Genomic DNA, 56675 nt, shown 5'->3' with positions numbered 1-56675 from the left:
CCGGTGGGCGCGTAGGCGTCCTGGCCTCCGTAGCCGTCCTGGGCCGCGTAGGCGTCCTGGCCGCCCTGGGCCGGGTGGCCGGAGTAGTCGCCGTATCCGTCGTAGCCGCCGTACTGCGGCTGCGGCTGGGGGTCCTGGTGCTGTCCCCGGTCCCGGGCGGCGGGGGCCGGGTCGCCGTAGATCCCGTAGCGGCCGGTGTCGTCGGGCAGGGGCTCCGGTTCGTAGACGGCGGCCGGCCGGGGCGCGGGCTCCTGCGGGGCCGGGGCCTCCGGCGCGTACTCCATCTCCAGGTCGGACACCTGGAGCGTGGGCTCGCGGTCGGCCGCGCCGCGCCGGCGTCGGCTCTCCCCGGGGCTGCCCCCTATGGCCCAGCCGGTCGAGAAGCCCCTGCGGAAGGAGAGCGTCACATAGGTCTGGCCGACCGCGAAGGCGATGGCACCCAGGGCGATGACGAAGACGGACGGCATCAGCACACCGACGACGACCCCGGCGAAGCCGGTGAAGGCGAGCAGTCGCCAGCGCAGCCGTGCCTTGTACTGGAGCAGCACCTCGCCGAGCAGCCACAGCGCGACGATGCCGAACGCGATGTAGAGGACCGTCCAGCCCATGCCCGCCCCCTTCCACGGCCACCGCCCCGGGGTGGTGGCGGGTACGGCCGGTCACAACTGCTTGTGCAGTCCGAGATTCTCGTAGATTTCGAGCGTCGCCGTCGAGTTGTTCAGCGTGATGAAGTGCAGCCCGGGGACACCCTCGGAAAGCAGTCTCGCGCAGAACCGCGTCGCGAAGTCGATGCCAATGGAGCGTACAGCGGCGGGGTCGTCCTTGGCGGCGAGGATGCGGTCTTTCAGCTCGTCGGGCAGGGACGCGTTGCTGAGCTGGGGGAACCGCTCCAACTGGCGGACGCTCGTCACCGGCATCACCTCGGGGATGATCGGCGTCTCGCCACCCGCGGCGACCACTCGGTCACGCATCCGGAGGTAGTTCTCCGGATCGAAGAACATCTGCGTGATCGCGTAGTCGGCACCGGCACGGCACTTGTCCACGAAATGCCGGACGTCGCTGTCCCAGTCGGGCGAGCGCGGGTGCCGTTCGGGGAACGCCGCGACACCGACGCAGAAATCGCCGGACTCCTTGATCAGCCGCACCAGATCGGCCGCGTACCGCACGCCCTGGGGGTGTTCCACCCAGGGGCCCATGGGGTCGCCCGGCGGGTCGCCGCGCACCGCGAGGATGTTCCGGATCCCGGCGTCGGCGTACTGTCCGATCATGTTGCGCAGCTCGGCGACGGAGTGGTTGACCGCCGTGAGGTGGGCGACCGGGGTGAGCGTGGACTCGGCGGCGATGTCCTGGGTGGCCTTCACCGTCCCGGACCGGGTGGAGCCGCCGGCGCCGTACGTCACGGAGACGAAGTTCGGACGCACCGCCTCGACCCGGCGGAGCGCGTTCCACAGATTGCGCTCGCCCTTCTCGGTCCTGGGGGCCCAGAACTCGAACGAGTACAAGGTCGTGCCGGTCGCGAGCATCTCGCGCACGGTGGGCGCGCGATCTGTCCTGGTGGAGGGGGTGCCAAGGGCCATACGGGCAGGTTAACCAGGCCCGGCCCGGCACCCAACCGAACTAGGGTGATTTGGCTTGAATGCCCGGTTCTTTGTCCACGCCTCGGACACTTCCGTCCCGGAACGGCTCCGCGGCCTCTCCGGTCACTCCCCCGTCACGCCTCGGCGCGCTCCCGGACCCGGCGTGCCAGCTCGGCCGCCGCGGCCCCGGGGTCGGCGGCCTCCGTAACGGCGCGGACGACGACGATCCGGCGCGCCCCGGCGTCCAGCACCTCGTCGAGGTTGCCCGCGTCGATGCCGCCGATGGCGAACCAGGGGCGGGCCGGGGCGAGCGAGGCGGCGTAGCGGACGAGGCCGAGCCCGGGGGCGGTGCGGCCGGGCTTGGTCGGGGTGGGCCAGCAGGGGCCCGTGCAGAAGTAGTCCACGCCGGGCTGGGCGAGGGCGGCGTCGACCTCCGCCTCGGCGTGCGTGGAGCGGCCGACCAGGACGTCGGGGCCGAGGATCGCGCGGGCGGCCGGGACCGGCAGGTCGCCCTGGCCCAGGTGCAGCACGTCGGAGCCGATGGCGTGGGCGACGTCGGCCCGGTCGTTGACCGCGAGGAGCGCACCGTGGCGCTCGCAGGCGTCGGCGAAGACCTGGAGGTGCTCCAGCTCCTCGGCGGCCTCCATGCCCTTGTCGCGGAGCTGGACGATGTCCACCCCGTTGGCGAGGACCGCGTCGAGGAAGGCGGGCAGGTCGCCCTGGCGGCGGCGGGCGTCCGTGCACAGATAGAGCCGGGCGTCGGACAGCTGCGCGCGAGGCGTGGACATGGTGCGGTTCCCCCCGGGGACGGTGACGGTTGTGGTGCGGGCGCGGCACCGCGCCGGGGCGCGGACCGCTCGGCGCGGTGCCGCGCCCCGGCGCGGCCGGAGCGTCTCCCGCGGACCGGCCGGGGTCACGGCCCCGGTCCGGCCGGCGGGTCGGGATCAGACGGCGAGCGCCTGGGCGCGGCGCTTCACCTCCGTGCCGCGGTTCTCACTCAGCGCCTGGGCGGGCGTGCCCGGCAGGCTCGGGTCGGGGGTGAAGAGCCATTCCAGCATCTCCTCGTCGGAGAAGCCGTCGTCCCTCAGGAGCGTCAGGGTCCCCGAAAGGCCCTTGACCACCCGGTCGCCGTCGATGAAGGCGGCGGGCACCTGGAGGGCCCGGTTCTCACCGCGGCGTACGGCGATGAGCTGGCCCTCCTTGACCAGCTGCCGTACACGCGTCACCTCGACATCGATCATTTCGGCGATGTCGGGGAGGTGGAGCCAGGCGGGGACGAGAGCATCGATCTTTGCGTCAATCTCGGTCACGGGGACAAGCGTGCCATCCCGGACCGACAGTCGGTAGCCGGGCGGCCCGTCCATGGGGCCGGTGCGGTGGTCAGCGGATGGCCGACTTCAGCGGTACGGAGGGGTCCGCGACCCGGTCCGGGTCCAGTTCCGCGCCCGATTCGAGGAGCCGGCGCCCCTGGGCGAGATCGCGCGGACGGCCGACCGCCAGTACGGCGACGAGCGCGCCGGAGCGCAGCCAGCACACCGACCACGCCGGGTCTTCCGGGTCGCCCCGCCGCACCACCGCGTCCGCCCCCGCGTGGTGCCCGGCGTACTGGACGAAGCGGCCGAACTGCTCGGACCAGAAGTAGGGCACGGGGTCGTAGACCGGCGCGTCGCCGCCGGCCTCCGGGTCCGCGGTGACGGCGGCGGCCACGGTCCTGGGGCCCTGGAGGGCGTTGTCCCAGTGGTGGACGAGCAGCCGTTCCCCGTACCGGGCGGACGGGAAGGAGGCGCAGTCACCGACCGCGTAGACGTCCGGGAGCGAGGTGCGCAGCGAGGCGTCGGCGGTGACCGATCCGTCCGGGCCGAGCGCGATCCCGGACCCGGCGAGCCACCGGGTCGCGGGCCGGGCGCCGATGCCGACGACGACGGCGTCCGCGGGCAGGGTGCGGCCGTCGGCCAGCTCCACCCGGCCGGGCTCGACGGCGGCGACCCGGGCGCCGGTGAGGAGGACGGCGCCGCTCTCCTCGTACCAGCGGGCCATCGGGGCGGTGATGTCGGCAGGCAGCGCCCCGGCCAGCGGGTGGGCGGCAGCCTCGACGACGGTGACCTCGCAGCCGGCCGCGCGGGCGGCGGTGGCGAACTCGGCGCCGATCCAGCCCGCGCCGACGACCACGACCCGGTGCCGCTCCGCCAGGACCGGGCGCAGCCGCGCGGCGTCGTCCAGGGTGCGCAGCAGATGGACCCCGGGCACGCCTTCGGCGCCGGGGAGGGCCAGGGGTTCGGCGCCGGTGGCGAGGACCAGGACGTCGTAGGGGACGGGACCCTGCGGGGTGTCCAGTTCGCGGTCGTCCGGGCGCAGGCCGGTCACGTCGAGGCCGAGCCGCAGGGTGACGTCCAGGGCCTCGAAGTCGATGTCGAAGGCGGAGCTCTCCGCCGTGCCGAGGAGGACGGCCTTCGACAGCGGCGGACGGTCGTAGGGCTGATGGGGTTCGGCGCCGATCAGCGTGACGGGGCCGGTGAAGCCCTGTTCGCGCAGGGCGACCGCGGTCTGCACCCCCGCCATGCCCGCTCCGGCGATCACGACGCGGCGCCCGTTCCGCGGCGCCCTCTGCTGCTGTCCGGTCTGCTCGTCCACCCGCCCACTCTAAACACCTGACGATGCGTCAGTAAGCGGGTTCCCCGATCGGCGCTGCCGGGGCGGGGTTTAGGGTGGCCGTGCAACGCACTCGCGGGAGCCCGGACGCACCGGGCTGAGAGGGAGGCTGGACGGCCTCCGACCGTACGAACCTGATCCGGGTCATGCCGGCGAAGGGAGGGGCTGGACGCCCATGTCCATCCACCGAGGAGAAGGCTCCGACGTCCTCGTGATCGGCGGGGGAATCATCGGACTGGTGACGGCCTGGCGGGCCGCGCGGCGCGGTCTGTCCGTCGTGGTCGCCGATCCGGACCCCGGCGGCGGGGCCGCCCGGGTCGCGGCCGGGATGCTGGCCGCCGTCACCGAACTCCACTACGGCGAGGAGACGCTCCTCGGCCTCAACCTGGCCTCGGCGGCGCGCTATCCGGCGTTCACCGCCGAACTGGAGGAGGCGAGCGGCCAGGAGATCGGCTTCCGCGCCTGCGGCACGCTGGCCGTCGCGCTGGACGCCGACGACCGCGCCCACCTTCGCGAACTGCACGCCCTGCAGCGGCGGTGCGGGCTGGAGTCGGAATGGCTCTCCGGACGCGAGTGCCGCCGCCTGGAGCCGATGCTCGCGCCGGGGGTGCGCGGCGGGCTGCGGGTCGACGGCGACCACCAGGTCGATCCGCGCCGGCTGGCCGCCGCCCTGCTGACCGCCTGCGGGCGGGCCGGGGTCGTCCTGGTCCGCGCCGCGGCCGAACGCCTCGCGGTGAGCGGCGACCGGGCCACCGGGGCCGTCCTGGCCGACGGCACCCGGCTCGCCGCCGACCAGGTCGTGCTGGCGGCCGGCAGCCTGAGCGGCCGGCTCGCGGGCGTGCCCGAGCACGTCCTGCCGCCGGTCCGCCCGGTGAAGGGGCAGGTGCTGCGGCTGAGGGTGCCGCCCGCGTACGCCCCCTTCCTGTCGCGCACCGTGCGCGCCGTCGTCCGGGGCAGCCACGTCTACCTCGTCCCGCGCGAGAACGGCGAACTGGTCGTCGGCGCCACCAGCGAGGAGATGGGCTGGGACACCACGGTCACGGCCGGCGGGGTGTACGAACTGCTGCGGGACGCGCACGAACTGGTCCCCGGCCTCACCGAGCTGCCGCTCACCGAGACCCTGGCCGGGCTGCGCCCCGGCTCCCCCGACAACGCCCCGCTGCTCGGCCGCACCGCGCTGCCCGGACTGCACCTCGCCACCGGCCACCACCGCAACGGGGTGCTCCTGACCCCCGTCACCGGGGACGCGATGGCCGCGCTGCTGGCCGACGGCGAACTGCCCGAGGCGGCCCGCCCCTTCTCCCCCGGCCGGTTCGCGCCCGCCGCCGCCCCCGTACGTCAGGAGCAGCCCGCATGACCGAGTCCCCCGCCCCCTCCGTGCACGTCACCGTGAACGGCGAGCGCGTCGCCGTCGCGCCCGGCACCACCCTGGACGCCCTCGTCGCCACGCTCACCGAGGCGCGCGCGGGCATCGCCGCCGCGCTCAACGAGACGGTCGTGCCGCGCGGCGCGTGGGCCTCGGCCGCGCTCCGCGACGGCGACCGGGTCGAGGTGCTGACCGCCGTCCAGGGAGGCTGACCGTGACCGACGACCTCTTCACCCTGGGCGGTACGGCCTTCGGCTCCCGGCTGATCATGGGCACGGGCGGGGCGCCCAGTCTGGACGTGCTGGAGCGCTCCCTGGCCGCCTCCGGCACCGAGCTGACCACCGTCGCCATGCGCCGCGTCGATCCCACCGTGCGCGGCTCGGTCCTGTCCGTGCTGGAGAAGCTGTCCGTGCGGGTGCTGCCGAACACGGCCGGCTGCTTCACGGCGGGCGAGGCGGTGCTGACCGCCCGGCTGGCCCGGGAGGCGCTGGGCACCGACTGGGTCAAACTGGAGGTGGTGGCCGACGAGCGCACCCTGCTGCCCGAGCCGATCGAGCTGCTGGACGCGGCGGAGACGCTGGTCGACGACGGCTTCACCGTCCTGCCGTACACCAACGACGATCCGGTGCTGGCCCGGCGGCTGGAGGAGGTGGGCTGCGCGGCGGTCATGCCGCTCGGCTCCCCCATCGGCTCCGGGCTCGGCATCCGCAATCCGCACAACTTCCGGCTGATCGTCGAGCAGGCCCGGGTCCCGGTGATCCTGGACGCCGGGGCGGGCACCGCCTCGGACGCGGCGCTCGCCATGGAGCTGGGGTGCTCGGCGGTCATGCTGGCCTCGGCGGTGACCCGGGCCCAGGAGCCCGAACTGATGGCCGCCGCGATGCGCCACGCCGTGGAGGGCGGGCGGCTCGCGTACCGGGCGGGCCGGATCCCCCGCCGGCATTTCGCCGAGGCGTCCTCGCCTGCCGAGGGGCGCGCGGTGCTGGACCCGGAGCGCCCGGCATTCTGACGGGCCCCCGCGCGGGTGAACCGCACCCCCGGGAGCCCGAGACCGCCCCGCGCGGGTGGACCGGACCCCCGGGACCGATCCCCGCACGGGCGCCCGCGCGGGCCGGTCACATCTCCCTGTCACGGCTCGGCTGCAGTACGGCCCCGGCTTCGCCCCGGCCCGTCGGCGGTGTCCGTGGCGGCTCGTAGACTCGACCGCGTGGACACGACCCTTCAGGACCCGCTCGTCGGGCAGCTGCTCGACGGCCGCTACCGCGTCGATGCGCGCATCGCCGTGGGCGGCATGGCCACGGTCTACCGGGCGATGGACACCCGGCTCGACCGGGTGCTCGCCCTCAAGGTGATGCACCCGGCGCTCGCGACCGACGCCACGTTCGTCGAGCGCTTCATCCGCGAGGCCAAGTCGGTGGCGCACCTCGCGCACCCCAATGTGGTCGCGGTCTTCGACCAGGGCGCCCAGGGGCAGTACGTGTACCTGGCGATGGAGTACGTCGCGGGGTGCACGCTGCGCGACGTGCTGCGCGAGCGTGGGGCGCTGCGGCCGCGCGCCGCCCTGGACATCCTGGACCCGGTGCTCGCCGCGCTGGGCGCCGCGCACCGGGCGGGTTTCGTCCACCGCGACATGAAGCCGGAGAACGTGCTGATCGGCGACGACGGCCGGGTGAAGGTCGCCGACTTCGGCCTGGTCCGCGCGGTCGGTTCGGTCACCAACACCACCGGGACGATCCTGGGCACCGTCTCCTACCTCGCCCCCGAGCAGATCGAGCACGGCACGGCCGACACCCGCGCCGATGTGTACGCCTCGGGCGTGGTGCTGTACGAGATGCTGACGGGCGCCAAGCCGCACACCGGGGAGACCCCCGCCCAGGTCATCTACCAGCACCTCAACGAGGACGTCCCGCCCCCGTCGGCCGCGGTGCCGGGTCTGGCCCCGGCGCTGGACGCGCTGGTGGCGAGCGCCACCGCGCGCGATCCGGAGGTCCGCCCGTTCGACGCGGTGGCGCTGCTCGCCGAGTCCCGGCGGGCGCGGGCCCAGCTCACCGACGCCGAGCTGGACGCGGTGCCGCCGCAGGCCACCGACGGGGCCCCGGACGAGGCCGACGACCGCACGAGCGTGATCCCGCGCGTCCTTCCGGTGGGCCAGGGCACCGCTCACCACACCAGCCGGCTGGAGGCACCGCCCCCGCCGCCGCAGCCGCCGACCGGGCGCCCCGGCGGGCCCGGCCGGTCCCGCGCCCCCCGGCGCGGACTTCTCACCGCGCTCCTGGCCGTGCTGCTGGTCCTGGGGATCGGCGGCGGCGTCTGGTACATCAACTCCGGACAGTTCACCCGGGTTCCCGCGCTGCTGGGCCAGACCCAGAAGGCGGCCGAGGGCCGCCTCTCGGACGCCGGGCTCGACGTCAAGGAGGTCCGGCGGGCCTACAGCGACACGGTCGACCGGGGCGCGGTGATCAGCAGCGATCCCAAGCCGGGCGGCAAGATCCGACGCAACGGCTCGGTGACGCTGGTCGTCTCGCGGGGCCCCGAGATCGTCACGGTCCCGGACGTCACGGGCGTAAAGCTGGCCGAGGCCCGGCGGCAACTGGAGAAGCGGGGGCTGGTCCCCGGGATGGTCACCGAGGAGTTCAGCGAGGACGCCGCGGCCGGCGAGGTGCTGCGCACCGACCCGGCGGGGGGCGCCGAGCGCCACCCCGACTCCGCGATCGCCCTCGTGGTCTCCAAGGGCAGCCCCGTCGACGTCCCCGACGTCACGGGCGAGGACGTCGAGGACGCCCGCGCGGAGCTGGAGGACGCCGGTCTCACGGTCGAGGTGGCATCCGAGCGGGTCAGCTCCCCGCAGGACGCGGGCACGGTCGCCCGCCAGTCGCCCGGCGAGGGCGCCCAGGCCGCCGAGGGCGACACCGTCACCCTCACCGTCTCCAAGGGCCCCCGCATGATCGACGTACCGGACGTCACCGGCAAGAAGATCGACGAGGCCCGGAGCCTGCTGGAGGACGCGGGCTTCGAGGTCAAGGTCGACCGCCCGTTCCTCTCCTTCAGCGACACCATCGCAAGCCAGTCCGTCGACGGGGGCGACCGTGCCCCCGAGGGCAGCACCATCACCATCAAGACCAAGGGGCTGTAGATCCGTATGCGCAATCCCGTCGGCGGCCACGTCCCGGTGGCCGGCGGCCTCGCCAGGACCGGTCTGCCCTACGCCCGGGAGATGGGCGCGGAGGCCGTCCAGGTGTTCGTCGCCAATCCCCGGGGCTGGGCGACCCCGGCGGGCACCCCGGCCCAGGACGAGCGGTTCCGCGCGGAGTGCGCCGAGGCCGGGATGCCGGCGTACGTGCACGCCCCCTACCTGATCAACTTCGGCTCGCACACCCCGGAGACGGTGGAGCGGTCCGTGGAGTCGCTGCGCCACTCGCTGCGCCGGGCGCGCGCGATCGGCGCGCTGGGCGTCGTGGTGCACACCGGCTCGGCGACCAACGGCCGTCCCCGCGAGGAGGCGCTGGCCCAGGTGCGCACGCATATGCGCCCGCTGCTGGACGAGCTGACCCACGACGACGACCCGTTCCTGCTGCTGGAGTCCACGGCCGGCCAGGGCTTCTCGCTCTGCTCGCGGACCTGGGACTTCGGGCCGTACTTCGAGGCGCTGGACTCCCACCCCAGGCTGGGCGTCTGCCTGGACACCTGCCACATCTTCGCGGCCGGCCACGATCTGTCCGGCCCCGGCGGCATGAAGGAGACGCTGGACCTGCTGGTGGAGACGGTCGGCGCGGGGCGGCTGAAACTGATCCACGCCAATGACTCCAAGGACGTGGCCGGCGCCCACAAGGACCGCCACGAGAACATCGGCGCGGGCCGGATCGGCGAGGAGCCCTTCCGCGAGCTGTTCTCCCACCCGGCCACGGAGAACGTGCCGCTGATCATCGAGACCCCGGGCGGCAAGGAGGGGCACGCGGCGGACGTGGCCCGCCTCAAGGACCTGCGCGCACGGGCCTGACCGGCTGCCGTCAGAGCTCGGGGCCGTCTCCCGGCTCCTCCTGGTAGGAGTAGCGCTGTTCCTTCCAGGGGTCACCGATGTTGTGGTAGCCGCGCTCCTCCCAGAAGCCGCGGCGGTCGGCGGTCATGTACTCGATGCCGCGCACCCACTTCGGGCCCTTCCAGGCGTACAGGTGCGGGACGACCAGCCGGAGCGGGAAGCCGTGCTCGGCGGTGAGCAGTTCGCCGCCCTTGTGGGTGGCGAACAGGGTCCGCTCCGCGGTGAAGTCGTCGAGCCTGAGGTTGGAGCTGAAGCCGTATTCGGCCCAGACCATCACATGGGTGACCTGCGGCGCCGGCGGTGCGAGCGTCAGGATCTCGCGGGCGAGGACCCCGCCCCATTCGGCGCCGATCATGCTGAACTTGGTCACGCAGTGCAGATCCGCGACCACCGAGGAGAACGGCAGGGCCGAGAACTCCTCGTGGTTCCAGCAGTGCTTCTCGCCGTCGGCGGTGGCTCCGAAGACCCGGAACTCCCAGCGGTCCGGCTTGAACTTGGGCACCGGTCCGTAGTGGGTCACCGGCCAGCCGCGCTGCAATCGCTGGCCCGGCGGAAGCTCGGACGGCTCTGATGCGCGGTGTTCCCGGCTTTCCGGCTGACCCATGACTCCATGGTGACAGACAGGCGGGTGTGGTCATGACCAGGGCAGAGGCGATTCGGGACAACTCGCAGTAAGCGTGAACTTACTGGACGCCCTTCTGACGCGGTGCGAGGATGCGCCCACTTGCCCCGTACACCGTGTGGAAGGAGCCGCTGCGATGCAGGGCGACCCCGAGGTCCTTGAGTTCCTGAACGAACAGCTGACCGCCGAGCTGACGGCCATCAACCAGTACTTCCTGCACGCGAAGATGCAGGAGAACTTCGGCTGGACCAAGCTCGCGAAGTACACGCGCTCGGAGTCCTTCGACGAGATGAAGCACGCGGAGATCCTGACCGACCGCATCCTCTTCCTCGACGGCCTGCCGAACTACCAGCGGCTCTTCCACGTCCGGGTCGGCCAGACGGTCACCGAGATGTTCCAGGCGGACCGCCAGGTGGAGGTGGAGGCGATCGACCGCCTCAAGCGCGGGATCGAGCTGATGCGCGGCAAGGGCGACATCACCTCGGCCAACATCTTCGAGTCGATCCTGGCCGACGAGGAGCACCACATCGACTATCTCGACACCCAGCTGGAGCTGATCGAGAAGCTCGGCGAGCCGCTGTACATCGCGCAGCTGATCGAGCACCCGGACAGCTGATGACGCGGGCCGCGACGGCTCAGGCGGCGTCGGGGAGCCGTGTGAGGGAGGGCGTGGGCACGGGGGCCGCCGACGGCACGGACTCCGCGCCGCCCGGGGCCCGCCTGCCGTCCAGGAGCTCGCGGCGCGGGCAGCCGCCCCGGCCGAGCATGGCCTGGATGGTGCGGACGCAGCTGCCGCAGTCGGTGCCGGCCTTGCAGGCGGAGGCTATCTGGCGCGGCGTGCTGGCGCCGGCGTCCGCATGCTCCTTGACCTGCTGCTCCGTCACGCCGAAGCACGAGCAGACGTACACGCGGTTCACCTCCCGGCGGGACGGATCGTAACGGCCACCCCGATCTCGGTGAGGCTAACCTAACCTTACCCGGCGACGGGGAGCCGTAAAAGCCCCGGAATGCCCGGTGGGGCACGGATCACATCGATCCGTGCCCCACCGTCGTTCGCGCGCCGCGCTCGGTGACCGGCTACTGGTCCCGGTACATCTCGGCGACGAGGAAGGCCAGGTCCAGCGACTGGCTGCGGTTGAGCCGGGGGTCGCAAGCCGTCTCGTAGCGCTGGTGGAGGTCGTCCACGAAGATCTCGTGGCCGCCGCCGACGCACTCGGTGACGTCGTCGCCGGTCAGCTCGACGTGGATGCCGCCGGGGTGCGTGCCGAGGGCCTTGTGGACCTCGAAGAAGCCCTTGACCTCGTCCAGGACGTCGTCGAAGCGGCGCGTCTTGTGGCCGGAGGCGGCCTCGAAGGTGTTGCCGTGCATCGGGTCGGTCACCCAGGCGACGGTGGCGCCGGAGGCGGTGACCTTCTCGACCAGCTCGGGCAGCTTGTCGCGGACCTTGTCGGCGCCCATGCGGACGACGAAGGTCAGCCGGCCGGGCTCGCGGTCGGGGTCGAGCCGCTCGATGTAGCCGAGGGCCTCCTCGACGGTGCTCGTCGGACCGAGCTTGATGCCGATCGGGTTGCTGATCCGCGCGGCGAACTCGATGTGCGCCCCGTCCATCTGGCGGGTGCGCTCACCGATCCACACCATGTGGGCCGAGGTGTCGTAGAGCCGGCCGGTGCGCGAGTCGGTGCGGGTCAGCGACGACTCGTAGTCGAGGAGCAGCGCCTCGTGCGAGGCGTAGAACTCGACGGCCTTGAACTCCGCCGGGTCGGTGCCGCACGCCTTCATGAAGTTCAGCGCGTTGTCGATCTCGCGGGCCAGGGCCTCGTAGCGCTGGCCGGACGGGGACGACCGCACGAAGTCCTGGTTCCAGGCGTGCACCTGGCGCAGGTCGGCGTACCCGCCGGTGGTGAAGGCGCGGACCAGGTTCAGCGTGGAGGCGGAGGCGTGGTACATCCGCTTCAGGCGCTCCGGGTCCGGGACCCGGGCCTCCTCGGTGAAGGCGAAGCCGTTGACGGAGTCGCCGCGGTAGGTCGGCAGGGTCACGCCGTCGCGGGTCTCGGTGGGCTTGGAGCGCGGCTTGGAGTACTGGCCGGCGATGCGTCCCACCTTGACGACGGGCACGGCGGCCGCGTACGTCAGCACGGCGCTCATCTGGAGCAGCGTCTTCAGCTTGGCCTTGATGTGGTCGGCGGACACGGCGTCGAAGGCCTCGGCGCAGTCGCCGCCCTGCAACAGGAACGCCTCGCCCTTGGCGACGGCTCCCATACGGGCACGCAGCTGGTCGCACTCGCCCGCGAAGACGAGCGGCGGATACGACGCGAGCTCCGCGAGTACATCGCGCAGAGCCTCGGCATCGGGGTACTCGGGCTGCTGCGCCGCGGGAAGGTCTCGCCAGGTGTTGCCACCGGCGACGGAGGTATTGGCGTTCACGGTCACGGCTCCCACATTACGGGGTCGCGTCCAATGTTTTTCCGGATGCTCAACGACTGAGACGGACACCCGGACCGGCCGGTGACGGGGGGCACCACCGGCCCTGCTAGCCTCACACCTTTCAGAATTGAACAAGTGGACCACAGGGGCGGGGCTTTGAAGCGCAATCACCGCAGAGACCTCAAAAAGAGACGCCTGCTGTACGGGGCGGGGGCCGCGATCGTCGCGACGGCGACCATCGGCACCCTCGCCATGGCTTCGCAGGACTCCACGGACCCGGACGGCAGGGCCGTACCGGCGAGCGCCGCGCTGCAGAAGCAGTTCGCGGACGCGGCGTCCGAGTTCGACGTGCCGCAGAGCGTGCTCATGGCCGTCTCGTACCGGCAGACGCGCTGGGAGAGCCACGACGGCGAGCCGAGCACCAGCGGCGCCTACAACGTCATGGGGCTGACCAGTGTGTCGCCCGGTGACGTGGAGCAGCCGGACGACAAGGAACGTCTGGCCCACATGAACCTGAGCGGCCGGCCGGAGATCGAGAAGACCTTCGACCCGGCGAAGGTGCTGCGCACGCTGCCGAAGAAGACGGTCGACACCTCCGACCCCCGGCTGCACACGCTGGACGAGGCCGCCGACCTGATCGACACGGACACGGAGTCCGTGCGCACCGACTCCGAGGACAGCATCCGCGCGGGCGCGGCGCTCCTCGCCGCGTACCAGCGCGACGCGAAGGGCTCCCTGTCGGACGACCCGTCCCAGTGGTACCCGGCGGTCGCGCGGTTCAGCCAGTCGCCGGACAAGAAGGGCGCCGACCTCTTCGCGAAGCGCGTCTTCGAGTCGATCCGCACCGGTGAGAGCGCGCTCACCCAGGACGGCCAGCAGGTCTCGCTCCCGGCGGACCCCTCCGTCCAGCCGGTCAAGCCGGCGAACGTGCCGCTGGCCGCGAGCTTCGCGAGCACCGCCGCGACGCCCACGCCGGAGTGCCCGGCCGGTCTGAACTGCGACTTCGTGCCGGCCAAGTCGTCGAGCACCGGCAAGCGCGGATACACCCCGGCCGTGCGCCCCGCCCAGGGCGTCGACATCCGGCAGATCGTGATCCACGACACCGAGGGCGACTACGCGGGCTCGCTGTCCACGCTCACCAATCCGGAGACCGCCGCGAGCGCGCACTACCTGGTGCGCGCCTCGGACGGCCTGGTCACGCAGATGGTCCAGAACAAGGACCTGGCGTGGCACGCGGGCAACTGGACCCTGAACATGCACTCCATCGGCGTGGAGCACGAGGGCTACGCCATCAAGGAGGGCAGCTGGTACAGCGAGTCGCAGTACGAGTCGACCGCGGCCCTGGTGAAGTTCCTGGCGCAGAAGTACGGCATCCCGCTGGACCGTGAGCACATCATCGGCCACGACGAGGTGCCCGTTCAGCTGGACCGGAACATCTCGGGCACGCACTGGGACCCGGGTCCGTTCTGGGACTGGAACCACTTCATGTCCCTGATGGGCGCCCCGACCGGCGCGGAGGGCGCCGGCGGCCCCGTCAAGGCGGGTCAGGTGGTCCGGGTGGTGCCGCCGTTCACCACGGCCAACCAGCCGAAGCTGACGTACGGCAGCAAGGCGGTCGGTACGCGGCCGGCGAACTTCGGCTACCTCTACACCTCGCCGTCGACCACCGCGACCACGCTGACCGACCCGTACTTCACGTCCCTGTGGAGCGAGGGCTCCAACTGGGGCAACAAGGTCCGCGCGGGCGGCACGTACGTCGTCGCCGAGGCACGGACCAACTGGACGGCCATCTGGTTCGGCGGGAAGAAGGGCTGGTTCTACAACCCGGGCGGCCAGTACACCGCGCCGCTGGCGGCCGGCCCGCGCACGGTGAAGGCCAAGGCCGGGGTGACGGTCCGGATCTACGGCCGCTCCTACCCGGAGACGGCCGCCTACACGGCCGCCAAGCTGGAGGCCCCGACGGACAACCCGGACTACCTGACGAAGTACACCCTGCCCGCGGGCCAGGCGTACGCGCTGGGCGGTACCGAGGTGAAGGGCGACGACTGGTTCGGCTCCGTCCAGCAGAACGTGATCGGCGCCACCGGCTATCTGCCGATCCGCTACAACCACCGCATGGCGTGGGTGAAGGCGAGCGACGTCCAGGTCTCCACGAGCGTCGCGCCGGACGCCGGGACCAACCGCTACAACATCCTGGGCCGCGACGCGTCCGGCGTCCTCTGGCAGTACCAGGGCACCGGCAGCGCCACCGCGCCGTTCTTCACCCGCTTCCGGGTGGGTCCGGGCTGGCAGGTCTACAACGCGATGACCGCGATGACGGCGCTGCGCGCCGACGGCACGGGCGACATCGTGACCCGGGACAAGAGCGGCTACCTCTGGTACTACCGGGCCGGCAACAACCCGAGCAAGCCCTTCCAGACCCGGCTGAAGGTCGGCGGCGGCTGGGGCGTCTACAACGGCATCTGGGGCGCCCGTGACCTGAACGGTGACGGCAAGGCGGACCTGATCGCCCGCGACGGCTCCAACGTGCTCTGGTACTACCGGGGCACCGGCGACCCGGCGAAGCCCTTCGCCGCCAAGGCGAAGGTCGGCGGCGGCTGGGGCGTCTACAACACTCTGGTCTCCACCGGCGATCTGACCGGTGACGGCAAGGCGGACCTGGTGGCCCGGGACACGTCCGGGGTGCTGTGGCTCTACAAGGGCACCGGCAGCGCCACCGCCCCGTACGCCACGCGCACCCAGATCGGCAAGGGCTGGGGGGTCTTCAAGGACCTGCTGGGCCCGAGCGACCTGAACCGCGACGGCATCCCGGACCTGATCGCCCGGGACAAGGACGGCGTGCTCTGGTACTACCGCTCGACCGGTGACGCGGCCAAGCCGTTCGCGCCCATGGCGCGGGTCGGCGGCGGCTGGAACATCTACAACTCGCTGATCTGATCCGTCCGGACCGGCCGTGGAGGGGTCCCGTTGCGCCCGATGGGCGGAACGGGGCCCCTCCCGCGTGTTTCATGGGTTATGGTTCCGGCATGTTCGCGCATTCGACCCGTAACTGGTGGTGGACCGCTCATCCGGCGGCCCGCTGATCGCGCGTACACCACGCACAGGCCGCCCGAGGGGCGGCCTTTTCCGTGTCCACGGGGCCGTTCCTCCCAGCAGATCACCCGATCCCCGTGGAAGGAACACTCCTCATGGCACCGCACACGACGCCCCGGACGCTCATCGACCGCCTCCAGGGCGAGGACTGCCCGCCCTTCGCGCTGCTGCGCCGGCGCACCCCGGGCCACGACCACGACACCGTCGAGGTACTGATCGGCCGGGTGCACGAGGCCGAGCGGCTGGCCGACGTCCCGGTGGGCGAGCGGCCCTCGCTCGCCCTGGTGCCGTTCCGGCAGATCGCCGAGCGCGGTTTCGACGTCCGCGACGACGGCACCCCGCTCTCCGTGCTGGTCGCCGACGAGAGCCACGTCCTGCCCCTCGGGGAGGTGCTGGCCCTGCTCCCCCGCCACGAGGTGCGGGTGGAGGGTGGCGCGTTCGACGTGCCGGACGCGGAGTACGCGCAGACCGTGCGGCGGGTCATCGAGGACGAGATCGGGCGGGGCGAGGGCGCCAACTTCGTCATCCGGCGCACCTTCCGGGGCGAGATCCCCGGCTTCGACCGGGCGGACGCGCTGGCGCTGTTCCGGCGGCTGCTGGCCGGTGAGCGGGGGGCGTACTGGACGTTCGTGGTGCACACCGGGGAGAGGACGCTGGTCGGGGCGAGCCCCGAGGTGCATGTGCGGATGTCGGGCGGGACGGTCGTGATGAATCCGATCAGCGGCACCTACCGCTACCCGGCCGAGGGCCCGACCGCCGAGAACCTGCTGACCTTCCTGGGCGACCGCAAGGAGACGGAGGAGCTGTCCATGGTGGTCGACGAGGAGCTCAAGATGATGTGCACCGTCGGCGACATGGGCGGGGTGGTGATCGGCCCCCGGCTCAAGGAGATGGCCCATCTCGCGCACACGGAGTACGAGTTGCGCGGGCGCAGTTCGCTGGACATGCGCGAGGTGCTGAAGGAGACGATGTTCGCGGCGACCGTCACGGGCTCGCCGGTGCAGAACGCCTGCCGGGTCATCGAGCGGTACGAGGACGGCGGCCGGGGCTACTACGCGGGCGCCCTCGCCCTGCTGAGCCAGGGGCCCGACGGGGCGCAGACCCTGGACTCGCCGATCCTGATCCGGACGGCGGACATCTCGGCCGGGGGCGAGCTGCGGGTGCCGGTCGGGGCGACGCTGGTGCGCCACTCCGACCCGGAGAGCGAGGTCGCCGAGACCCATGCCAAGGCGGCCGGGGTGCTCACCGCGCTCGGGGTGCGGCCCGGCCGGCCGCGCGACGAGGAGGCGCGGCCGCTGCTGGCCGACGATCCCCGGGTGCGGGCCGCGCTGGACGCCCGGCGCGACGGGCTGGCCCCGTTCTGGCTGCGGATGCAGGAGCGCGCCGACACGCTGGCGGGGCACGCGCTGGTGGTCGACGGCGAGGACACCTTCACCTCGATGCTCGGGCATGTGCTGCGGGCCTCGGGGCTGGAGGTGACGGTGGTCCGCTACGACGCGCCGGGGCTGCGCGAGACGGTCCGGGCGCACGAGGGCCCCGTCGTGCTCGGCCCGGGTCCCGGCGATCCCGGTGACCGGGCGGACCCCAAGATGGTGCTGCTGCGGGAGCTGGCCGCCGAGCTGGTCCGGGAGCACCGGCACGGGCTGCTCGGGGTGTGCCTGGGCCATGAGCTGATCGCCGCCGAGCAGGGCCTGGACATCGTGCGCAAGACGGTGCCGTACCAGGGCGCGCAGACCCGGATCGACCTCTTCGGCCGCCCGGAGACCGTGGGGTTCTACAACAGCTTCACGGCGCGGTGCGACGACGCGGCCGCCGCCGAGCTGGCGGCGCACGGCGTGGAGGTCAGCCGGGACGCGGCGACCGGGGAACTGCACGCGCTGCGCGGCGGGGGCTTCGCCTCGGTGCAGTTCCACCCGGAGTCGGTGCTGACGCTGCGCGGTTCGGTGATCGTGGCCGAACTGCTGGCGGGGCTGCCGGTGCGCGGCTGAGCGGCCCGTCTCAGGGCGTGGGCGCGGCGGGGACCAGGACGTTCTCGCCGCGCCGGCCGGCCAGGTAGTCGTCGACGTTGCGGACGGTGGCGTCGATGATCTGGCCGACGGCGTCCTCGGTGTAGTACGCCTGGTGCGAGGTGACCAGGACGTTCGGGAAGGTGACGAGCCGGGCCAGGGTGTCGTCGTCGACGCCCTGGAGGGAGCGGTCGAGGAAGAAGAGCCCGGCCTCGGCCTCGTACACGTCGAGTCCGACGCCGAGGAAGCGGCCGGCCCGCAACTCCTCGACGAGGGCCTTGGTGTCGACGAGCCCGCCGCGGCTGGTGTTGATCAGGATCGCGTCGTCCTTCATCCGGGCCAGCGCCTCCCGGCCGATGATGTGGTGGGTGGAGGGCAGCAGCGGGACGTGCAGGCTGATCAGGTCGGAGTCGGCGAGCAGTTCGTCCTTGTCGACGTAGCGCATGCCGAGGTCGACGCAGGCGGGGTTCTCGGTGACGTCCCAGCCGAGCAGATCCATGCCGAAGCCGTGGGCGATCCGGGTGAAGGCCTCACCGATCTTGCCGGTGCCGATGATGCCCGCGGTGCGGCCGCGCATGTCCCGGCCGAGGAGTCCGTCGAGGCGGAAGTCGAAGTCCCGGGTGCGGGTGGTGGCCCGGACCACGCGGCGGTTGACCGCCATGGCGAGGGTCCAGGCGAACTCCGCGACGGAGTACGGGGAGTAGTACGAGACCCGGGCGACGCGCAGCGCGAGCCGTTCCGCGACGTCCAGGTCGATGTTGTTGAAGCCGGTGGAGCGCTGGGCGATCATCTGGGTGCCGCCGGCGGCGAGGGTCTGGAGGACCCGGGCGCCCAGATCGGCGTTGACGCTGGTGGAGATGATCTCGTGGCCGGCCGCGATCGGCGCCGTGTCCTGGTTCAGGAAGACGTCCAGGCAGCGCACCTCGTGCTTCCCGGCGAACGCCTTCTCGATCAACGGCTTCTCGTCGGACTGCACTCCGAAGGCCAGGATCTCCACGACGTCTCCCGTGACGGCTGCGGGCGGGGGGCCGGGCCGGACGCGCACCGAGGTGCGCGGGCGGCCCGGCGGGTCCGGTCACCGCGAATATACGGCCGGACCCCTCCGAGCGCCGCTCGGCCGAGGACGGCCCCGGCCGCCGGGGTCGTTCTCCCACCCGCCGCGACGAAAGGCCCTACACGTCGTCCAGACCGCGTTCGATCGCGTACCGCACCAGCTCCACCCGATTGTGCAGCTGGAGTTTGCCCAGGGTGTTCTGGACGTGGTTCTGCACGGTGCGGTGCGAAATGACCAGCCGTTCGGCGATCTGCTTGTACGACAGCCCCTTGGCGACCAGCCGCAGGACCTCGGTCTCCCGGTCGGTGAGCCGGGGGGCCTTGGGCTCGTCCGGGGCGGCCGGCGCGGGTTCGGAGGCCAGCCGGCGGTACTCGCCGAGGACGAGACCGGCGAGGCCGGGGGTGAAGACCGGATCGCCGGCGGCCGTGGAGCGGACCGCCTCGGTCAGCTCCTGGGTGCTGGCCGACTTCAGCAGATAGCCGGTGGCGCCGGACTTCACCGCCTCCAGGACATCGGCGTGCTCACCGCTGGCGGACAGGACCAGGACCCGCAGCCCCGGCTGCGAGCCGACCAGTTCCTTGCAGACCTGGACGCCCGGCATCCCGGGCAGATTGAGGTCCAGGACCAGGACGTCGGGCGTGACGGCCCCGGCCCTGCGGACGGCCTGCTGGCCGTCGCCGGCCGTCGCGACCACGTCGAAGCCCGACTCCGTCAGATCGCGGGCCACGGCGTCCCGCCACATCGGATGGTCGTCGACCACCATCACCCTGATCGGCGGCCGCGCCCGGCCGCCCTCGTCGTGTACCGCGTTCATCGGGTCTTCTCCGCCTTCCCCCGTGCCGTTCTCGGAACCTTCAGTTCGACCTCGGTGCCCTGGCCGGGCACCGAGATCAGTTCTGCCGTGCCGCCCAGATCGCGCAGCCGCCCCCGGATCGACAGGGCGACGCCGAGCCGGCCCTCGCCCTCGGCCTGGGCGAGCCGCCCCTCCGGGATGCCGGGCCCGTCGTCGCGGACCGTGACGATCACCTCGTCCGGCCAGTCCTCGACCAGGATCCACGCACGGGCGTCCTCCCCCGCGTGCACCCGCACATTGTCCAGGGCCGCGCCCACCGCCGCCGCCAGCTCGGCCGCGGCCGACGAGGGCAGCGGCACCGGGGCGCCCGGCTCGGAGAACGTCACCCGGGATCCGGCGTGCGGGGCGAGCAGCGTCCGCAGATCGGTCACCCCGGACCCGCCGGGCCCGTCCTCGTCCTCGTCGTCCGTCTCGACGGTCCGGACGACGGCACCCTCGGCCGCGTCCTCGGAGAGCCGGGTGGGGGGCACCAGACCGCTGGAGACCAGGGAGCGCAGGGCGATCTCCTGCTCCCCGGCCATCCGCCCCAGCTCGGCCGCCTCGCCGCCGATGGCCGCGCCGCGCCGCTGCACCATGGCCAGGACCTGGAGCACGCTGTCGTGGATGTCCCGGGCCAGGCGTTCGCGTTCGCGGGTGGCGGCCTCGATCTCCAGGGCCCGGGCGAGGGTGCGCTCACTGGCGCGGGCCACCTCGACGACGTACCCGATGGCGATGGAGGCGACCCAGACCAGCAGGACGTTGTGGAGGGTGTCGCGGCTGGGCTCGGCGCGTTCGATCAGATTGGCGACGGCCACGAGGCTGGAGGCGAAGGCCGCCCACCGCCAGCCGCCCTTGATCGCGAAGGCCAGGACCGAGCCCGCGGTCCAGATGGACGGCAGGGTCGTGCCGTCCACGTGCTGGGCCTCGAAGTCGGCGAGCGGGGTGATCAGGATGCCCACGAGCGCCACCGTGAGGTCGGCGCCCAGGAAGCGTCCGGTGCAGGCCGCCGCGCTCGCCACCCTCGGCAGGGTGGCGAGCGTCCAGACGGCCATCGCCACCAGGAAGGCGACGGCGACCCAGGGCCGGTCGTACTCGTCGCGTCCCAGGACGGCGAGCAGCACCGCGTAGAGCATCGTCAGGACGCGGTACGCCGTCAGGGCGCGCCACAGCGGCTGCTCGACCGACATCCGCACCACGCGTACGCGTCTGACCATGCTGGTGTTTCCCCCCACCCCCGGCGGGCCCGCGCGCCCTCAGGCGTCGTCGCGGTCCGTCTCCGTGCCCCCCGGAAGCGAGGGCCCCTTCTTCGCGGCCTCGGCCCGCCGCTTCGCCTCGTCCGCGATCATCCGCTTGGCGGCGGTCGCGTAGATGTCGACGTACTCCTGGCCCGAGAGCTTCATGATCTCGTACATCACCTCGTCGGTGAGCGAGCGCAGGATGAAGCGGTCGCCCTCCATGCCGTGGTAGCGGCTGAAGTCGAGGGGCGCGCCGATCCTGATCCCCGGGCGCATCAGCCGGGGCACGACCTGGCCGGGCGGCTGGATCTTCTCGGTGTCGATCATCGCGACGGGGATGACGGGCGCCCCGGTCGCGAGGGCCACCCGGGCCAGTCCGCCGGGCTTGCCCCGGTAGAGCCGCCCGTCGGGCGAGCGGGTCCCCTCGGGGTAGATGCCGAAGAGACCGCCGCTCTCGATGACCTCGATCCCGGCCCTGATCGCCGCCTCCCCGGCCCCGCGTGCCCCGGAGCGGTCCACCGGGAGCTGTCCGACGCCCTTGAAGAAGGCCGCGGTCAGCCGGCCCTTCACCCCGGGCGAGGTGAAGTACTCGGCCTTGGCGATGAAGGTGACCTTCCGGTCCAGCACGGCCGGCAGGAAGAACGAGTCGGAGAACGACAGATGGTTGGAGGCGAGGATCGCGGGCCCCTGCGCGGGAATGTTCTCCAGGCCCTCCACCCACGGCCTGAAGGCGAGCTTCAGGGACCCGCCGATGGAGAACTTCATAGCGCCGTAGATCAACTCGGGTGCCTCCTGTGTGCCGTCCGACAGACCCTAACCCGTGCCGCCGCCACGGCCTCCGCGCGGCGCCCCGCACCCCCGCCCGGTGACGGCCCTGGTCGGTGTCGGCCCGGTCGCGTACGGTGAAGTAATCCTTCCGCACTCCCCCCTTCCGCTCCCCTCCGAGCCTCACGAACAGGAGACCCCGGTGCCGGTCCTCCCTGGAGCCGAGCCGTTCCGCCACGAGGGCGGAGAGGTCGGCGTCCTTCTCTGCCACGGCTTCACCGGTTCCCCGCAGTCGCTGCGCCCCTGGGCCGACCATCTGGCCGCGCGCGGGTTCACGGTCGCGCTGCCGCTGCTGCCGGGGCACGGCACGCGCTGGGAGGACATGCAGGTCACCGGCTGGCAGGACTGGTACGCGGAGGTGGACCGGGAGCTGCGGGCGCTGCTGGACCGGTGCGCGCAGGTCTTCGTCTTCGGTCTGTCCATGGGCGGCGCGCTCGCCCTGCGCCTGGCCGCGCGGTACGGGGACGCGGTGCGGGGCCTGGTGCTGGTCAACCCGGCCAACAAGGTGCACGGCCTCTCGGCGTACGCGCTGCCGGTCGCCCGCCATCTGGTGCGCACGACGAAGGGGCTGGCGAGCGACATCGCGAAGGAGGGCGTTCAGGAGACGGGCTACGACCGGGTGCCACTGCACGCCGCGCATTCGGTGCGGGCCTTCTTCCGCCTGGTCGACACGGAACTGCCCCAGGTCACCCAGCCCGTCCTGCTGCTGCACAGCCGCCAGGACCATGTGGTGCCGCCCGCCGACACGGTCCGCATCCTGAGCAGGATCTCCTCCACGGACGTCGAGGAGATCCTGCTGGAACAGAGCTACCACGTCGCGACGTTGGACCATGATGCGGAGCGGATCTTCGACGAGAGCGTCTCGTTCATCGGCCGCCTCGCGCCGAGCCTCGGGAAGAAGGGGAGCACGTCCGGTGGCTGAGCACGACGCGGAGCGCGCAGGGAGCGAGGAGGAGCGCGAGCCGCTCCACGCCGCAGGAGCGGCCGCGCCCGACGAGGAGGGCGGCGCGCCGGCGGTCCCGGCCCCCGACCCTGCCCCGTCCCCCGACCCGGCCCCGGCCGACGGGCCCGAGCGCCCGCTCGACGAGGAGGCCGCCTGGAAGGCGATCGTCGCGGGGTACGGGGAGGAGCCGCCGGACCCGCCGGGCGCCCGGCCCTTCCGCTCGGTGGAGGATCTCGCCCTCCCGGAGGACCCCGTCGACCCGGCCCCGGACAAGGGCCTCGGCAAGAGCGTGCCCCGGCCCCCGGAGAAGCCGCTGGGCAGCTCCGTGGTCTTCGCCCCCGGCGTCGGCCCGCGCGACTACGAACCGGCCGAGCCCGGGGAGAACGACCTCGACGGCGAGGACGAGGGGCACTTCGTGCCGCCGGAGCCCCCGCCGCTGCCGGAGGCCGACGTCACCGCGAAGTTCGCCTGGCTCGCGGTGGTCGGCGGTCCGGTCCTGCTGCTGCTCGCGGTGCTCCTGCGCTGGGAGATGACCTGGTGGCTGACGACCGTGGGCGTCGGCGGCTTCCTGGGCGGATTCGTCACGCTGGTCGCGCGGATGGACCCGGACGACGAGGACGGGGACGACCCGGGCCGCGGCGCGGTGGTCTGAGACCGGCACGGCGCCGGCCGGTCCGCGCGATGCGTCGCGCCGGCCGGTCCGCGTAGCGCACGGCGTCGGCCGGCCGATGTGCCGCACGCGCCGGCCGGTTCAGCCGCCGGCCGGCACCCTCAGCGCCGCCAGCACCGGCAGATGGTCGGTCGCGGCCAGCAGATCGGCGCGCCGGATCCCCGGCAGGCCCTCGGGGACCCCGCAGCCCAGCACCTCGATGCCCCGGGTCGCGAAGACCGCGTCCAGCCGCCGCAGCGGGTCGTGCTGCGGGAAGGTGTACTCCCCGCCCCGGGGAGACGCCTCCCAGCAGTCCTGGAGCCGCCCGGAGAGCAGCCGGAAGGCCCGCCCGCTCGGCACGTCGTTGAGGTCCCCCGCGACCACCACGTGGTCCACGCCCATCGCGTCCACCGTCTCCAGCAGCCGCCGCGCCTGGGCCAGTCGCTCCTGGCGCTGAAGGCTCAGATGGCAGCTCACCACCCCGATCCGGGCCCCGGCGATCCGGACCACGGCGGTGGCCAGCCCCCGGCGGTGCAGCCCCGGGGTGAGCGGCAGCAGGATGTCCTCGGTGCGCTCCACCGTCGCCCGCAGCGAGCACAGCAGCAGCGGACCGGCCGCCGTGGCGCCGCCGCCCAGGACCACCAGATCCGTACGGGCGGCCAGCCAGGCGGCCCGCTTGCGCCACCGGAAGAAGCGCGGCGCCTCCTGGATCAGCACCAGGTCCGGCGCGCAGGCGCGGACGACGCGGGCCAGCGCCTCGCAGTCGTCGCGCATCGAGCGGATGTTGTAGCCGAGCACCCGGACGACGGCCGAACCGTCCTGTTCGGTACGGGACTCGGGCAGCGACGTCATCGTGGCCATGCGCCTCACGATACGACCGGACGCCCGTCACCCCCCAGAGGGCGCGACGGGCGTCCGGTCGATTCGTCCGTGACGGTGGATCAGCCCTGGCGGGCCAGGTCCGCCGCGCCCACCAGACCGGCCTTGCCGCCGAGTTGGGCCGCGAGCACCTGGGCGTGGGGGCGCCATTCGCCGCCGATCAGCCAGCGGCGGAAGGACTTGCGGATCGGGTCGAGGACCAGTTCCCCCTCGTCCGAGACGCCGCCGCCGACGATGAACGCGGAGGGGTCGAAGAGCGAGGCGAGGTCGGCCAGTCCGGCGCCCGCCCAGCGGGCCAGTTCGCGGAAGGAGTCGACGGCCACCGGGCAGCCCTGCCGGGCGGCCTCGCTGATGTGCTTGCCCTCGATGCCCTCGACCGTGCCGTCACCGAGCGCCAGGAGGATCGTGGCGTTCTCGGGGGTGGCGTTGGCGCGCTGCTTCGCGTAGCGCACGAGGGCGCGGCCGGAGGCGTACTGCTCCCAGCAGCCCTGGCTGCCGCAGCCGCAGAGCAGGCCGTCCGGGACGACCCGGATGTGGCCGAACTCGGCGGCCACGCCGAAGCGTCCGCGTCGCAGCTTGTTGCCGATGATGATGCCGCCGCCGAGGCCGGTGCCGAGCGTGATGCAGATGACGTCGTCGTGGCCCTGGCCCGCGCCGAAGCGGTATTCGCCCCAGGCGGCCGCGTTGGCGTCGTTCTCGACGACGACGGGGAGGCCGACGCGCTGCTCGACCTTGTCCTTCAGCGGTTCGTGCCGCCAGTTGATGTTCGGTGCGAACAGCACCGTGGCCCGCTTGTCGTCGACGTAGCCGGCGGCGCCGATGCCGACCGCCTCGACGGGATGTCCCTCGCTCGCGCCGGACACCGCCGCCGCGATCGCGTCCACGATGCCTTCGGCGGTCGGCGGGGTCGGCACCTTGAAGGTCGAGAGGATCTGGCCCTCCTCGTCGACCACTCCAGCCGCGATCTTCGTGCCGCCGATATCGACGCCGATGGTGAGTCCCATGAATCCCTCAGTTCCGGTCGAGCCCCGCTGAGGCAACCGTACCCGAGGCCGGGGCCCCACCCGACGCTGCGGTCAGTCCAGGTCGATGTGTTCGCCGCCGCCGGGGCCTTCGTCCCGGGGGCCGGAGGCGCCGTCCGCCTTCGATTCGGTGCCCGCGGGGTCCCCGGCACCCTGGGTCCAGCGGCGTTCCTGCCCCTCGACCGCCGAGCGGTAGGCGGCGAGCAGTTCGCTGCCGGCTGCGGCGATGTGGTCGAAAACGTCTGGATTGCGTTCGATGACGGGCTCGACGGCGGCCTTCGCCTGGCGGATGGCCTGCTGGACGGCGCCCTGCGCGGCGGCGCCGAGCAGCGGCGCCTGGAAGGATCCGAGCTTGTCGGCCACGGCGTCGACCAGCTTGCGCAGCTCCTCGGCGGCGGAGCCGGGGGGCGCGCCGCGCTCGGCGCGGCGGCGGGCCTTCTCGGCGGCGAGGTCCTCGGCGCAGGCCTGGGCCCAGGCGTCGTCGTCGACGGGACGATCGGTGGCATCGCTCATGGCGGACTCCTGCGACGTGGCGGGCCTGCGGCCCCGCGCACCGGAGGGATACCGGACGCGTACCACCGACGTTACCCGAACGGTGGTACGGCGTTCAGCCCGTCCTGGGCCACAGCTCCGGGTCGGGGACGAACCGGACGCGCAGCACCCCGTCGGTGAGGGCGGCGCCGGAGACGGTGCAGCGGCGCAACGCGGACTCCAGGGGGACGATGCGGTGGAACGCGCCGACGGTCAGCAGCAGTTCGCCGCCCCTGCGGACCAGGTGGAGGTCCGTCTTGACGGCGCCGGGCAGCGGCAGGCACCAGACGAGTATCCCGTCGCCCCCGTCCGCGCCCTCGCCTCCCGCGGCCTCCTCGATCCACCAGGGGTCCTCGGCGCGCCCCTCCTCGCGGCGGTCCGGCGCCGGGGCGCCGAGCGCGGCCAGGTCCTCCGGTCCCCGGGGGTCGCGCCCCAGGTGCGGCAGGCGTACGACGCCGGCTCCGGCGGGCGGCTCCGCGTCCCAGCGGTCGAGGGTCTTGTCCTGCTGGGCGGCGAGCGCGGCGAACCACGGGTCGGCCGAGTGCCGGGGCAGCACCCGGCTGGCGAGCAGAGCGTCGACGCGCAGCCCGTGCAGGGCCAGGCCGGTGCGGGCGGCGCGCAGGGCGTCCTCGGCGGCGGGGCCCGGTTCGGCGACGAGCCGCAGGGTGGTGGCGCGGTCCTCGATCAGCGCCTGGACCTGGGCCAGTTCGGTGTCGCGGCGGGCGGCGGCCTCGTACAGCCACTGGGCGGGGGCCGGGACCCCGGCCAGTTGGGCGAGCATCGGGCGCAGGGCGCGGGCGGCCTGGCGCTCCTGCGGCAGCAGCCGGCGCAGATAGCGGCGGAGCCGTTCGGGCAGGGCGAGCAGGGCGAGGGCGTCGCGCAGCGGCGGCAGGTCCACGACGAGGAGGTCGTAGCCGGGCCGCGACCAGTCGCCCCGGGCCGCGCGGCGCAGGGTGTGGAGCAGGGCCAGTTCGGTACTGCCGGGCAGTTCGGTGAGTTCCTCGCCGTCCAGCGGGTTGCCGCCGAGGAGTCCGAGCAGGCCGGACAGCTTCTCCTGGAGGGCGAGGAGTTCGGCGCGGAAATGGGCGCCGGAGTCGACCGTGACGCAGTCCAGCGTGTCGGTGACGGGGGCGGGCGCGGCCTGGGCGGGGAGTCCGGGGACGGGACCGGCCGTGATCAGCAGGGTGCGGTCGCCCCGTCGGGATCCGGCCAGGGCGGTCGCCGCCGCGGCGGTGGTACGGCCGGCGCCGCCGGGGCCGGTGACCAGGACCGTACGCACGCGGTCAGCCCTTCGGGACGGACTCGACGCGCTTCTTGAGACCGGCCAGGGCGCGGTCGATGATGACCTTCTCGGCCTTGCGCTTGATCATGCCGAGCATGGGGATCTTGACGTCGACGGTCAGCCGGTAGGTGACCTCGGTGCGGTCGCCGTCGCCGAGCGGCGCCAGCGCGTACGAACCGTCCAGGGCGCGCAGCATCTGGGACTTGACCAGGGTCCAGCCGACCTCGTAGTCACCGATCCAGGTGTACGCGAGGGTGTGGTCGTCCTTGATCGCCCCGGCGTCCAGGACCAGCCGGACCTTCTCGGCGCGGCCCTGCTCGTCGGTGGCCAGGACCTCGGCCTCCTTGACCTCGCCGGTCCATTCCGGATAGCGGTCGAAGTCGGCGATCACGCCCATGACGTCGGCCGGTGCCGCCTCGATCGTGATCGTCGAGCTGGTGTGTTCAGCCATCGCTGTGGCCCTCCAGTGCGGTGTACCGGTCCGTCGGCAGAGGCCTGCCGCCAGAAGGCTATCGCGTGCGTGCGGCGCCCCGGGCCCGGGGCGCGGTCACCACTCCAGCGCCCATGGACGGCCGGTGGAGGCGAAGTGGCCGACGTTCACGCACTCGGTGGCGCCGATCCGCATCCGGCGGACCAACGGCTGGTGGACATGGCCGAAAAGCGCGTACCGGGGACGGGTGCGGCGCACGGCGTCGAGGAGGGCCCGGCTGCCGCGCTCGAAGCGGCGCGCGACGGTGTCGTAGGTCAGCTCGGGGACGTCGGGCGGGATGTGGGTGCAGAGCACGTCGACGGCGCCGACCGCCTCGATCTTGGCGGCGTACTCCTCGTCGTCGATCTCGTACGGGGTGCGCATGGGGGTGCGCAGGCCGCCGCCGACGAAGCCGAAGACGAGTCCGCCGATCTCGGCGCGCTGGCCGTCCAGGACGGTGGTGCCGGGGCCCGCGTACTCCGGCCAGAGGGCGGGGATGTCGACGTTTCCGTAGGTGGCGTACGTCGGTGAGGGCATCGCGGCGAACATCTCGGCGTACTGCTTGCGCACGGCGGAGGCGATGGCGGCGTCGCGGTCCCGGCCCGCCCAGAGCGCCCGGCCGAGGTCCCGGGCCTCCTCGAAGCGGCGCGCGGTGCGCAGGGCGACGATCCGGTCGGCGTTCTCCACGCCGAAGAGGTCGGGGAAGATGCCGCGCGAGTGGTCCGCGTAGTCGAGGAAGAGCACCAGGTCACCGAGGCAGACCAGGGCGTCGGCGCCGTCGCCGGCGCGGGCCAGCGCCTCGGTGTTGCCGTGCACGTCGCTGACCACGTGGACGCGGGTGCGCCCCTTCCGGACCGCTGCCCCGCCGTTCGCTCCCGCTCGCATGACGGCCACCCTAGGACTTCGGCCCGCGTCTGGACAGAGGCGGTCCTACCTGCGGTTACCTCCGCCCGGCGGTCCCGGTGCACTACTGTGCCGGAGAGGACCACCAATCCGTGTGACGCATAAGACATCTGGCCCGAACCCCCTATCCGGAACCGAGTACTGGTGGGTAACGTCCGGGCAGTCCAGTCGTGCTCACCCCACTGAGCACCCGCCATCTTGGACCGCGCCGGTGCATCACACAGAGCCGTGGCACCGGAGCCCGATGAGGAGCAGCAGTCTTGCGCGAGTTCAGCCTTCCGGCCCTGTACGAGGTCCCCTCGGACGGCAACCTGACGGATCTCATCCGCCGCAATGCCGCTCAGCATCCCGATGTCGCGGTGATGAGCCGCAAGGTGGACGGCGTCTGGACGGACGTCACCGCCACCGCCTTCCTGGCCGAGGTCAGAGCCGCCGCGAAGGGTCTGATCGCCGCGGGCGTGGAGCCCGGCGACCGGGTCGCGCTGATGTCGCGCACCCGCTACGAGTGGGTGCGACTGGACTTCGCGATCTGGAGCGCGGGTGCCGTCACCGTCCCGGTGTACGAGACCAGCTCCGCCGAGCAGGTGCAGTGGATCCTCGGCGACTCGGGCGCGGTCGCGGTGCTGGTGGAGAGCGACGCGCACGCCGGGACCGTGGCCTCCGTGCGCGACCGGCTGCCGGAGCTGCGCCATGTGTGGCAGATCGACCGGGGCGCGCTCGACACGCTGACCACCGAGGGCGCCGGCGTCTCCGAGGAGACCGTGGACCTGCGCGCCGCGAGCGCCAAGGCCGACGATCCGGCCACCATCGTCTACACCTCGGGCACCACGGGCCGCCCCAAGGGCTGTGTGCTCACCCACCGCAGCTTCTTCGCGGAGTGCGGCAACGTGGTCGAGCGGCTGAAGCCCCTGTTCCGCACCGGTGAGTGCTCGGTCCTGCTCTTCCTGCCCACCGCGCACGTCTTCGGCCGGCTGGTCGAGGTCGCCTCGGTGATGGCGCCGATCAAGCTCGGCTGCGTACCGGACATCAAGAACCTCACCGACGAACTCGCCTCGTTCCGGCCCACGCTGATCCTCGGCGTGCCCCGGGTCTTCGAGAAGGTCTACAACTCCGCGCGGGCCAAGGCGCAGGCCGACGGCAAGGGCAAGATCTTCGACCGGGCCGCGAACACGGCGATCGCCTACAGCCGGGCGCTCTCCACCCCGCAGGGCCCGTCGCTGGGCCTGCGGCTGCGCCACAAGCTCTTCGACCGGCTCGTCTACGCCAAGCTGCGCGCGGTGCTCGGCGGCCGGGGCGAGTACGCGATCTCCGGCGGCGCCCCGCTCGGCGAGCGGCTCGGCCACTTCTACCGGGGCATCGGCTTCACCGTCCTGGAGGGCTACGGACTGACCGAGACCTGCGCGGCCACCGCCTTCAACCCCTGGGACCGGCAGAAGATCGGCACGGTCGGCCAGCCGCTGCCCGGCTCCGTGGTGCGCATCGCGGACGACGGGGAGGTGCTGCTCCACGGCGAGCACCTGTTCTCCGGCTACTGGAACAACGAGGCGGCCACGGCCGAGGCGCTGGCCGACGGCTGGTTCCACACCGGGGACATCGGCACCCTCGACGAGGACGGCTACCTCGCGATCACCGGCCGCAAGAAGGAGATCATCGTGACGGCCGGCGGCAAGAACGTCGCCCCGGCCGTCATCGAGGACCGCATCCGGGGCCACGCCCTGGTGGCGGAGTGCATGGTGGTCGGCGACGGCCGCCCGTTCGTGGGCGCCCTGGTGACCCTGGACGAGGAGTTCCTGGGCCGCTGGGCCGAGGAGCACGGCAAGCCCGCCGGTTCGACCGCGCTCTCGCTGCGCGAGGACCCGGAGCTGCTGGCCGAGGTGCAGCGCGCGATCGACGACGGCAACGCGGCGGTGTCCAAGGCCGAGTCCGTCCGCAAGTTCCGCATCCTGGGCGCCCAGTTCACCGAGGAGGCGGGTCACATCACCCCGTCGCTGAAGCTGAAGCGCAACGTCGTGGCGAAGGACTTCGCGGACGAGGTGGAGTCGATCTACCGCTCGTGACCGCGTGAGCCCACGGGAGAGGGGCCCGCACCACACCGGTGCGGGCCCCTCTCCCGTGGGCTCAGAGCAGGTCCCGCAGCCGTTCCGCCAGCAGGTCCCAGCGCCAGGTCTCCTCGACCCAGGCCCGGCCCCGCTCCCCCATCCGCCGGGCCAGCTCGGGGTCGTCCAGCAGCGCGAGGATCCGCTCCGCCGCCTCCTCGGCCGAGCCGCCGCGCACCACCCAGCCGGTCTCGCCGTCCAGCACCGCGTCCGGCGCGCCGCCCGAGTCGCCCGCCACCACCGGCAGCCCGGTCGCGGACGCCTCCAGGTAGACGATGCCCAGGCCCTCCACGTCCAGGCCGCCGCGCCGGGTCCGGCACGGCATCGCGAAGACGTCGCCGGCCCCGTAGTGCGCGGGCAGCTCCTCCCACGGCACCGCCCCGGTGAAGCGCACCGCCTCCGCCACCCCGGTCTCCCGGGCCAGCTTCCGCAGCTCCGCCTCGTAGGGCCCGCCCCCGACGACCAGCAGCACGGTGTCGGGGCGCCGGGCCAGGATCGCGGGCATGGCCAGGATCAGGGTGTCCTGGCCCTTGCGCGGCACCAGCCGGGAGACGCAGACGACGACCGGCCGGTCGGTGAGCCCGAGCCGGGCCCGCACCCGGTCCCCGCCCGAGTCCGGGTGGAAGGTCTTCTCGTCGACGCCGGGCGGCAGCTGGACCATCCGGGCGGCGGCGGCCGGGGTGAGCGCGGAGGCGATCCGGGAGCGGGTGTACTCGCCGAGGTAGGTGAGCGTGTCCGTGGACTCCCCGATCCGCCGCAGCAACTGCCGGGCGGCGGGCAGCTGCGCCCAGCCGGCCTCGTGGCCGTGCGTGGTGGCGACCAGCCGGCGGGCGCCCGCGCGCCGCAGCGCCGGGGCCATCAGGCCGAGCGGGGCGGCGGCGCCGAACCAGACGGAGGTGCAGCCGTGCTCCCGCAGCAGCGCCGTGGCCCGCCGGGTCGCCCCGGGGGTCGGCAGCAGCATCGTCGTCCGGTCGCGGACCACCGTGAAGGGCTGCTCCGCGTCGAAGGCGGCGGTGGCCGCCGCCCCCTCGGCGTCGTGCTTCCAGGTCGAGGCGTAGACGACGACCCGCTCCGGGTCGAGCCGGAGCGCCATGTTGTGCAGGAACGCCTGGATGCCGCCGGGGCGCGGCGGGAAGTCATTGGTCACGATCAAGGTCTTGTCCATCGCCGCCGACAGTACCGGGCGGCCCCGCCTGGTGGGTTTCGCACGGAGCGACCGGGCATCATGGCTCCTCGTACACGCGGACAACGGGTGAGGGCGGGTCATGAGGGGTACGAGCGGCACGCGGGCGGCGGCCTTCGCGGTATGGGCGCTGACCAGGTCCCTGCTGCTGCTCTGCGTCGCCAAGGTGATCACGCTGCCGGGGCCGGACGTGACGAGCGACGTGTCGGTGATCTACCACGGCTGGGCCGATGTGCTGAGGTCGGGCACCTATCCGGAGTCGGACGTCACCTGGCAGTACCCGCCCGCGGCGGCGCTGGCGATCCTCTCCCCCGGGCTGCTGCCCTTCCTGGACTACGCCTCGGCCTTCTTCCTGCTGGCCTTCCTCTGCGACGGACTGGTGCTGGCCCTGCTGCTGCGCGCGAGCGACGGGCCGGGGCGGCGCACGGCCGGGGTCTGGGTGTGGGTGGCGGGCGTGCCGCTGCTGGGCACGACGGCGTACGCCCGTTACGACGTGATGGTGACGGCCGTCGCGGTGGCGGCGCTGCTGGCGGGACTGCGGCACCCCCGGGTGCTGGGGGCGCTGGCCGCGTTCGGGGCGCTGCTGAAGGTGTGGCCGGTGCTGGTGCTGGCCGGTACGGCGCGCGGGCGGGCGACCCGGCTGGCGTGGGCGACGGCGGCCGGGGTGGCGGCCGGTCTGCTGGTGGTGTGCGCGGCGGCGGCGCCGGGCGCGATGGCCTTCCTGGGCTTCCAGCGCGACCGGGGCACCGAGGTGGAGTCGCTGGGGGCGCTGGTCTTCCATGTGGCGCGGCAGTTCGGCTGGCAGGGGCGGGTGGAGCTGCACTACGGCTCGCTGGAGTTCCTGGGCCCGCACGTGCCGCTGGTGAGCACGCTGGCGCTGGGGCTGAGCGCGGTGGCGTTCGGCTGGCTGCTGGTGTGGCGGCTGCGGGCGCGGACCTTCGGGGTGAGCACGCCGGCGGACGCGGCGTTCACGGCGGTGCTGCTGTTCACCACCACGAGCCGGGTGATCAGCCCCCAGTACATGCTGTGGCTGGTGGGGCTCGCCGCGGTCTGCCTGGTGCTGCGGGAGAGCCGGATGGCGTGGCCGGCCGGGCTGGTCCTGGTGGCGACGGGCGTCACCCAGCTGGAGTTCCCGCTGGGCTTCGTCCATGTGGTGACCAGTGACGCCACCGGGGTGACGCTGATGTTCCTGCGCAACGGGCTGCTGGTCGCGGCGTGCCTGACGGCGGGCGCGACGCTGTGGCGGGACACCGTGCGGCCGGGGCCGCGGAGCCGGGCGGCGGACCCGGAGCCCGGCGCGCCCGCGCTCAGCCGAGCCGGCTCTCCAGATACTCCCGCCAGCGCACGGTGAAGTCCTGCGGGGTGGTCCCCAGCACCTCCTGGAGGGCCTGCTCCACCGCCCCGTCCCGTCCGGAGTGCCCCCCGACGGCCCGGTAGAACGCGAACAGCTTCGCCTCGCCCCACTCGTCGGCGATCAGCGCGCAGGCCAGCCAGGCCCCCTCGTACGCCCGTGCCAGCCGGTCGGCGTCCCCGGCGAAGCCGAAGTCCTCGTCGCTGGGGAGCGCGGCGGGCACCTCGCCCGCCCGCACGGCGTCGGCCAGTTCGGGCGCGACCTCGGCGGCCGTGCGCTCCTCGTCGCGGTAGGCGGCCCAGTCCGCGAAGCCCTCGGAGAGCCAGGAGGGGGTGGCCGAGGAGGTCCGGGCGCGGGTGGCGACATGGGTGGTCTCGTGGGTGAGAACGACGTGCCGCCCGAAGGAGCCGAGCATCGCGTACGCCTCCGGGTTGACGACGACCCGGTCGGCGGGCCCCCTCCCCGAACCGCCGGTCTCCCCGGTGGTGACGGCCGCTATGCCCCGGTAGTTCGCGGCGGGCGAGCCGAGCAGTTCCGCCATGCCGGTCACCGAGCCGGGGACCAGCACGACCACGCGTCCGGCCCAGCGCTCCGGCCAGGCCGCCGAGACGGCCGGAACGGCGGCGTCCGCGGTGGCCGCGATCGCGTCCAGCTCCGCGCGGGAGCGGCCGACGCCCAGCACCAGGCTGTGGGCGCCGCGCACCACCTCGACATCGCCCTGCTCCCACAGCTGGCGCCCGCCGTCGGCCGCCGCCCGGTCGGCCGTGAGGTACCACCGGCCGTCCTCCGCGTCCCGTTCCAGCTCGATGACGCGGTCCGCGGAGACGGGCGCGGCGTCGTAGTCCGCGATCCGGTAGCCGAGCCGGACCTCGGCGGTGACCCGGTCGCCGCCGTGCGGGTCCAGACCGGTCACCCGGTAGGTCCAGGAGCCGATCGGCACGTCCGCGAGGTGGGCGATCTCCCGGCGCTGGGCGGTGCGCAGGGCGGTGGCGTCCGGGGCGACGACCGCGAGATAGCCCTGCGGGTCGTGGCGCAGGACGGCGTCGGCCCGCCGGTCCAGGGTGGCGCGGACGCCGCGGGCGGTGGTGTCGGGGGCCCGGTCCGCCGGGGCCCCGCAGCCGGCCGCGCACAGCAGGACGGCGAGCGCGGCACCCGCCGCCCGCCGCCGTCCCTCGCGCGTGCGCACCTCGGTACGCCCCTGATCGGCCACATGACCGAGGGTACGGTCAGACCCGGGTGACCGAGGAGACGGGCATCATGCCGACCGGGTCGTAGCGGACGGCCGCGCCGGGGTAGGGGGCGTGGATGACCCGGCCGCCGCCGACGTACATGCCGACGTGGCTGGCGTCCGCCCGGTAGACGACGAGGTCCCCGGGGCGGGCCTCGGAGAGCGGCACCTGGCGGCCCGCGTACCGCTGGGCCTGCGAGGTGCGCGGCAGGCTGACCCCGGCCTGGGCGTACGCCCACTGCATCAGCCCGGAGCAGTCGAATCCGGAGGGCCCGTTGGCGCCCCAGACGTACGGCCGGCCGAGCGCGCCGGTGGCGGCCGCGACGGCGGCGGCGGCGCGCGAGGAGCCCGCCGGGAGTCCGGTGAGCGGCCAGGAGGCGTCGGAGCGGGCGCCGCGCGAGGCGCGGCCGTACGTGTCGCGGTCGCGCGCGGGCAGCGTCTTCAGGAGCCGGCGGGCCTCGCGGAGCTTGCGTTCGACGGTGCGCTTGTGGCTGCTGACCGCCGCCCGGCCGCGTTCCAGTTCGGCCAGGGCCCCGGCGGCCTCGGCCCGGGTCTGGGCGAGGGCGCGCTGTGCCTTGCGGAGCCGGTCCAGGGTGAGGGCCCGGCCGTCCCGCACCCGGCCGAGCGTGGCGGCCCGGTCGAGGTAGGTGTCCGGGTCGGAGGAGAGCATCAGGGCGAGGGAGGGGTCGATGCCGCCGGAGCGGTACTCCTCGCGGGCGGCCGAGCCCAGCTCCTCGCGGAGCCGGTTGACGCGTTCCTGGACCCGGGCGGCCCGGTCCTGGGCCCGGCCGATCCGGTCGCGCAGCCGGGTGATGTCCTCCCCGGCCCGGTTGTACCGCTCGGTGGCGCGTTCGGCCTCGGCGAAGAGGCGGTCGACCCTGGCCCCCGCGGTCCGCGGTGTGTCCTGCGGCTCGGCGTGCGCCCCGCCGGCGCCGAGCGCCGCGGCGGCGGTCGCCGCAGCCGCCGAGATGACGGTCACCCGGACGCTCCGGCTCGTGCCGGGCTGTGTGGAACGGCGATGGGACACCACAGGACGCCGTACTCCCTTCCGCTGTGCGCAGGCGCGCGCGGCTCCCGCCGCCCGGGGCGGGCGGACCGGAGCGGAGCTGCGCGGCAGCCAGACAGTAGTCGCGTGATCACACAGCGGACAAAGACCACGCCGGGCCCGGCGGCCGTACACACAGTGACGCCCCGCCGGTGACCTGTGGTCTCCGGCGGGGCGGCGGTCAGTTCGGGGCGCGTGAATTTCGCCCGTTCGGGCGTGATCAGATGCGCACGGCGGTCTGGTAGCTGCCGACGGTGTTCATCGATTCGTAGCGCACGTAGGTGCCCGGCTTCGGGGCGTGCAGCACGGTGTTGTTGCCGGCGTACAGGCCGACGTGCGAGGTGCCGCTGAAGAAGACCAGGTCGCCGGGCTTGAGCTGGCTGCGGGGGATCTGGGTGCCCTGGGTGATCTGGCTGTACGTGGTGCGGGTGATGTTGGCACCGGCCTGGGCGTAGGCCCACTGGGTCAGGCCCGAGCAGTCGAAGGAGCCGGGGCCGGTGGCGCCGTAGACGTACGGCGCGCCGACCCGGGTGCTGGCGGCCTGGAGGGCGGCGGCGCCGAGGGCGGAGGCGGGGGCCTCGTTGCCCAGCTCGATGCGCTCACCGGCGGCGCGGCTGGCGCGGAGGTCGTCCTGGCGCATCTTGGCGCGCTCGGCCTCGGTGAGGGTGTTGAGGAGCTTCTGCGCCTCGGCGAGCTTGGTCTGCTGCTTCTTCTTCTTCTCGCCGAGGGTCTTGCGGACGTCGGCAAGGTCGCTCAGCTTGTCCTGGGCCTCCTTGCGCTCCTGCGCGAGACCCCGCTGCTTCTCCTGGATCTTCGTCAGCGACTGGGCCTGCTTGGCCGTCAACTGGTCGAGGGCGGACGCCTGGTCGAGGAAGCTGTCCGGGTCCGAGGAGAGGAAGAGCTGCACGGAGGGGTCGAGCCCGCCGGAGCGGTACTGCGCGGCGGCGAGCGAACCGAGTCCCGAGCGGAGCGTGTTGAGCTCCTGCTGACCGCGCGCCACCTTGTCCTGGATGGCGTCGATCTGCTTCTGCAGCTTGGCCTGCTTCTCCTTGGCACCGCTGTACTGCTCCGTGGCCTCCTCGGCCTCGTGGTACAGCTTGTCGACCTTCGCCTTGACCTCGCTCTTGGTCGGCTTGGGGTCGGCGTGGGCGGCCTGGGAGGTGAGCGCCACGGCGGCGGCGGCAGTGGCGGTGAGCACGGTCACGCGGGTGCGGCTCGGCTGCTTGGGACGACGGTGGGACGCCACGAAGGCGAGCTCCTTCTTCCTCGTTCGAGCCGCCTACCGGGCATGTGGGGGAGGTGAATCCCCGGCTCCGTACGGTCACGGATTCGGCGCTCCCTCCGCTGCCACCCCGGATGGGTGATCAACCGCGCGGAGGTTCGAGGCCCGACCTTAGTAACCATCTTGTGATCAGTTCAAATCCTCACGGGAAAAAACTGAGCCCGGACGGCACTTCTTTACCCGCATCGCACGGGGTGTAGCGGCGACTTGACGGTCCGTTCCGCGATATCCGGCGAGAACGGACAACCCACGTCAGACGCGCGAAAGCCGTTTGAGGAGCAAGAGGGACGCTACGGGACGGGCGCCCGCCTTCGCCACTCCGTCGGCCACCTCGCGGTCGGTGGAGACGACCACGACCGGGCGTCCGGGCGGTTCGGCGCGGGCCAGTTGACGGATCAGCTCGTCCGCCGTGACACCGGGCTTGCTGAACAGCACCCGCACCCCGCGCGGCGGCGCCAGCAGCACCGGAGCGGCCAGCTCCGCCCCGTCGAAGACACAGGTCATCTCCGCGCCGGTCTGGGCCGCGAGCATCGAGAGCCCGCCCAGCAGCCGCAGCCGCTGCTTCTCCAACGGCATCTGCGGATAACCCGTCTTGGTGACGTTGTAGCCGTCCACGATCAGATGGGCCTGCGGCAGCGCGAGCAACTGGTCGAGCAGCGCCGGATCGGTCTCCGACAGGGCGCGGGCGGCGATGTCCTTGGGCGACATCCGGCCGGGCTCCACCGCGTCCACCCCGTCCGCGGGGCGCATCGACGAGGGCGGCAGGGCCAGTTCGCGGCGCAGCCCCGAGGCCGCCTCCAGCACGGTGTCCAGCAGCAGCCGCAGCCGCATGTCCTCCACCGAGCGCCCCTCCCGGGCGGCCCGGCGGCCCGCCTCCACGGACGCCTCGGCCTCCCCGAGCCTGGCCCGCAGCCGCCGGGCCTCGCTCTCGGCCGCGGAGAGCTGGGCGGCCGAATCGGCGCGTGCGGCGTCGGCCTCGGCCGCGGCCCGGCGCAGCGCGGCCTCGCCGCGCTTCACCTCGTTGAGCGCGCTGCGCAGCTTGCGCTGGAGGGCGTCGGCCTCCTTGCGGGCCGCCTCCAGCTCGGCGCGGAGCCGTTCCGTCTCGCTCTTCGTCTGGGCGCGGGCCCGCTCCAGCTCCTCGCGCAGCCGGTCCAGTTCGAGCCGGCTCTCCTCGTCGGCGCGCTCGGCGTCGGCCCGCTGGGCCTCCTCGCCGGCGGCGGCGACCAGCTTGACCCAGCCGGCCGGCCGCAGCACATAGGCCACGGCCGCCACATCGACCGGATCGGCGGCGGCGGGCGGCGCCCCCGCCGTCAGCGCGGCGGTCAGCTCCGGCTGGGAGTCGCCCAGCCGTTCACCGATGCGCCGGCGGAAGGACGGATCGCTCTCGAGGGCGGCCGCCATCGCGTTCCCGGCGAACTTGGCCCGCCGGGTCGGCGTGAAACGGGCGTACTGCCTCAGCTGGGCCGGGAGTTCGGTGACCGTGAGACCGCCGAACGCGTCCGCGACCAGGGCGACGACCCGCCGCCGCACCCGTTCGGGCAGCGGGCGGTCGAGCGCCTCCGCGGCGCCGCCGGCCGCCTCTGCCGACGCGGCGCTGCCGGCGGGCTGCTCCACGATCCGTCACCTCGTTCCGTCTGGGCTCGGCCCCGTCAGGAGTCGGCGCCCGGCCTGTCGACCAGCTCGATCTGGTCCACCGCGTTGCACCAGCGGCACCGCACCGACTCGATGGTCTCACTGACCACCTCGCGTTCCTCGACGCTGGACTCACCGGCCAGGTCGAGATGGACGTACTCGACGACCTTGGACGTCCGCGTCACATCGAACCGGGTCAGATTTCCGCAGAGCGTGCAGCGCCAGCGAGTGGTGTCGGTCGGCTGGGGAACCGTCGTCATCGGTGTGTCCTCTTATCTCGAGCCGTGAGCTGCCGGACCAAGGATCTCGCGGTGCGCCGTCGAACTGCGGATGTCCTGTCGTAACCCTACGGCCTTGTCGCTTCCCACCGGCACGGCGAGGCGGTCTGTCCCGTTCCCTCCGCTTGCGTCATGCTCTGTTCATGATCGATCGGCGGGCTGCGGCCGGCAGAATCGTGCGGGCGGCCACCTCCGGCGGGCCGCCGGTGACGTACACCCTCATCGCCCTGTGCTGCGTGATCTTCCTGATCAGTCCGCTGTCCGGGTTCATCCCGGTCTACGGCACCGGGGACGCCCTGCTCGCGGCCCAGGCCGGCTACTTCGAGCGCTGGGGCGTGATCCCCGACGAGCTGTGGGACGGCTCGGCGCACGCCGTGCTCACCCCGCTCACCGCGCTCTTCGTCCACGGCAGCTGGCTGCACCTGCTGGGCAACATGCTCTTCCTGTACGTGTTCGGCGCGATGGCCGAGGAGCGGATGGGCCACACCGAGTTCGCGCTCTTCTACCTCGGCTGCGGCTATCTCGCCCTGCTGGGCTACGCCGCCGCGCACGCCACCTCCGACCAGACCCTCGTCGGCGCGTCGGGGGCGATCTCGGCGGTGCTCGGCGCCTTCCTCTATCTCTTCCCCCGGGCCCGGGTCACCAGCCTCTTCCCGTTCCTGCTCTTCCTGCCGCTGCGCTTCCCCGCCTGGATCGTGCTGATCTTCTGGTTCGTCCTCCAGTGGCTGGCGGCCGAGGGGGCGGGCAGCGGGCCGGGGGTGGCCTATCTCGCCCATGTGGTGGGCTTCGCCACCGGCTTCCTCTACGCCTGGGGACGCTACCGGCGCGATCCCGGCCCGGCGCGTTCCCGGCACAAGGCTCTAGAGTGAAGTCTCCAGCCACGGCCACCGAGGGAGAAAGCCAGCCGTGATCACCGCGATCGTGCTCATCAAGACCAGCGTGGACCGGATTCCCGAGATCGCCGAGGCCATCGCCGCGCTGGACAGCGTCAGCGAGGTCTTCTCGGTCACCGGTACCTACGATCTGATCGCCATGGTCCGGGTCCCCCAGCACGACGACCTCGCCGACATCATCCCCGGCCGGATCAGCAAGATCCCCGGCGTCGAGGCGACGGACACCCATGTGGCGTTCCGTACGTACTCCCAGCACGATCTGGAGGCGGCCTTCGCCATCGGCCTGGACGGCTGAGCCGGACGGCCCGCGACATGACGGCGGCCGGGTACGGGGAGGATCCCGTACCCGGCCGCCGTCATGTCGGGCTCAGAGCTGGGCGGCGCCCCGGTCCGGGACGCAACGGCCGTCCTCCGTGCGGTACTTCCACTGGGCGCCCTTGCTGACCAGCTCCTTGACCGCGCCGAGGAAGCGCTCGATGTGCTCGTCGGGCGTACCGGCGCCGAAGCTCACCCGGATGGCGTTCAGGGACCTCTCGCCGGGGGCGGCCTCCGGCGCTCCGCACTCCCCGACCTCGCGCGGGTCGCTGCCGAGCAGGGTGCGCACCAGCGGGTGGGCGCAGAAGAGGCCGTCGCGCACCCCGATGCCGTACTCCGCGGAGAGCGCGGCGGCGAAGTGGGAGCTGTTCCAGCCCTCCACGACGAAGGAGATCACGCCGACCCGGGGGGCGTCGTCGCCGAAGAGGGAGAGGACCTTGACCTCGGGGACCTCGGCCAGTCCGGCGCGGACGGCGGCGACCAGGTGCTGCTCACGGGCGACCAGGGAGTCGAAGCCGGCCTCGGTGAGCGCCTTGCAGGCGGAGGCGATCGCGTAGACGCCGATGACGTTGGGCGAGCCGGCCTCGTGGCGGGCGGCCGTGGTGTGCCACGCGACGTCCACTCCCCCGTCGGCGCGGCGGGCGACCGTGCGGGAGGCGCCGCCGCCGGCCAGGTAGGGCTCGGCGTCGCGCAGCCAGTCGGCGCGGCCGGCCAGGACGCCGGAGCCGAAGGGCGCGTAGAGCTTGTGTCCGGAGAAGGCGACCCAGTCGACGTCCAGTTCGCCGATGTCGACCGGGTGGTGCGGGGCCAGCTGGGCGGCGTCGAGCACGATCCGGGCGCCGTGGGCGTGCGCGGCGGCGGCCAGTTCCCTGACCGGCCACAGCTCGCCGGTCACATTGGAGGCACCGGTGACGCAGACCAGCGCCGGACCGTACGGGTCGCGGTCCGCGAGCGCCCGCTCCAGCGTGGCGACGGCCTGGGCCGGGGTGCGCGGGGCGTTGAGGTAGGTCACCCGGGCGTCGCGCCAGGGCAGCAGCGAGGCGTGGTGCTCGGTCTCGAAGACGAAGACCTGGCAGTCGGCGGGCAGGACCGCGGCCAGCAGGTTGAGCGAGTCGGTGGTGGACCGGGTGAAGATCACCTGGTCCTCGGCGCGGCAGCCGAGGAACTCCGCGACGGTGTCGCGGCTGGACTCGAAGAGGTCGGTGGAGAGCTGCGAGAGGTAGCCGGCGCCGCGGTGGACGCTGCCGTAGTACGGGGCGTAGGCGGCCACGTCGTCCCAGACCCGCTGGAGGGCCGGCGCGCTGGCGGCGTAGTCCAGCGCGGCGTAGGTGACCTCGCCGCCGGTGACCAGCGGGACGGTGACGTCCTTGCCCAGAACGGGCAGCGGGGCACAAACCGAACGGTCGGAGGCAGCGGTGACGACAGACATGGCGAACTCCCGTAAGAGGCAGGCGAGATCCACGTGCCGGCGGGTACGCGGCAGCACGGGGAGAAGAGAGAAAGAGGGTGTGCGGAGAAGGGCGTGGGCCGAACGGGCCCGCAACGCCCTATCGCATTCGCGTGCTCACAAGAGGCTCCCTGAGGACCAGGACCCCACGGGTGGACATCTCACGATGTCGAGGGGTCCGCGCTTGCCGTAAGCCTCGCTGCCTACGGCCTGGTCTTCACCCGGGGCACCCCGCCACGGACGGAGGGTTGCCGGACAGCGGGCCGGGGCCGTAGTCGCTGTCACTCATGACCTGACCAGCATCTTGCCATACGCCGGGGAACGCGCAAGGCGCGGTCCAGGATCTGGACCGCGCCCCGTGGTGTTTCCTGGCGGGATCAGGCGTTGCTGGCGACGACCCAGCGCTCCAGCGCCCGGCCGGCCGCGCCCGAGTCGATGGACTCGGCGGCCTTCGCCATCCCGTCGGCCAGCCGCTCGGTCAGCGGCGCGTCGGAGGGCTCCAGGGCGGCCAGCGCCGCCGCCGAGTTCAGCAGGACGGCGTCCCGCACCGGACCGGTCTCACCGGCCAGCAGCCGGCGGGCGACATCCGCGTTGTACGAGGCGTCCGCGCCGCGCAGCGCCTCCACCGGCACCAGGTCGAGGCCGACGTCGCGCGGGTCGAAGACCTCCTCGCGCACCTCGCCGTCGCGGGCGATCCAGACGCGGGAGGTCGCGGTCGTGGTCAGCTCGTCCAGGCCGTCGTCGCCGCGGAAGACCAGCGAGGAGTTGCCCCGCTCGGCGAGGACGCCCGCCACGATGGGCGCCATCCGCAGATCGGCGACGCCGATGGCCTGGGAGCGCACCTTCGCCGGGTTGGTCAGCGGGCCCAGGATGTTGAACGTGGTCGGGGCACCCAGCTCACCGCGCGCCTTGGCGGCGTGCCGCAGCGAGGGGTGGAACTTGACGGCGAAGCAGAAGGTGATGCCCGCCTCCTCGGCCACCTCGGCCACTCGCTGCGCGGACAGCTCCAGATTGACGCCCAGCTTGCCCAGGACGTCGGAGGAACCGCTCGCCGAGGAGGCGGCCCGGTTGCCGTGCTTGACGACCTTGGCCCCGGTGCCGGCCACCACGATCGCGGACATGGTGGAGATGTTGACCGTCTTGGCCATGTCCCCGCCGGTGCCGACGATGTCGACGGTGGGTCCGGGCACCTCGATGGTGACGGCGTGCTCGTACATCGCGCGCACCAGGCCGGAGACCTCCGAGACGGTCTCGCCCTTGGCCCGCAGCGCGACCGCGAATCCGGCGATCTGCACATCGGTCGCCTCGCCGCTCATGATGCGGTTCATGGCCCAGGCGGTGTCGTCCGCGCTCAGGTCCTGTCCGCGCAGCAGGGGGGTCAGCACGCCCGGCCAGGAACGGGCCGCCACGCTGTCGCCGCCGTCCGGGGTCACAACGTTCATGGTCCGCTCCTGGGGGTCCATTGCCGAAAAAGGGGATGGGGTCACCCTATCGAGAGCCGCGGACAGCGAAGAGCCCCGTCCAGCGAATGGACGGGGCTCCCGCTGTGGCGATCAGGTCAGGTGATCAGTGGTGGCCGTGGCCGCTGGTGATCTCCTTGTACTCCTCGGCGGTGGGCTTGGCGATCTGGTTGTCCTCGCCGTAGTAGCCCTTGCTGAGCTTGGCCCGCAGCTTCTGCACCGCAGACACCTTGCGCGCGACACCGTTCTCGTCGACCAGGGGGCCGATCTCGACCGGCTTGTACTGCTCGTGCGCGGTGAGCGTGTGCAGCTGGGCCGGCGAGAGCGGCTCGTGGACCTCGACGAACTCACCGTGCGGCAGGCGCTTGATGAGCCCGGACTCGCGCCCGTGCAGCACCTTCTCCTTGTCCCGGCGCTGGAGGCCGAGGCAGATCCGCTTGGTGACGATGAACGCGATGACCGGTCCGACGAAGAAGAAGATCCGGACGAACCAGGAGATCGCGTTCAGCGACAGGTGGAAGTGCGTCGCCCAGAGGTCGTTGCCGCCGCCCACGAGACCGATGAAGTACAGCGTGATCCAGGCGACACCGAAGGCCGTACGGGTCGGGGCGTTGCGCGGGCGGTCCAGGATGTGGTGCTCGCGCTTGTCCCCGGTGACCCAGGACTCGATGAACGGGTAGACCGCGATCGCCCCGAGGATCAGGCCGAAGAGGGTCAGCGGGATGAACACGCCCAGGACGAGCGTGTGACCCCACAGGTTGATCTCCCAGCCCGGCATCACACGGATCAGACCCTCGGCGAAGCCCATGTACCAGTCGGGCTGGGCGCCGGTGGACACCTGGTCCGGGCGGTACGGGCCGATGGCCCAGATCGGGTTGATCGTGGCGATGCCCGCGATGATGGCGATGACGCCGAAGACCAGGAAGAAGAAGCCTCCGGCCTTCGCCATGTACACCGGCAGCAGCGGCATGCCGACGACGTTCTTGTTGGTCCGGCCGGGACCCGCGAACTGCGTGTGCTTGTGGTAGAAGACCAGGATCAGGTGGCCCACCAGCAGCCCGAGCATGATGCCCGGCAGCAGCAGGATGTGGATCGAGTAGAACCGCGCGACGAAGTCGCCGCCCGGGAACTCCCCGCCGAACAGGAACATCGAGATGTAGGTGCCGACGATCGGCACCGACAGGATCGCGCCCTGGGTGAAGCGGACACCCGTGCCCGAGAGCAGGTCGTCCGGGAGCGAGTAGCCGGTGAACCCGGTGAACATGCCCAGCGCGAACAGCAGGAAGCCGAACAGCCAGTTGATCTCGCGGGGCTTGCGGAACGCACCCGTGAAGAACACGCGCATCATGTGCACGAACATGCCGGCCAGGAAGATCAGCGCGGCCCAGTGGTGGATCTGGCGGACCAGGAGACCACCGCGGACGTCGAAGCTGATGTCCAGCGTCGAGGCGTACGCCTCGGACATCTGGATGCCCTGCATGGGCTCGTACGGGCCGTGGTAGACGACCTCGTTCATGCTCGGGTGGAAGAACAGCGTCAGATACACACCCGTGAGGATGATGATGATGAAGCTGTAGAGGCAGACCTCACCGAGCATGAAGGACCAGTGGTCCGGGAAGATCTTGCGCATGTTGGCCTTGGCCAGGGAGTAGATCCCGAGCCGGCCGTCCGCCCAGTCGGCCACCCGCTCACCGGCGGGCGCCTTGCGCTTCGTATCGGTCGCAGTACTCATCCGCGCTCCCAGAATGCAGGACCGACGGGCTCTTCGAAGTCACCGAGGGCTTCGAGGTTGCCCTCGCTGTTCACACCGATCCGCAGCTGCGGAAGGGCGTGACCGGCCGGACCGAAGATGACGCGGGCGCCGTCGGAGAGGTCGAAGGTGGACTGGTGGCACGGGCAGAGCACGTGGTGCGTCTGCTGCTCGTACAGGCTGATCGGGCAGCCGACGTGGGTGCAGATCTTCGAGAAGGCCACGATGCCCTCGTGGGCCCACTCGCGCTCGCGCTTGTCCTTGATGTTGTCCGGCTCGATGCGGATGATCATCAGCGCGGCCTTGGCGATCTGCGTCTGGAAGTCGTGGTCGTCCTCCTTCAGCCCCTCGGGCATGGCGAAGGTGAGCGAACCGACGGCGACGTCCTCGGGACGCAGCGGCTCCATCGTGTTCATGTTGATGAGCTGCTTGCCCTTGGCCCACAAGGTGGAGCGGAGCTTCTTCTCCGGCAGCGGACCGAGGTCGCGCAGCAGCACCACGCCGGCGAGCGGCACCAGGGCCAGCGCGCCGAACATCGTGTTGCGGATCAGCTTGCGCCGGCCGAACGCGGACTCCTCGGCACCGGCCGCGAAGTCGGCGAGCACCTTCGCCTTGACCTCGGGCTCGGCCGAGATCGGGTGGCGCTCGTCGGCGACCTCCACGTCCGACATCAGGGTGCGCGCCCAGTGGACGGCGCCCGCGCCGATCGCGAAGAGCGCCACGCCCAGGGTCAGCCCCAGGGAGAAGTTCAGCGCGCTCACATGACCGAACGGGAAGATGTAGACGATCTTGTCGACCGGGAAGATGACGTAGGAGGCGATGAAGCCGACCGTCGCCAGCATCGACAGCAGGAAGAGGAACGCGACCGCGCGCTCCGACCGCTTGGCGGCCCGCTCGTCGATGTCCTGGATGCGCGGCTTGTGGGCCGGCAGCCCCGGGTCGGCGAACGGGTCGCCGGCGCCCTCGACCGCGCCGTGCGCGGTGGCCTGCTCTGCGGGCAGGTTCTCTTCTGGAATCTCTTGGCTACTCATGACTTCTTGGCCTTAGCGGTGTGGGCCGCGACCCAGACGGCGACGGCGATCAGGGCGCCGAGCCCGAAGATCCAGGCGAAGAGACCCTCGCTGACCGGACCGAGGCCGCCGAGCGACAGCCCGCCGGGGCTCTCCGCCTCGGAGCTGTTGACGGTCTGGACGTACGCGATGATGTCCTTCTTCTGCTGCTCGGGCATCGTCGAGTCGGGGAAGGAGGGCATGCTCTGCGGGCCGGTCTGCATGGCCTCGTAGAGGTGCTTGGGGCTCACGCCTTCGAGGTTGGGCGCGGACTTGCCCTTCGTCAGGGCACCACCCTGACCGGTGAAGTTGTGGCACTGCGCGCAGTTGGTGCGGAACAGCTCGCCGCCCTTGGCCACGTCGGCGCCCGACGGGTCGACCTGGCTCTTGGTCGGAACGATCGGACCGGCGCCCAGCGACGCGACGTACGCCGCCAGCTGGTCGATCTCGGCCTGCGAGTAGATGACCTTCTTCTTCGGCACCTGCGCGCCGGGCTGCTGCGCCGGCATACGGCCCGTGCCGACCTGGAAGTCCACGGCGGCGGAGCCCACGCCGACCAGGCTCGGCCCGTCGGTGGTGCCCTGACCACCGGTTCCGTGGCAGCTGGCGCAACCGACGGAGTACAGCTTCTTGCCCTCGTCGATCGCGAGGGACTGGGCGGTTTCGTCGGCCTGCGCCTTACTCGCGGGCGCAAACGCGGCGTACAGCCCCCCAGTAGCCGCCAGCGCGAGGAGTAGTACGACGACCGCCGCCAACGGATGGCGTCGTCGTGCGGAGAGCTTTTTCACGGATTACCCCGGTGTCAGGATCTTCTGCGTCGATGATGGTCGGGTGCGGGCCCGGTTACTTGATCATGTAGATCGTGGCGAACAGGCCGATCCACACGACATCGACGAAGTGCCAGTAATAGGACACGACGATGGCTGCGGTCGCCTGCTCGTGGGTGAACCTCTTGGCTGCGTACGTCCTGCCCAGGACGAACAGGAAGGCGATGAGCCCGCCTGTCACGTGCAGCCCGTGGAAGCCGGTGGTCAGGTAGAACACCGAGCCGTACGGGTCCGAGGACAGCGAGAGGCCGTCCTTCTTCACCAGCTCCGTGTACTCGAAGACCTGGCCTCCGATGAAGATCGCACCCATCACGAACGTGATCACGAACCACGTGCGGAGCTTCTTCACGTCGCCCCGCTCCGCGGCGAAGACGCCGAGCTGGCAGGTGAGTGAGGAGAGCACCAGGATCGTGGTGTTGGTCGCCGAGAACGGGAAGTTCAGGGCGGACGCCATTTCCTTCCAGTGCTCCGGTCCGGTCACCGATCGCAGGGTGAAGTACATCGCGAAGAGGGCCGCGAAGAACATCAGCTCGGAACTCAACCAGATGATGGTTCCGACGCTGGTGAGGTTCGGTCGATTGACCGACGGGTGCGCGTGCCCGGTTTCTACTGTCGTTGCTGTCGCCACGACCGACATTATGTCGGTCGCTTATCCCGCCCTCACTCCGGGGGGTGCCGTTCGGTGTGTCAGGGGGGTGTGTCCTCCCCGAACGGCCCACGGATCCGTGCTCCGGAGCGGTGCTGACAGGCTGTCGGGCGGAGTACGATCCGCGCATCGGTTCATGCCCGGCACGCCCAGAGCGCCCCGAAGACACAGACGTCACGGAGGAACAATGCAGCCGACCGCCACGGTCCTGGTCTACAGCGACAACGCGCACACCCGTGAGCAGGTGAGGCTGGCGGCCGGGCGCAGGCCCGCCGCGGACCTGCCCGAGGTGGAGTTCCTGGAGTGCGCCACCCTGCCTGCCGTCCTGGACGCCCTGGACAACGGGGGCGTGGACGTCTGCGTGCTGGACGGCGAGACGGCTCCGGCGGGCGGGATGGGCGTCTGCCGGCAGATCAAGGACGAGATCTTCCGCTGCCCGCCGGTCCTGCTCCTCATCGGCCGTCCGCAGGACGCCTGGCTGGCCACCTGGAGCCGCGCGGACGGCGCGGTGACCCTTCCGGTGGAGCCGGTCGAGTTCGCCGACGCGCTGGCCGCCCTGCTGCGCGCCCGGCTCTCCGTGGGGGCCTGAGTCCCGGCCCCGCGCGGCTCCCGCGCGGGGCGGCGCTCCCCGGGGCGTCAGACCTGGGGGCGCAGCCGCGCCGCCCGGACCGTGTCCACGCGGTCCGGCGTGGTGTCGTTGGTGAGGGCGCTGCCCTTCTTCCACTTGGCCCAGGACAGGTTCCAGTCGCCGTAGCCGTTGTCGAAGGGCGTCATGGTCTCGCCCTCGCTGCCGACGACCTTGACGATGTCGCCCTCGCGCACGGTGTTGAAGAACCACTCGGCCTCGCTGGTGCTCATGCCGGTGCAGCCGTGGCTGACGTTGGCGTACCCCTGTGATCCGGTGGACCAGGGCGCCGCGTGCACGTACTCGCCGCTCCAGGTGACCCGGGTGGCGTAGTAGACGTCGAGGTCGTAGGCGTCCGCGGAGTCGGCGGAGATGCCGATGGACTCCCCGCGCATACGTACGTAGTACTCCTTGCCCAGCACGACCTTGACGCCGTTGCGGGTGGAGAAGCCGGGCTTGCCGGTGGTGACCGGAATGGTGTTGATCACTTCTCCGTTGCGCAGGACCGTCATGGAGTGCGTCGAGGCGTCCGTGATGGCCTCGATGCGGTCGCCGGTCCTGAGCTTGAGGGTCTTGGTGGGCGCCCCGTAGAGCGCGTTGGTCACCTTGATGCCCGTCAGGGCGCTGCTGACCTCGATGGTGGCCTTGGCGGGCCAGTAGTCCTTCGGGCGGTAGTGCAGCGTCTTGTCGTCGACCCAGTACCAGGAGCCGGTCACCGCGGGGGTGGAGCGCACCTTCAGGGCGCGTTCCACGGTGGCGCGGGAGGCCCGGTCGGCGACCGGGGCGCTGAGCTGGGCGGTGACGGGCTGTCCGACGCCGTAGGTGCCCGCCTGCGGGCCGAAGGTGACCTTCAGGAACTTCTTGGCCGCGGCCGTCTCGAAGGTGAGCGTACGGGCGCCGGGGGCGCCGTCGTCGTCCTCCATGCCCACCTTGACGGTGTAGCGGGTGCCGGCGGCGAGCGGGGCGGTGGAGCGCCAGCGGTGGCCGTCCGCGTCGAGTTCGCCCGCGAGGTGGCGGCCCTCCCCGTCCACGGCGGTCACATCGGTGATCCGGCCGTCGTCACCGTCGACGGTGACTTCCAGGGGCTTGTCGGGATCGATCTTCTCGCCCCCGTCGGGAATGCTGGAGGCGATCTCGTCCGCCGCGTCGAACGGCTGTGCCGAGAGCGGATGGCCGTCGGAGTCCCCGCAGGCCGTCGCCCCGGCGACCAGGGTCACGACCAGCAGAGTGCAGCTCACTACGGGACGGATGCGCGGCGTGTGGTTCATGAACCCACGCTAAGAAGATTCATCCGTTTCAGCGCGCGGGGTGACTGCAAACGGGGGGCCCGCACTTCGCGTGGAAGTGCGGGCCCCCCGTCTCGGGTGGAGCGGTGCTACTGGGTGCGGTTCTCACCGTGGTAGTACTCGAAGACCCAGCCGAAGAGACCGATCAGGATGATCGGGGCCGAGAAGTAGAGCAGCCACCAGCCGAAGACGACGCCCATGAAGGCGAGCAGGCCGCCGACCGCGAGCGAGAGCGGCTGCCAGCTGTGCGGGGAGAAGAACCCCACCTCGCCGGCCTCGTCCGCCACATCGGCTTCCTTGTTGTCCTGCGCCATGGCGTCGACCCGCCGGGCCGTGAAGGCCAGGTAGAAGCCGATCATGACGCTCAGGCCGAAGGCCAGGACGAGCGCGGTGGTGCCGACGGGCTCCTTCGACCACACCCCGTAGGTGACGGCGATGACGAGGATGAACAGCGCCAGACCGAGGAACATCTTGCCCTGGATCTTCACTTGCCCGCCTCCTTGCCGCCTGCGAGGGCCTTGTCGTCCTCGGAGTGGTGCTCAAGCTGTTCGAGCGCCGCGATCTCCGGGTGGTGCAGGTCGAACGCCGGGGATTCGGAACGGATCCGGGGCAGCGTGATGAAGTTGTGCCGCGGCGGCGGGCAGGAGGTCGCCCACTCCAGCGAACGGCCGTAGCCCCACGGGTCGTCGACCTCGATCTTCTTGCCGTACTTGGCGGTCTTCCAGACGTTGTAGAAGAACGGCAGGATCGACAGGCCGAGCAGGAACGAGGAGATCGTCGAGATCGTGTTCAGCGCGGTGAATCCGTCGGCGGCCAGGTAGTCCGCGTAACGGCGCGGCATGCCCTCGGCACCCAGCCAGTGCTGGACGAGGAACGTGCCGTGGAAGCCGATGAACAGCGTCCAGAAGGTGATCTTCCCGAGCCGCTCGTCGAGCATCTTGCCGGTGAACTTCGGCCACCAGAAGTGGAAGCCGGAGAACATCGCGAACACCACGGTGCCGAAGACGACGTAGTGGAAGTGCGCGACCACGAAGTACGAGTCCGAGACGTGGAAGTCCATCGGCGGCGAGGCCAGGATGACACCGGTCAGACCACCGAAGGTGAAGGTGATCAGGAAGCCGATGGCCCAGAGCATCGGTGTCTCGAAGGACAACGATCCCTTCCACATCGTTCCGATCCAGTTGAAGAACTTCACCCCGGTGGGTACCGCGATGAGGAACGTCATGAAGGAGAAGAACGGCAGGAGCACACCGCCGGTGACGTACATGTGGTGGGCCCACACGGTCACGGAGAGACCGGCGATGGAAATCGTCGCGGCGACCAGGCCGATGTAACCGAACATCGGCTTGCGGCTGAAGACGGGGACCACTTCGGAAATGATTCCGAAGAATGGCAGCGCGATGATGTACACCTCTGGATGGCCGAAGAACCAGAAGAGGTGTTGCCAGAGCAATGCCCCGCCGTTGGACGCGTCGAAGATATGCGCACCGAATTTACGGTCCACTTCCAGCGCGAAGAGCGCGGCGGCCAGCACCGGGAAGGCCAGCAGGACCAGCACACCGGTCAGCAGGACGTTCCAGACGAAGATCGGCATGCGGAACATCGTCATGCCGGGGGCGCGCATGCAGATGATCGTGGTGATGAAGTTGACCGAGCCGAGGATCGTGCCGAAGCCGGAGAAGGCCAGACCCATGATCCACATGTCGGCGCCGACACCCGGCGAGCGGACGGCGTCCGACAGCGGGGAGTAGGCGAACCAGCCGAAGTCGGCCGCACCCTGCGGGGTGAGGAAGCCGGCCACCGCGAGCAGCGAGCCGAAGAGGTACAGCCAGTACGCGAACATGTTCAGCCGCGGGAACGCCACGTCGGGCGCGCCGATCTGCAGCGGCATGATCCAGTTCGCGAATCCGGCGAACAGCGGCGTCGCGAACATCAGCAGCATGATCGTGCCGTGCATCGTGAACGCCTGGTTGAACTGCTCGTTCGACATGATCTGCGTGCCGGGACGGGCCAGCTCGGCGCGCATGAAGAGCGCCATGAGTCCGCCGATGCAGAAGAACGCGAACGACGTGACCAGGTACATCGTGCCGATCGTCTTGTGGTCAGTGGTGGTCAGCCACTTGACGACGACGTTGCCCGGCTGCTTCCGCCGGACCGGCAGCTCGTCCTCGTAGGAGTCGTCTGCTGCCGCGGCACCCTGAGGTTCGTTGAGGATGCTCACAGTTTGTTGGTCTCCGCATTCCTGGCCGGGTCAGTCTGCTCGATACCGGCCGGCACGTAGCCCGTCTGGCCCTTCTTCGCCAGCTCCTTCAGGTGCGCCTGGTAGCGCTCCGGGGAGACGACCTTGACGTTGAAGAGCATCCGGGAGTGGTCGACGCCGCAGAGCTCGGCGCACTTGCCCATGAAGGTGCCCTCCTGGTTGGGAGTGACCTCGAAGGCGTTGGTGTGGCCCGGGATGACGTCCTGCTTCATGAGGAACGGCACCACCCAGAAGGAGTGGATGACGTCGCGCGAAGTCAGGATGAAGCGGACCTTCTCACCCTTGGGCAGCCACAGGGTCGGCCCGGGGTTGCCGTTCTGGGGGTTCCGGGTTCCCGGGACGCCGACGTCGTAGACGCCGTCCGCGTTCTTGGGGAAGTCCTTGCGGAACCGGTCCGGGATGGCGTCGAGCTCCTTGGGAACTTCGTTGCCCGTGGCGGCGGAGCCGTCCACGTTCTCGATGTAGTTGAAGCCCCAGCTCCACTGGTAGCCGACCACGTTGATGGTGTGGGCCGGCTTCGGGGAGAGTTCGAGGAGCTTCGATTCGTCGCGCGCGGTGAAGTAGAACAACACCGAGACGATGATCAGAGGGACCACGGTGTACAGCGCCTCGATGGGCATGTTGTACCGGGTCTGCGGAGGTACCTCCACCTTGGTACGGCTGCGCCGGTGGAAGATGACGCTCCACAGGATCAGGCCCCAGACCAGGACACCCGTGGCGAGCGCTGCCGCCCACGAGCCCTGCCAGAGGGAGAGGATCCGTGGTGCCTCTTCCGTTACCGGGGTGGGCATACCAAGGCGGGGGAAGTCCTTGTATGTGCAACCGGTTGCGGTCGCCAGGATCAGGCCCGCAGTCAGCACCTGCGGCAGCTTCCGCCGCATCGGGCGCCGCGACGAGCGGTCGGAGCCGTTGGGACTCACGTAGCGCCTTCCCGAGAGTCTCGCCCGCACGGTCGGCGCGGCCGGTCTCGCTGGTCGGTCGCCGGCCCTGTTGCGGGCAGGGGTTTGGATGTTTATGCGGACCAAACCCTACTGGACGCTATTTGGGGTCGCGCGGGGAGGGTGCCCAACGCGCCGCCCGACTCCCCGAAGGGGTGGAATCCGGCGCTCCGGGCGCCATCTGACGCCCTCTCTCCCGTGCCCGGGGGCGGCCGGTCCCCGGCTGCGGCGGGTGCCGGGCTAGCGTGGCCGGGTGCCCTACTTCGACGCCGCGTCCTCCGCCCCCCTCCATCCCGTCGCCCGCCAGGCGCTGCTTGCCGCGCTGGACGAGGGCTGGGCCGATCCGGCCCGGCTGTACCGGGAGGGGCGGCGGGCCCGGCTGCTGCTGGACGCGGCCCGGGAGGCCGCGGCCGAGGCCGTCGGCTGCCGTCCGGACGAGCTGGTCTTCACCTCGTCGGGGACCCGGGCGGTGCATTCCGGAATGTCCGGAGCGCTCGCGGGCCGTCGGCGTGTCGGCCGCCATCTGGTGGTGTCGGCGGTCGAACACTCGTCGGTACTCCATTCGGCCGCCGCCCATGAGAACGGGGGCGGCTCGGTCACGGAGGTGCCGGTGGGGCGCTCGGGCGCGGTCGACGCCTCGGCGTACGCGCGGGCGCTGCGGCCGGACACCGCGCTGGCGTGCCTCCAGTCCGCCAATCACGAGGTCGGCACCGAGCAGCCGGTGGCCGAGGCCGCCGCCGCCTGCCGGGAGGCGGGGGTGCCGCTGCTGGTGGACGCGGCGCAGTCGCTGGGCTGGGGGCCGGTGCCGGAGGGCTGGTCGCTGCTGACGGCGAGCGCGCACAAATGGGGCGGCCCGGCCGGGACGGGGCTGCTGGCGGTCCGCAAGGGCGTGCGGTTCGCGCCCCAGGGGCCCGCCGACGAAAGGGAGTCGGGGCGGGCGTCCGGCTTCGAGAACCTGCCGGCGATCGTGGCCGCCGCGGCCTCCCTGCGCGCGGTGCGGGCGGAGGCGGCGGACGAGGCGGCGCGGCTGCGGGCGCTGGTCGACCGGATCCGGGCGCGGGTGCCGGAGCTGGTGCCGGACGTGGAGGTGGTCGGCGATCCGGTGCGGCGGCTGCCGCATCTGGTCACCTTCTCCTGTCTCTATGTCGACGGAGAGACCCTGCTCCAGGAGCTGGACCGGTCCGGATTCTCCGTTTCCTCCGGTTCGTCCTGTACGAGCAGCACGCTGACGCCGAGCCATGTGCTGAAGGCGATGGGGGTGCTCTCGGAGGGCAATGTGCGGGTGTCGCTGCCCCCGGGCACCACGGAGGAGGACGTGGACCGCTTCCTGGCGGTGCTGCCGCCGGTGGTGGCGGGCGTACGGGAGAAGCTGGGCGCGCCCACGACCGCGGCCCCCTCCCCCGCCCCGGCGGACTCCCTGGTGGTCGACGCGCTCGGCCGGCGCTGCCCCGTTCCGGTGATCGAACTCGCAAAGGTGATCGGGGAGGTACCGGTGGGCGGGACGGTGACCGTGCTGGCCGACGACGAGGCGGCGCGCCTGGACATCCCGGCCTGGTGCGCGATGCGGGAGCAGGAGTACGTGGGAGAGGAGCCGGCGGACCGGGGCTCGGCCTACACGGTCCGCCGGCTCGTCTGACCGGGACTCGCCGCTCGGGCGGGTCCCGGCCGGCGGACCGTCCTACGCGAGGTGCGCGTGGACCTCGGCGGCGGCCTCGTGGCCGTACGCCTTGGTGAAGCGGTCCATGAAGTGGTTGCGGTGCAGGGTGTACTCCTGGGTGCCGACCGTCTCGATGACGAGGGTGGCGAGCATGCAGCCGACCTGGGCCGCGCGCTCCAGGCCGACGCCCCAGGCGAGCCCGGAGAGGAAGCCGGCGCGGAAGGCGTCGCCGACGCCGGTCGGGTCGGCCTTGACGTTCTCCTCGGGGCAGCCGACGACGATCGGCTCCTCGCCGGCGCGCTCGATGCGCACGCCCTGGGCGCCGAGCGTGGTGACCCGGTGCCCGACCTTGCCGAGGATCTCCTCGTCGGTCCAGCCGGTCTTCGACTCGATGAGCCCCTTTTCGTACTCGTTGGAGAAGAGGTAGGTGGCGCCGTCCAGGAGGATGCGGATCTCGTCCCCGTCCATGCGGGCGATCTGCTGGGAGAAGTCGGCGGCGAAGGGGATGCCCCGGGTGCGGCACTCCTCGGTGTGGCGGAGCATCGCCTCCGGGTCGTCGGCTCCGATGGAGACGAGGTCGAGCCCGCCCACCCGGTCGGCGACGGCCTTGAGCTCGATCAGCCGGGCCTCGCTCATGGCGCCCGTGTAGAAGGAGCCGATCTGGTTGTGGTCGGCGTCGGTCGTGCAGACGAAGCGCGCGGTGTGCAGCACCTCGGAGATCCGCACGGAGCCGGTGTCGACACCGTGCCGGTCGAGCCAGGCGCGGTACTCGTCGAAGTCGGAGCCGGCGGCGCCCACGAGGACCGGGCGGGTGCCGAGGAGGCCCATGCCGAAGCTGATGTTGGCGGCGACCCCTCCCCTGCGGACGTCCAGGTTGTCGACGAGGAAGGAGAGCGAGACCGTGTGCAGCTGGTCGGCCACCAGCTGGTCGGCGAAGCGGCCCGGGAAGGTCATGAGGTGGTCGGTGGCGATGGAGCCGGTGACTGCGATACGCACGGGGAGACTGCTCCTGCGGAGGTCGAGGGGAACGGCGTGGGCGTCCCCCGGGGCGGCGTGACAGTTCACGCTACCCGCTCGGGCAGTCGGGGGAACGGGAGAAACTACCCGATAGTAGGGCTTTCCACCCGAGTGTGGTGATGCCTACGGTGCGGATATGTCGAACCACATCGCCACGCACGAGACGTCCGAATCCGGTCTGGCCGAGCTGCGCGGGGACTGCGCGCGGATGGCCCCGCACTGGGTGGCACCGGCCCGCACCGCCGCCGCCCCCGTGCCGCCCGCGCTGATCAACGGGGTGACGGTGCCGCCCGCCTCCGCCCGGCTGATCGACGCGATGTCCGAGTACGGGGACTGATCCGGCCCGCCTCCGCCTCCCGGCCGCTCCCCCGAGGGGAACCGGTCGGGCGCCCGCCCCGTCCCACTGGTGTCCGCACACCCCATGGGCGGACGATACGGCCGCGGCGCGGCGTATGACGGCGATTCAGGCGAAGGAGCGATCCGGTGAGCACCGAGCGACCCGACAACGATGTGACGGAGCCCCGGCGGCGGCGGTCGCCGCTCGCCGTGGCCTCGGTGGCCGCTGCCGTCCTCCTGGCCGGAGGCGGCGCGTATCTGGTCGCGGCCGAGGCCAGCGAAGGGAAGAGCACCCCCTCGTCGGACGCGGCGGGCGCCGCTCCCCCGACGCTGGCCCTGGACGGGCCGGACACCGGCCCCGCCACCCCCGGGCCCCGTCCGTCGGCCCCGCCGGAGGGCATCGCGCCGGGCGAACCCGACCCGAACGGCGGCCGGGTGGTCTACCGCGCGTCCGGCACCCTGCCGAAGGGCCCGGACCGGGCCGCCGTCCAGCGGCCCGCCGGGGCGGTCACCTCGGCGGAGGTGAGCCGGCTGGCGAAGGCGCTGGGCGTGTCCGGTACGCCGAGGGCGCAGGGCACCTCCTGGACGGTGGGCTCCACGAAGGACGGTGCGGGTCCGGTGCTGCGGGTGGCCAAGGAGGCCCCGGGCACCTGGACGTTCGCCCGGTACGGGTCCGGCGGCACCGACAACTGCCAGAGCGTGGAGGTCTGTTCGGACAAGCCGGTGGCGCCGGGCGACGGTTCGGGCGCGCCGGTGAGCGAGCGGGAGGCGCGGGCCGCCGCCGCGCCGGTCCTCAAGGCGGTCGGCCAGGAAGGCGCCGCCCTCGACGCGCGCCAGGTGATGGGCTCGGTCCGGGTGGTCAACGCCGATCCGGTGGTCGGCGGGCTGCCCACGTACGGCTGGGCGACCGGCGTCCAGGTCGGCCCCGACGGTGAGGTGACCGGCGGGAGCGGGCAGCTGAAGGGGCTGGAGAAGGGCGCCGAGTATCCGGTGGTCGGCGCAGACGAGGCGCTGAAGGAGCTGAACGCCGCGCAGCCGAGGAGCGGCGGGAACATCGGCGGCTGCATCGATCCGCCGCCGGCGAAGGAGGGCGAGGCGGCGCCCCACTACCGCTGCGGGAAGACGACCGGGGCGGAGCCACCGCCGCGCACGGTGACCGTCGAGAAGGCGGTCTTCGGTCTGGCCGCGCAGTACGTGGACGGCAAGCAGATCCTCGTACCGTCGTGGCTCTTCACCACGCGGGCGGAGGCGGGCGGCCGGGGCGAGACGGTCACGCAGGTGGCGGTGGACCCGGCGTTCCTGAAGAAGGACGCTCCCGCGACGCAGGAGCCCGGCGATTCCACGGGCACCCCGTCCGGGCCCGTGATCCTGTCGTACGCCACCGACGGGCGGACGCTCTCGGTGACGTTCTGGGGCGGCGCGTGCAGTACGTACACGGCGAGCGCGGACGAGGACGGCGCGACGGTGCGGGTCACCGTGACGGAGAAGAAGGGGGACCCGGGCAGGGCCTGCATCATGGTCGCCAAGCAGCTGACGCGCTCCGTGACCCTGGACCGGCCGCTCGGGGACCGCACGGTCACGGACACCTCGTCGGGCCACCGGGTGCCGCGCGCCTGACCGCCCTGCCCGGCCGGGGCTACGTCCTGGCGAAGATCGCCGGTTCCGCCATGGTGACGC

The 56675-nt window shown here is 72.1% G+C and carries 53 protein-coding genes, 1 pseudogene and 2 riboswitches (1 of these 56 cut by a window edge); of the genes and pseudogenes, 19 read left to right on the top strand and 35 right to left on the bottom strand.

Going from position 1 to position 56675, the window contains the following annotated elements; all coding sequences use genetic code 11:
* The 5 genes from ACWCXC_RS04560 to ACWCXC_RS04540 all read right to left on the bottom strand — a co-directional run.
* Positions 1-608: the 5' portion of a hypothetical protein gene (locus ACWCXC_RS04560; RefSeq protein ID WP_450886588.1), read on the bottom strand. The gene continues 319 nt to the left of window position 1, outside the view; 608 of the gene's 927 nt are visible here — the first part of the coding sequence; the start codon lies at positions 606-608; its stop codon lies off the left edge, out of view.
* 51 nt (positions 609-659) lie between these two features.
* Positions 660-1577, bottom strand: coding sequence for a methylenetetrahydrofolate reductase [NAD(P)H] (gene metF / locus ACWCXC_RS04555; RefSeq protein WP_450685373.1), 918 nt, complete (start codon positions 1575-1577; stop codon positions 660-662).
* Positions 1578-1711: 134 nt separating this feature from the next.
* Complete coding sequence (gene thiE / locus ACWCXC_RS04550; RefSeq protein ID WP_450886586.1) at positions 1712-2365, bottom strand: thiamine phosphate synthase; 654 nt, start codon at positions 2363-2365, stop codon at positions 1712-1714.
* A gap of 156 nt (positions 2366-2521) precedes the next feature.
* A complete protein-coding gene (locus ACWCXC_RS04545; protein ID WP_450685078.1) occupies positions 2522-2887 on the bottom strand; it encodes an Rv2175c family DNA-binding protein in 366 nt (121 codons plus the stop codon).
* 70 nt (positions 2888-2957) lie between these two features.
* Positions 2958-4136 (bottom strand): NAD(P)/FAD-dependent oxidoreductase, encoded by a 1179-nt coding sequence (locus tag ACWCXC_RS04540; protein WP_450886676.1) that lies wholly within the window; start codon positions 4134-4136, stop codon positions 2958-2960.
* 155 nt (positions 4137-4291) lie between these two features.
* Positions 4292-4404, top strand: a riboswitch (TPP riboswitch).
* Between ACWCXC_RS04540 and thiO the strand changes: the two genes are divergently transcribed.
* The 5 genes from thiO (at position 4402) to ACWCXC_RS04515 (ending at position 9589) form a co-directional block, all read left to right on the top strand.
* Complete coding sequence (thiO, locus tag ACWCXC_RS04535) at positions 4402-5583, top strand: glycine oxidase ThiO (RefSeq protein ID WP_450886583.1); 1182 nt, start codon at positions 4402-4404, stop codon at positions 5581-5583. Its footprint overlaps the riboswitch before it by 3 nt.
* Positions 5580-5804, top strand: a complete 225-nt coding sequence (gene thiS / locus ACWCXC_RS04530; protein WP_450685076.1) for a sulfur carrier protein ThiS — start codon at positions 5580-5582, stop codon at positions 5802-5804. Before thiO ends, thiS begins: the two co-directional genes overlap by 4 nt.
* 2 nt (positions 5805-5806) lie before the next feature.
* Positions 5807-6601: a thiazole synthase gene (locus ACWCXC_RS04525; RefSeq protein ID WP_450685075.1), complete on the top strand. Its 795-nt coding sequence runs from the start codon at positions 5807-5809 to the stop codon at positions 6599-6601.
* Between the two features lie 198 nt (positions 6602-6799).
* On the top strand, positions 6800-8725 hold the full coding sequence (pknB, locus tag ACWCXC_RS04520) for a Stk1 family PASTA domain-containing Ser/Thr kinase (RefSeq protein WP_450886580.1): 1926 nt from the start codon (positions 6800-6802) through the stop codon (positions 8723-8725).
* Positions 8726-8731: 6 nt separating this feature from the next.
* Positions 8732-9589, top strand: coding sequence for a deoxyribonuclease IV (locus ACWCXC_RS04515; RefSeq protein WP_450685073.1), 858 nt, complete (start codon positions 8732-8734; stop codon positions 9587-9589).
* A gap of 10 nt (positions 9590-9599) precedes the next feature.
* On the opposite strand, the gene ACWCXC_RS04510 is transcribed toward ACWCXC_RS04515, so the two are convergent.
* On the bottom strand, positions 9600-10232 hold the full coding sequence (locus tag ACWCXC_RS04510; protein WP_450685072.1) for a sulfite oxidase-like oxidoreductase: 633 nt from the start codon (positions 10230-10232) through the stop codon (positions 9600-9602).
* A 154-nt stretch (positions 10233-10386) separates the two neighbouring features.
* Between ACWCXC_RS04510 and bfr the strand changes: the two genes are divergently transcribed.
* Positions 10387-10866, top strand: coding sequence for a bacterioferritin (gene bfr / locus ACWCXC_RS04505; RefSeq protein WP_450886577.1), 480 nt, complete (start codon positions 10387-10389; stop codon positions 10864-10866).
* A 19-nt stretch (positions 10867-10885) separates the two neighbouring features.
* Here the strand turns inward: bfr and ACWCXC_RS04500 are convergent, their stop codons facing one another.
* Both ACWCXC_RS04500 and ACWCXC_RS04495 read right to left on the bottom strand, forming a co-directional pair.
* Positions 10886-11158, bottom strand: coding sequence for a (2Fe-2S)-binding protein (locus ACWCXC_RS04500; RefSeq protein WP_450685070.1), 273 nt, complete (start codon positions 11156-11158; stop codon positions 10886-10888).
* A 169-nt stretch (positions 11159-11327) separates the two neighbouring features.
* The gene (locus ACWCXC_RS04495) at positions 11328-12674 is read right to left on the bottom strand and encodes a class II 3-deoxy-7-phosphoheptulonate synthase (RefSeq protein ID WP_450685069.1); all 1347 of its coding nucleotides are present in this window, start codon (positions 12672-12674) and stop codon (positions 11328-11330) included.
* A 156-nt stretch (positions 12675-12830) separates the two neighbouring features.
* On the opposite strand from ACWCXC_RS04495, the gene ACWCXC_RS04490 reads away from it, so the two are divergent.
* From ACWCXC_RS04490 to ACWCXC_RS04480, 3 genes are all read left to right on the top strand, one after another.
* Positions 12831-15611, top strand: a complete 2781-nt coding sequence (locus ACWCXC_RS04490; RefSeq protein WP_450886574.1) for an N-acetylmuramoyl-L-alanine amidase — start codon at positions 12831-12833, stop codon at positions 15609-15611.
* A 71-nt stretch (positions 15612-15682) separates the two neighbouring features.
* Positions 15683-15757, top strand: a complete 75-nt coding sequence (locus ACWCXC_RS04485) for a trp operon leader peptide (RefSeq protein ID WP_450685080.1) — start codon at positions 15683-15685, stop codon at positions 15755-15757.
* Positions 15758-15862: 105 nt separating this feature from the next.
* Complete coding sequence (locus ACWCXC_RS04480) at positions 15863-17755, top strand: anthranilate synthase family protein (RefSeq protein WP_450886572.1); 1893 nt, start codon at positions 15863-15865, stop codon at positions 17753-17755.
* A gap of 10 nt (positions 17756-17765) precedes the next feature.
* Here the strand turns inward: ACWCXC_RS04480 and ACWCXC_RS04475 are convergent, their stop codons facing one another.
* The 4 genes from ACWCXC_RS04475 to ACWCXC_RS04460 form a co-directional block, all read right to left on the bottom strand.
* Positions 17766-18770: a 2-hydroxyacid dehydrogenase gene (locus ACWCXC_RS04475; RefSeq protein WP_450685066.1), complete on the bottom strand. Its 1005-nt coding sequence runs from the start codon at positions 18768-18770 to the stop codon at positions 17766-17768.
* Between the two features lie 175 nt (positions 18771-18945).
* The gene (locus ACWCXC_RS04470; protein ID WP_450685065.1) at positions 18946-19641 is read right to left on the bottom strand and encodes a response regulator; all 696 of its coding nucleotides are present in this window, start codon (positions 19639-19641) and stop codon (positions 18946-18948) included.
* A complete protein-coding gene (gene macS / locus ACWCXC_RS04465; protein WP_450685064.1) occupies positions 19638-20873 on the bottom strand; it encodes a MacS family sensor histidine kinase in 1236 nt (411 codons plus the stop codon). Before macS ends, ACWCXC_RS04470 begins: the two co-directional genes overlap by 4 nt.
* Before the next feature lie 39 nt (positions 20874-20912).
* Positions 20913-21674, bottom strand: a complete 762-nt coding sequence (locus tag ACWCXC_RS04460; RefSeq protein ID WP_450685063.1) for a lysophospholipid acyltransferase family protein — start codon at positions 21672-21674, stop codon at positions 20913-20915.
* A 187-nt stretch (positions 21675-21861) separates the two neighbouring features.
* Between ACWCXC_RS04460 and ACWCXC_RS04455 the strand changes: the two genes are divergently transcribed.
* The gene (locus ACWCXC_RS04455) at positions 21862-22641 is read left to right on the top strand and encodes an alpha/beta hydrolase (protein ID WP_450685062.1); all 780 of its coding nucleotides are present in this window, start codon (positions 21862-21864) and stop codon (positions 22639-22641) included.
* Positions 22634-23314, top strand: a complete 681-nt coding sequence (locus ACWCXC_RS04450) for a hypothetical protein (RefSeq protein WP_450685061.1) — start codon at positions 22634-22636, stop codon at positions 23312-23314. Before ACWCXC_RS04455 ends, ACWCXC_RS04450 begins: the two co-directional genes overlap by 8 nt.
* 99 nt (positions 23315-23413) lie before the next feature.
* On the opposite strand, the gene ACWCXC_RS04445 is transcribed toward ACWCXC_RS04450, so the two are convergent.
* The 6 genes from ACWCXC_RS04445 to ACWCXC_RS04420 form a co-directional block, all read right to left on the bottom strand.
* Positions 23414-24172 (bottom strand): endonuclease/exonuclease/phosphatase family protein, encoded by a 759-nt coding sequence (locus tag ACWCXC_RS04445; protein ID WP_450685060.1) that lies wholly within the window; start codon positions 24170-24172, stop codon positions 23414-23416.
* Positions 24173-24252: 80 nt separating this feature from the next.
* The gene (locus tag ACWCXC_RS04440; RefSeq protein ID WP_450685059.1) at positions 24253-25194 is read right to left on the bottom strand and encodes an ROK family glucokinase; all 942 of its coding nucleotides are present in this window, start codon (positions 25192-25194) and stop codon (positions 24253-24255) included.
* Positions 25195-25266: 72 nt separating this feature from the next.
* Positions 25267-25725, bottom strand: a complete 459-nt coding sequence (locus ACWCXC_RS04435) for a DUF5304 domain-containing protein (RefSeq protein WP_450685058.1) — start codon at positions 25723-25725, stop codon at positions 25267-25269.
* 94 nt (positions 25726-25819) lie between these two features.
* Positions 25820-27022: an ArsA-related P-loop ATPase gene (locus ACWCXC_RS04430; protein WP_450685057.1), complete on the bottom strand. Its 1203-nt coding sequence runs from the start codon at positions 27020-27022 to the stop codon at positions 25820-25822.
* Positions 27023-27026: 4 nt separating this feature from the next.
* Positions 27027-27476 carry an SRPBCC family protein gene (locus ACWCXC_RS04425; RefSeq protein ID WP_450886567.1) on the bottom strand — a complete coding sequence of 150 codons (450 nt, stop codon included), beginning with the start codon at positions 27474-27476 and terminating at the stop codon, positions 27027-27029.
* A 96-nt stretch (positions 27477-27572) separates the two neighbouring features.
* Complete coding sequence (locus ACWCXC_RS04420) at positions 27573-28379, bottom strand: metallophosphoesterase family protein (RefSeq protein WP_450685055.1); 807 nt, start codon at positions 28377-28379, stop codon at positions 27573-27575.
* A gap of 278 nt (positions 28380-28657) precedes the next feature.
* Between ACWCXC_RS04420 and ACWCXC_RS04415 the strand changes: the two genes are divergently transcribed.
* Positions 28658-30454: an AMP-dependent synthetase/ligase gene (locus ACWCXC_RS04415; RefSeq protein WP_450886564.1), complete on the top strand. Its 1797-nt coding sequence runs from the start codon at positions 28658-28660 to the stop codon at positions 30452-30454.
* Positions 30455-30515: 61 nt separating this feature from the next.
* Here ACWCXC_RS04415 and ACWCXC_RS04410 read toward each other — a convergent pair whose 3' ends face one another.
* Positions 30516-31658 (bottom strand): glycosyltransferase family 4 protein, encoded by a 1143-nt coding sequence (locus ACWCXC_RS04410; RefSeq protein WP_450685053.1) that lies wholly within the window; start codon positions 31656-31658, stop codon positions 30516-30518.
* Positions 31659-31758: 100 nt separating this feature from the next.
* On the opposite strand from ACWCXC_RS04410, the gene ACWCXC_RS04405 reads away from it, so the two are divergent.
* Positions 31759-33027 (top strand): glycosyltransferase 87 family protein, encoded by a 1269-nt coding sequence (locus tag ACWCXC_RS04405; RefSeq protein ID WP_450886562.1) that lies wholly within the window; start codon positions 31759-31761, stop codon positions 33025-33027.
* Here the strand turns inward: ACWCXC_RS04405 and ACWCXC_RS04400 are convergent.
* From ACWCXC_RS04400 to ACWCXC_RS04380, 5 genes are all read right to left on the bottom strand, one after another.
* A complete protein-coding gene (locus tag ACWCXC_RS04400; RefSeq protein ID WP_450886560.1) occupies positions 32984-34237 on the bottom strand; it encodes a hypothetical protein in 1254 nt (417 codons plus the stop codon). The genes ACWCXC_RS04405 and ACWCXC_RS04400 overlap by 44 nt on opposite strands.
* A 16-nt stretch (positions 34238-34253) precedes the next feature.
* Complete coding sequence (locus tag ACWCXC_RS04395; RefSeq protein WP_450685050.1) at positions 34254-35285, bottom strand: NlpC/P60 family protein; 1032 nt, start codon at positions 35283-35285, stop codon at positions 34254-34256.
* A gap of 235 nt (positions 35286-35520) precedes the next feature.
* Positions 35521-36546, bottom strand: coding sequence for an NlpC/P60 family protein (locus ACWCXC_RS04390; RefSeq protein ID WP_450685049.1), 1026 nt, complete (start codon positions 36544-36546; stop codon positions 35521-35523).
* A 288-nt stretch (positions 36547-36834) separates the two neighbouring features.
* Positions 36835-38199 carry an NYN domain-containing protein gene (locus tag ACWCXC_RS04385; RefSeq protein WP_450886674.1) on the bottom strand — a complete coding sequence of 455 codons (1365 nt, stop codon included), beginning with the start codon at positions 38197-38199 and terminating at the stop codon, positions 36835-36837.
* A 32-nt stretch (positions 38200-38231) separates the two neighbouring features.
* The gene (locus tag ACWCXC_RS04380; RefSeq protein ID WP_383643341.1) at positions 38232-38474 is read right to left on the bottom strand and encodes a hypothetical protein; all 243 of its coding nucleotides are present in this window, start codon (positions 38472-38474) and stop codon (positions 38232-38234) included.
* 224 nt (positions 38475-38698) lie between these two features.
* On the opposite strand from ACWCXC_RS04380, the pseudogene ACWCXC_RS04375 reads away from it, so the two are divergent.
* Positions 38699-39402, top strand: a pseudogene (locus ACWCXC_RS04375) (rhomboid family intramembrane serine protease).
* Positions 39399-39680, top strand: coding sequence for an Lrp/AsnC family transcriptional regulator (locus ACWCXC_RS04370; RefSeq protein ID WP_383643338.1), 282 nt, complete (start codon positions 39399-39401; stop codon positions 39678-39680). The pseudogene ACWCXC_RS04375 and the gene ACWCXC_RS04370 overlap by 4 nt, the downstream one beginning before the upstream one ends.
* A 72-nt stretch (positions 39681-39752) precedes the next feature.
* Here the strand turns inward: ACWCXC_RS04370 and ACWCXC_RS04365 are convergent, their stop codons facing one another.
* The 6 genes from ACWCXC_RS04365 to ctaE form a co-directional block, all read right to left on the bottom strand.
* A complete protein-coding gene (locus tag ACWCXC_RS04365) occupies positions 39753-41129 on the bottom strand; it encodes an aminotransferase class V-fold PLP-dependent enzyme (RefSeq protein ID WP_450682251.1) in 1377 nt (458 codons plus the stop codon).
* A gap of 193 nt (positions 41130-41322) precedes the next feature.
* Positions 41323-41440: riboswitch (SAM riboswitch) on the bottom strand.
* 84 nt (positions 41441-41524) lie between these two features.
* Positions 41525-42589 carry an anthranilate phosphoribosyltransferase gene (gene trpD, locus ACWCXC_RS04360; RefSeq protein WP_450682252.1) on the bottom strand — a complete coding sequence of 355 codons (1065 nt, stop codon included), beginning with the start codon at positions 42587-42589 and terminating at the stop codon, positions 41525-41527.
* 124 nt (positions 42590-42713) lie between these two features.
* Positions 42714-44339: a cytochrome bc1 complex cytochrome b subunit gene (gene qcrB / locus ACWCXC_RS04355; protein ID WP_450682253.1), complete on the bottom strand. Its 1626-nt coding sequence runs from the start codon at positions 44337-44339 to the stop codon at positions 42714-42716.
* The gene (gene qcrA / locus ACWCXC_RS04350) at positions 44336-45388 is read right to left on the bottom strand and encodes a cytochrome bc1 complex Rieske iron-sulfur subunit (protein WP_450682254.1); all 1053 of its coding nucleotides are present in this window, start codon (positions 45386-45388) and stop codon (positions 44336-44338) included. Before qcrA ends, qcrB begins: the two co-directional genes overlap by 4 nt.
* Entirely contained in the window at positions 45385-46194 is an 810-nt protein-coding gene (gene qcrC / locus ACWCXC_RS04345) for a cytochrome bc1 complex diheme cytochrome c subunit (RefSeq protein WP_450682255.1), read from the bottom strand. Before qcrC ends, qcrA begins: the two co-directional genes overlap by 4 nt.
* Before the next feature lie 55 nt (positions 46195-46249).
* Positions 46250-46870, bottom strand: a complete 621-nt coding sequence (gene ctaE / locus ACWCXC_RS04340; protein ID WP_383643320.1) for an aa3-type cytochrome oxidase subunit III — start codon at positions 46868-46870, stop codon at positions 46250-46252.
* 196 nt (positions 46871-47066) lie between these two features.
* Here ctaE and ACWCXC_RS04335 point away from each other — a divergent pair, with 196 nt between their 5' ends.
* Complete coding sequence (locus ACWCXC_RS04335) at positions 47067-47468, top strand: hypothetical protein (protein WP_450682256.1); 402 nt, start codon at positions 47067-47069, stop codon at positions 47466-47468.
* Between the two features lie 47 nt (positions 47469-47515).
* On the opposite strand, the gene ACWCXC_RS04330 is transcribed toward ACWCXC_RS04335, so the two are convergent.
* The 4 genes from ACWCXC_RS04330 to ctaC form a co-directional block, all read right to left on the bottom strand.
* The gene (locus ACWCXC_RS04330; protein ID WP_450682257.1) at positions 47516-48772 is read right to left on the bottom strand and encodes an Ig-like domain-containing protein; all 1257 of its coding nucleotides are present in this window, start codon (positions 48770-48772) and stop codon (positions 47516-47518) included.
* A gap of 107 nt (positions 48773-48879) precedes the next feature.
* On the bottom strand, positions 48880-49278 hold the full coding sequence (locus ACWCXC_RS04325; protein ID WP_450682258.1) for a cytochrome c oxidase subunit 4: 399 nt from the start codon (positions 49276-49278) through the stop codon (positions 48880-48882).
* Positions 49275-51011 (bottom strand): aa3-type cytochrome oxidase subunit I, encoded by a 1737-nt coding sequence (gene ctaD / locus ACWCXC_RS04320; RefSeq protein WP_450682259.1) that lies wholly within the window; start codon positions 51009-51011, stop codon positions 49275-49277. Before ctaD ends, ACWCXC_RS04325 begins: the two co-directional genes overlap by 4 nt.
* Positions 51008-51970 carry an aa3-type cytochrome oxidase subunit II gene (gene ctaC, locus ACWCXC_RS04315; protein ID WP_450682260.1) on the bottom strand — a complete coding sequence of 321 codons (963 nt, stop codon included), beginning with the start codon at positions 51968-51970 and terminating at the stop codon, positions 51008-51010. Before ctaC ends, ctaD begins: the two co-directional genes overlap by 4 nt.
* A gap of 271 nt (positions 51971-52241) precedes the next feature.
* Between ctaC and ACWCXC_RS04310 the strand changes: the two genes are divergently transcribed.
* Positions 52242-53624 (top strand): aminotransferase class V-fold PLP-dependent enzyme, encoded by a 1383-nt coding sequence (locus ACWCXC_RS04310; RefSeq protein ID WP_450886553.1) that lies wholly within the window; start codon positions 52242-52244, stop codon positions 53622-53624.
* 42 nt (positions 53625-53666) lie between these two features.
* Here ACWCXC_RS04310 and ACWCXC_RS04305 read toward each other — a convergent pair whose 3' ends face one another.
* Complete coding sequence (locus ACWCXC_RS04305) at positions 53667-54641, bottom strand: carbohydrate kinase family protein (RefSeq protein ID WP_450682262.1); 975 nt, start codon at positions 54639-54641, stop codon at positions 53667-53669.
* Between the two features lie 157 nt (positions 54642-54798).
* On the opposite strand from ACWCXC_RS04305, the gene ACWCXC_RS04300 reads away from it, so the two are divergent.
* Together ACWCXC_RS04300 and ACWCXC_RS04295 are read left to right on the top strand one after the other, a co-directional pair.
* Complete coding sequence (locus tag ACWCXC_RS04300) at positions 54799-54999, top strand: hypothetical protein (protein ID WP_450682263.1); 201 nt, start codon at positions 54799-54801, stop codon at positions 54997-54999.
* Positions 55000-55145: 146 nt separating this feature from the next.
* The gene (locus ACWCXC_RS04295) at positions 55146-56615 is read left to right on the top strand and encodes a hypothetical protein (protein WP_450886551.1); all 1470 of its coding nucleotides are present in this window, start codon (positions 55146-55148) and stop codon (positions 56613-56615) included.
* The last annotated feature ends 60 nt before the right edge of the window (positions 56616-56675 follow it).

The sequence above is a fragment of the Streptomyces sp. NPDC001515 genome (genome assembly GCF_053597115.1).
Note: the sequence above shows the minus strand (reverse complement) of the source record. Positions and strands in the feature narration are given on the sequence as shown.

Coding starts and splice junctions, on each gene's coding strand:
- metF (WP_450685373.1), bottom strand. CDS start 1,577: ATGGCCCTTGGCACCCCCTCCACCAGGACAGATCGCGCGCCCACCGTG.
- thiE (WP_450886586.1), bottom strand. CDS start 2,365: ATGTCCACGCCTCGCGCGCAGCTGTCCGACGCCCGGCTCTATCTGTGC.
- ACWCXC_RS04540 (WP_450886676.1), bottom strand. CDS start 4,136: ATGGCGGGGGTGCAGACCGCGGTCGCCCTGCGCGAACAGGGCTTCACC.
- thiO (WP_450886583.1), top strand. CDS start 4,402: ATGTCCATCCACCGAGGAGAAGGCTCCGACGTCCTCGTGATCGGCGGG.
- thiS (WP_450685076.1), top strand. CDS start 5,580: ATGACCGAGTCCCCCGCCCCCTCCGTGCACGTCACCGTGAACGGCGAG.
- ACWCXC_RS04515 (WP_450685073.1), top strand. CDS start 8,732: ATGCGCAATCCCGTCGGCGGCCACGTCCCGGTGGCCGGCGGCCTCGCC.
- ACWCXC_RS04510 (WP_450685072.1), bottom strand. CDS start 10,232: ATGGGTCAGCCGGAAAGCCGGGAACACCGCGCATCAGAGCCGTCCGAG.
- bfr (WP_450886577.1), top strand. CDS start 10,387: ATGCAGGGCGACCCCGAGGTCCTTGAGTTCCTGAACGAACAGCTGACC.
- ACWCXC_RS04480 (WP_450886572.1), top strand. CDS start 15,863: ATGGCACCGCACACGACGCCCCGGACGCTCATCGACCGCCTCCAGGGC.
- ACWCXC_RS04470 (WP_450685065.1), bottom strand. CDS start 19,641: ATGAACGCGGTACACGACGAGGGCGGCCGGGCGCGGCCGCCGATCAGG.
- macS (WP_450685064.1), bottom strand. CDS start 20,873: ATGGTCAGACGCGTACGCGTGGTGCGGATGTCGGTCGAGCAGCCGCTG.
- ACWCXC_RS04445 (WP_450685060.1), bottom strand. CDS start 24,172: ATGGCCACGATGACGTCGCTGCCCGAGTCCCGTACCGAACAGGACGGT.
- ACWCXC_RS04440 (WP_450685059.1), bottom strand. CDS start 25,194: ATGGGACTCACCATCGGCGTCGATATCGGCGGCACGAAGATCGCGGCT.
- ACWCXC_RS04435 (WP_450685058.1), bottom strand. CDS start 25,725: ATGAGCGATGCCACCGATCGTCCCGTCGACGACGACGCCTGGGCCCAG.
- ACWCXC_RS04425 (WP_450886567.1), bottom strand. CDS start 27,476: ATGGCTGAACACACCAGCTCGACGATCACGATCGAGGCGGCACCGGCC.
- ACWCXC_RS04420 (WP_450685055.1), bottom strand. CDS start 28,379: ATGCGAGCGGGAGCGAACGGCGGGGCAGCGGTCCGGAAGGGGCGCACC.
- ACWCXC_RS04410 (WP_450685053.1), bottom strand. CDS start 31,658: ATGGACAAGACCTTGATCGTGACCAATGACTTCCCGCCGCGCCCCGGC.
- ACWCXC_RS04405 (WP_450886562.1), top strand. CDS start 31,759: ATGAGGGGTACGAGCGGCACGCGGGCGGCGGCCTTCGCGGTATGGGCG.
- ACWCXC_RS04380 (WP_383643341.1), bottom strand. CDS start 38,474: ATGACGACGGTTCCCCAGCCGACCGACACCACTCGCTGGCGCTGCACG.
- ACWCXC_RS04365 (WP_450682251.1), bottom strand. CDS start 41,129: ATGTCTGTCGTCACCGCTGCCTCCGACCGTTCGGTTTGTGCCCCGCTG.
- trpD (WP_450682252.1), bottom strand. CDS start 42,589: ATGAACGTTGTGACCCCGGACGGCGGCGACAGCGTGGCGGCCCGTTCC.
- qcrB (WP_450682253.1), bottom strand. CDS start 44,339: ATGAGTACTGCGACCGATACGAAGCGCAAGGCGCCCGCCGGTGAGCGG.
- qcrA (WP_450682254.1), bottom strand. CDS start 45,388: ATGAGTAGCCAAGAGATTCCAGAAGAGAACCTGCCCGCAGAGCAGGCC.
- ctaE (WP_383643320.1), bottom strand. CDS start 46,870: ATGTCGGTCGTGGCGACAGCAACGACAGTAGAAACCGGGCACGCGCAC.
- ACWCXC_RS04335 (WP_450682256.1), top strand. CDS start 47,067: ATGCAGCCGACCGCCACGGTCCTGGTCTACAGCGACAACGCGCACACC.
- ACWCXC_RS04330 (WP_450682257.1), bottom strand. CDS start 48,772: ATGAACCACACGCCGCGCATCCGTCCCGTAGTGAGCTGCACTCTGCTG.
- ACWCXC_RS04300 (WP_450682263.1), top strand. CDS start 54,799: ATGTCGAACCACATCGCCACGCACGAGACGTCCGAATCCGGTCTGGCC.